The 57671-nt window shown below is 50.0% G+C and carries 54 protein-coding genes (2 of these 54 only partly in view); 34 read left to right on the forward strand and 20 right to left on the reverse strand.

The window, feature by feature from the left end:
- Positions 1 to 168 carry the 5' end (the start) of a DUF418 domain-containing protein gene (locus ACTRXH_RS10480; protein WP_474282020.1) on the reverse strand. 1032 nt of this gene lie to the left of the window's left edge, so the window shows 168 of its 1200 coding nt (coding positions 1-168); its start codon is at positions 166 to 168; its stop codon lies beyond the left edge, outside the window.
- A gap of 227 nt (positions 169 to 395) precedes the next feature.
- Between ACTRXH_RS10480 and ACTRXH_RS10485 the strand changes: the two genes are divergently transcribed.
- The 3 genes from ACTRXH_RS10485 (at position 396) to ACTRXH_RS10495 (ending at position 3539) form a co-directional block, all read left to right on the forward strand.
- Positions 396 to 725, forward strand: coding sequence for a hypothetical protein (locus ACTRXH_RS10485; protein WP_474261335.1), 330 nt, complete (start codon positions 396 to 398; stop codon positions 723 to 725).
- Between the two features lie 468 nt (positions 726 to 1193).
- Entirely contained in the window at positions 1194 to 1913 is a 720-nt protein-coding gene (locus ACTRXH_RS10490; RefSeq protein WP_474277837.1) for a Na-translocating system protein MpsC family protein, read from the forward strand.
- 342 nt (positions 1914 to 2255) lie between these two features.
- A complete protein-coding gene (locus ACTRXH_RS10495) occupies positions 2256 to 3539 on the forward strand; it encodes an Nramp family divalent metal transporter (RefSeq protein ID WP_474277839.1) in 1284 nt (427 codons plus the stop codon).
- Positions 3540 to 3979: 440 nt separating this feature from the next.
- On the opposite strand, the gene ACTRXH_RS10500 is transcribed toward ACTRXH_RS10495, so the two are convergent.
- Positions 3980 to 5695: a bifunctional metallophosphatase/5'-nucleotidase gene (locus ACTRXH_RS10500; RefSeq protein ID WP_474282022.1), complete on the reverse strand. Its 1716-nt coding sequence runs from the start codon at positions 5693 to 5695 to the stop codon at positions 3980 to 3982.
- Positions 5696 to 5904: 209 nt separating this feature from the next.
- Positions 5905 to 7113 carry a multidrug effflux MFS transporter gene (locus ACTRXH_RS10505; RefSeq protein ID WP_474282024.1) on the reverse strand — a complete coding sequence of 403 codons (1209 nt, stop codon included), beginning with the start codon at positions 7111 to 7113 and terminating at the stop codon, positions 5905 to 5907.
- Between the two features lie 205 nt (positions 7114 to 7318).
- Here ACTRXH_RS10505 and ACTRXH_RS10510 point away from each other — a divergent pair, with 205 nt between their 5' ends.
- The gene (locus ACTRXH_RS10510) at positions 7319 to 8017 is read left to right on the forward strand and encodes a TVP38/TMEM64 family protein (RefSeq protein ID WP_474282026.1); all 699 of its coding nucleotides are present in this window, start codon (positions 7319 to 7321) and stop codon (positions 8015 to 8017) included.
- 35 nt (positions 8018 to 8052) lie between these two features.
- Positions 8053 to 8844 (forward strand): SDR family oxidoreductase, encoded by a 792-nt coding sequence (locus tag ACTRXH_RS10515; protein ID WP_474282028.1) that lies wholly within the window; start codon positions 8053 to 8055, stop codon positions 8842 to 8844.
- 3 nt (positions 8845 to 8847) lie between these two features.
- On the opposite strand, the gene ACTRXH_RS10520 is transcribed toward ACTRXH_RS10515, so the two are convergent.
- A complete protein-coding gene (locus tag ACTRXH_RS10520; RefSeq protein ID WP_474282030.1) occupies positions 8848 to 10077 on the reverse strand; it encodes an NADH:flavin oxidoreductase/NADH oxidase family protein in 1230 nt (409 codons plus the stop codon).
- 78 nt (positions 10078 to 10155) lie between these two features.
- Entirely contained in the window at positions 10156 to 11175 is a 1020-nt protein-coding gene (locus ACTRXH_RS10525; RefSeq protein WP_474261342.1) for a zinc-dependent alcohol dehydrogenase family protein, read from the reverse strand.
- Between the two features lie 191 nt (positions 11176 to 11366).
- Between ACTRXH_RS10525 and ACTRXH_RS10530 the strand changes: the two genes are divergently transcribed.
- Together ACTRXH_RS10530 and yidA are read left to right on the forward strand one after the other, a co-directional pair.
- Entirely contained in the window at positions 11367 to 11678 is a 312-nt protein-coding gene (locus tag ACTRXH_RS10530) for a hypothetical protein (RefSeq protein ID WP_474261343.1), read from the forward strand.
- 18 nt (positions 11679 to 11696) lie between these two features.
- Positions 11697 to 12512 carry a sugar-phosphatase gene (gene yidA / locus ACTRXH_RS10535; RefSeq protein ID WP_474277853.1) on the forward strand — a complete coding sequence of 272 codons (816 nt, stop codon included), beginning with the start codon at positions 11697 to 11699 and terminating at the stop codon, positions 12510 to 12512.
- A gap of 62 nt (positions 12513 to 12574) precedes the next feature.
- Here yidA and ACTRXH_RS10540 read toward each other — a convergent pair whose 3' ends face one another.
- Both ACTRXH_RS10540 and ACTRXH_RS10545 read right to left on the reverse strand, forming a co-directional pair.
- Positions 12575 to 13540: a Gfo/Idh/MocA family protein gene (locus ACTRXH_RS10540; RefSeq protein ID WP_474282032.1), complete on the reverse strand. Its 966-nt coding sequence runs from the start codon at positions 13538 to 13540 to the stop codon at positions 12575 to 12577.
- Between the two features lie 98 nt (positions 13541 to 13638).
- Positions 13639 to 14676: a potassium channel family protein gene (locus tag ACTRXH_RS10545; RefSeq protein ID WP_474282034.1), complete on the reverse strand. Its 1038-nt coding sequence runs from the start codon at positions 14674 to 14676 to the stop codon at positions 13639 to 13641.
- A gap of 145 nt (positions 14677 to 14821) precedes the next feature.
- Between ACTRXH_RS10545 and ACTRXH_RS10550 the strand changes: the two genes are divergently transcribed.
- The 3 genes from ACTRXH_RS10550 to ACTRXH_RS10560 are packed head-to-tail and all read left to right on the forward strand — an operon-like array spanning position 14822 to position 18549.
- Positions 14822 to 16000, forward strand: coding sequence for a galactokinase (locus ACTRXH_RS10550; protein WP_474282036.1), 1179 nt, complete (start codon positions 14822 to 14824; stop codon positions 15998 to 16000).
- A gap of 17 nt (positions 16001 to 16017) precedes the next feature.
- Positions 16018 to 17526: a UDP-glucose--hexose-1-phosphate uridylyltransferase gene (locus ACTRXH_RS10555; protein ID WP_474282038.1), complete on the forward strand. Its 1509-nt coding sequence runs from the start codon at positions 16018 to 16020 to the stop codon at positions 17524 to 17526.
- Between the two features lie 15 nt (positions 17527 to 17541).
- Positions 17542 to 18549, forward strand: coding sequence for a LacI family DNA-binding transcriptional regulator (locus ACTRXH_RS10560; protein WP_474282040.1), 1008 nt, complete (start codon positions 17542 to 17544; stop codon positions 18547 to 18549).
- On the opposite strand, the gene ACTRXH_RS10565 is transcribed toward ACTRXH_RS10560, so the two are convergent.
- Positions 18544 to 18954, reverse strand: coding sequence for an ion channel (locus tag ACTRXH_RS10565; RefSeq protein WP_474282042.1), 411 nt, complete (start codon positions 18952 to 18954; stop codon positions 18544 to 18546). The two genes, ACTRXH_RS10560 and ACTRXH_RS10565, sit on opposite strands and share 6 nt — an antisense overlap.
- Before the next feature lie 137 nt (positions 18955 to 19091).
- Here ACTRXH_RS10565 and ACTRXH_RS10570 point away from each other — a divergent pair, with 137 nt between their 5' ends.
- Both ACTRXH_RS10570 and ACTRXH_RS10575 read left to right on the forward strand, forming a co-directional pair.
- On the forward strand, positions 19092 to 19661 hold the full coding sequence (locus ACTRXH_RS10570; protein ID WP_322525474.1) for a DJ-1/PfpI family protein: 570 nt from the start codon (positions 19092 to 19094) through the stop codon (positions 19659 to 19661).
- A gap of 99 nt (positions 19662 to 19760) precedes the next feature.
- A complete protein-coding gene (locus ACTRXH_RS10575; protein WP_474277865.1) occupies positions 19761 to 20558 on the forward strand; it encodes a sulfite exporter TauE/SafE family protein in 798 nt (265 codons plus the stop codon).
- 42 nt (positions 20559 to 20600) lie between these two features.
- On the opposite strand, the gene ACTRXH_RS10580 is transcribed toward ACTRXH_RS10575, so the two are convergent.
- The 6 genes from ACTRXH_RS10580 to ACTRXH_RS10605 all read right to left on the reverse strand — a co-directional run bounded on the left by ACTRXH_RS10580 (position 20601) and on the right by ACTRXH_RS10605 (position 28015).
- Complete coding sequence (locus ACTRXH_RS10580) at positions 20601 to 22607, reverse strand: methyl-accepting chemotaxis protein (protein WP_474261352.1); 2007 nt, start codon at positions 22605 to 22607, stop codon at positions 20601 to 20603.
- Between the two features lie 136 nt (positions 22608 to 22743).
- Complete coding sequence (locus tag ACTRXH_RS10585; protein ID WP_474282044.1) at positions 22744 to 23532, reverse strand: ABC transporter permease; 789 nt, start codon at positions 23530 to 23532, stop codon at positions 22744 to 22746.
- Positions 23533 to 23536: 4 nt separating this feature from the next.
- Entirely contained in the window at positions 23537 to 24166 is a 630-nt protein-coding gene (locus tag ACTRXH_RS10590) for an ABC transporter ATP-binding protein (protein ID WP_474282046.1), read from the reverse strand.
- Between the two features lie 104 nt (positions 24167 to 24270).
- Complete coding sequence (locus ACTRXH_RS10595) at positions 24271 to 25362, reverse strand: copper resistance D family protein (RefSeq protein WP_474282048.1); 1092 nt, start codon at positions 25360 to 25362, stop codon at positions 24271 to 24273.
- On the reverse strand, positions 25359 to 25919 hold the full coding sequence (locus tag ACTRXH_RS10600; protein ID WP_474261355.1) for a copper resistance CopC family protein: 561 nt from the start codon (positions 25917 to 25919) through the stop codon (positions 25359 to 25361). The genes ACTRXH_RS10595 and ACTRXH_RS10600 overlap by 4 nt, the downstream gene beginning before the upstream one ends.
- A gap of 164 nt (positions 25920 to 26083) precedes the next feature.
- Complete coding sequence (locus ACTRXH_RS10605; RefSeq protein WP_474282050.1) at positions 26084 to 28015, reverse strand: BglG family transcription antiterminator; 1932 nt, start codon at positions 28013 to 28015, stop codon at positions 26084 to 26086.
- A gap of 230 nt (positions 28016 to 28245) precedes the next feature.
- Here ACTRXH_RS10605 and ACTRXH_RS10610 point away from each other — a divergent pair, with 230 nt between their 5' ends.
- The 8 genes from ACTRXH_RS10610 to aroA all read left to right on the forward strand — a co-directional run bounded on the left by ACTRXH_RS10610 (position 28246) and on the right by aroA (position 35360).
- Positions 28246 to 28557: a lactose/cellobiose PTS transporter subunit IIB gene (locus tag ACTRXH_RS10610; RefSeq protein WP_474261357.1), complete on the forward strand. Its 312-nt coding sequence runs from the start codon at positions 28246 to 28248 to the stop codon at positions 28555 to 28557.
- Between the two features lie 11 nt (positions 28558 to 28568).
- Positions 28569 to 29888, forward strand: coding sequence for a PTS cellobiose transporter subunit IIC (gene celB, locus ACTRXH_RS10615; protein ID WP_474261358.1), 1320 nt, complete (start codon positions 28569 to 28571; stop codon positions 29886 to 29888).
- A gap of 21 nt (positions 29889 to 29909) precedes the next feature.
- Entirely contained in the window at positions 29910 to 30215 is a 306-nt protein-coding gene (locus ACTRXH_RS10620) for a PTS lactose/cellobiose transporter subunit IIA (protein ID WP_079474600.1), read from the forward strand.
- A gap of 95 nt (positions 30216 to 30310) precedes the next feature.
- Entirely contained in the window at positions 30311 to 31705 is a 1395-nt protein-coding gene (locus tag ACTRXH_RS10625; protein ID WP_474282052.1) for a glycoside hydrolase family 1 protein, read from the forward strand.
- 73 nt (positions 31706 to 31778) lie between these two features.
- A complete protein-coding gene (locus tag ACTRXH_RS10630) occupies positions 31779 to 33107 on the forward strand; it encodes a 6-phospho-beta-glucosidase (RefSeq protein WP_474282054.1) in 1329 nt (442 codons plus the stop codon).
- Between the two features lie 120 nt (positions 33108 to 33227).
- A complete protein-coding gene (locus ACTRXH_RS10635; protein WP_474282056.1) occupies positions 33228 to 33569 on the forward strand; it encodes a YolD-like family protein in 342 nt (113 codons plus the stop codon).
- Positions 33570 to 33637: 68 nt separating this feature from the next.
- Positions 33638 to 33934 carry a hypothetical protein gene (locus tag ACTRXH_RS10640; protein ID WP_474282058.1) on the forward strand — a complete coding sequence of 99 codons (297 nt, stop codon included), beginning with the start codon at positions 33638 to 33640 and terminating at the stop codon, positions 33932 to 33934.
- A 79-nt stretch (positions 33935 to 34013) separates the two neighbouring features.
- Positions 34014 to 35360 carry a 3-phosphoshikimate 1-carboxyvinyltransferase gene (aroA, locus tag ACTRXH_RS10645; RefSeq protein ID WP_474282060.1) on the forward strand — a complete coding sequence of 449 codons (1347 nt, stop codon included), beginning with the start codon at positions 34014 to 34016 and terminating at the stop codon, positions 35358 to 35360.
- A 45-nt stretch (positions 35361 to 35405) separates the two neighbouring features.
- Here aroA and ACTRXH_RS10650 read toward each other — a convergent pair whose 3' ends face one another.
- The gene (locus ACTRXH_RS10650; protein ID WP_474282062.1) at positions 35406 to 35735 is read right to left on the reverse strand and encodes a four-helix bundle copper-binding protein; all 330 of its coding nucleotides are present in this window, start codon (positions 35733 to 35735) and stop codon (positions 35406 to 35408) included.
- A gap of 111 nt (positions 35736 to 35846) precedes the next feature.
- Positions 35847 to 36938 (reverse strand): nitric oxide synthase oxygenase, encoded by a 1092-nt coding sequence (locus ACTRXH_RS10655; protein ID WP_474282064.1) that lies wholly within the window; start codon positions 36936 to 36938, stop codon positions 35847 to 35849.
- Between the two features lie 193 nt (positions 36939 to 37131).
- On the opposite strand from ACTRXH_RS10655, the gene ACTRXH_RS10660 reads away from it, so the two are divergent.
- Positions 37132 to 38106, forward strand: a complete 975-nt coding sequence (locus tag ACTRXH_RS10660) for an NAD(P)H-quinone oxidoreductase (protein WP_474282066.1) — start codon at positions 37132 to 37134, stop codon at positions 38104 to 38106.
- 36 nt (positions 38107 to 38142) lie between these two features.
- Here ACTRXH_RS10660 and uvsE read toward each other — a convergent pair whose 3' ends face one another.
- Positions 38143 to 39102 (reverse strand): UV DNA damage repair endonuclease UvsE, encoded by a 960-nt coding sequence (gene uvsE, locus ACTRXH_RS10665; RefSeq protein ID WP_474282138.1) that lies wholly within the window; start codon positions 39100 to 39102, stop codon positions 38143 to 38145.
- A gap of 168 nt (positions 39103 to 39270) precedes the next feature.
- On the opposite strand from uvsE, the gene ACTRXH_RS10670 reads away from it, so the two are divergent.
- From ACTRXH_RS10670 to allB, 10 genes are all read left to right on the forward strand, one after another.
- On the forward strand, positions 39271 to 40170 hold the full coding sequence (locus ACTRXH_RS10670; protein ID WP_474282068.1) for an ABC transporter ATP-binding protein: 900 nt from the start codon (positions 39271 to 39273) through the stop codon (positions 40168 to 40170).
- Between the two features lie 2 nt (positions 40171 to 40172).
- Positions 40173 to 41771, forward strand: a complete 1599-nt coding sequence (locus ACTRXH_RS10675; RefSeq protein ID WP_474282070.1) for an ABC transporter permease — start codon at positions 40173 to 40175, stop codon at positions 41769 to 41771.
- 27 nt (positions 41772 to 41798) lie between these two features.
- On the forward strand, positions 41799 to 42407 hold the full coding sequence (locus ACTRXH_RS10680; protein ID WP_474282072.1) for a TetR/AcrR family transcriptional regulator: 609 nt from the start codon (positions 41799 to 41801) through the stop codon (positions 42405 to 42407).
- Between the two features lie 147 nt (positions 42408 to 42554).
- Positions 42555 to 44174: a PucR family transcriptional regulator gene (locus tag ACTRXH_RS10685; RefSeq protein ID WP_474282074.1), complete on the forward strand. Its 1620-nt coding sequence runs from the start codon at positions 42555 to 42557 to the stop codon at positions 44172 to 44174.
- Between the two features lie 157 nt (positions 44175 to 44331).
- The gene (locus tag ACTRXH_RS10690) at positions 44332 to 45642 is read left to right on the forward strand and encodes a nucleobase:cation symporter-2 family protein (RefSeq protein WP_474282076.1); all 1311 of its coding nucleotides are present in this window, start codon (positions 44332 to 44334) and stop codon (positions 45640 to 45642) included.
- Positions 45643 to 45656: 14 nt separating this feature from the next.
- Positions 45657 to 47234 (forward strand): factor-independent urate hydroxylase, encoded by a 1578-nt coding sequence (gene pucL, locus ACTRXH_RS10695; protein WP_474282078.1) that lies wholly within the window; start codon positions 45657 to 45659, stop codon positions 47232 to 47234.
- Positions 47235 to 47585: a hydroxyisourate hydrolase gene (gene uraH / locus ACTRXH_RS10700; RefSeq protein ID WP_474282080.1), complete on the forward strand. Its 351-nt coding sequence runs from the start codon at positions 47235 to 47237 to the stop codon at positions 47583 to 47585. It abuts the gene before it with no gap.
- Positions 47586 to 47612: 27 nt separating this feature from the next.
- Positions 47613 to 48854 carry an allantoate deiminase gene (gene allC / locus ACTRXH_RS10705; protein ID WP_474282082.1) on the forward strand — a complete coding sequence of 414 codons (1242 nt, stop codon included), beginning with the start codon at positions 47613 to 47615 and terminating at the stop codon, positions 48852 to 48854.
- Between the two features lie 14 nt (positions 48855 to 48868).
- Positions 48869 to 50122 (forward strand): pyridoxal-phosphate-dependent aminotransferase family protein, encoded by a 1254-nt coding sequence (locus tag ACTRXH_RS10710; protein ID WP_474282084.1) that lies wholly within the window; start codon positions 48869 to 48871, stop codon positions 50120 to 50122.
- Between the two features lie 14 nt (positions 50123 to 50136).
- Positions 50137 to 51471, forward strand: coding sequence for an allantoinase AllB (gene allB, locus ACTRXH_RS10715; RefSeq protein WP_474282086.1), 1335 nt, complete (start codon positions 50137 to 50139; stop codon positions 51469 to 51471).
- Positions 51472 to 51491: 20 nt separating this feature from the next.
- Here allB and ACTRXH_RS10720 read toward each other — a convergent pair whose 3' ends face one another.
- The 3 genes from ACTRXH_RS10720 to iolG form a co-directional block, all read right to left on the reverse strand.
- Positions 51492 to 51644: a hypothetical protein gene (locus ACTRXH_RS10720; RefSeq protein ID WP_474261377.1), complete on the reverse strand. Its 153-nt coding sequence runs from the start codon at positions 51642 to 51644 to the stop codon at positions 51492 to 51494.
- Positions 51645 to 51751: 107 nt separating this feature from the next.
- Entirely contained in the window at positions 51752 to 52549 is a 798-nt protein-coding gene (gene iolB / locus ACTRXH_RS10725; RefSeq protein WP_474282089.1) for a 5-deoxy-glucuronate isomerase, read from the reverse strand.
- A 15-nt stretch (positions 52550 to 52564) separates the two neighbouring features.
- On the reverse strand, positions 52565 to 53590 hold the full coding sequence (gene iolG / locus ACTRXH_RS10730) for an inositol 2-dehydrogenase (RefSeq protein WP_474282092.1): 1026 nt from the start codon (positions 53588 to 53590) through the stop codon (positions 52565 to 52567).
- A 258-nt stretch (positions 53591 to 53848) separates the two neighbouring features.
- On the opposite strand from iolG, the gene iolC reads away from it, so the two are divergent.
- The 3 genes from iolC to iolD all read left to right on the forward strand — a co-directional run.
- Positions 53849 to 54850: a 5-dehydro-2-deoxygluconokinase gene (gene iolC / locus ACTRXH_RS10735; RefSeq protein ID WP_474261381.1), complete on the forward strand. Its 1002-nt coding sequence runs from the start codon at positions 53849 to 53851 to the stop codon at positions 54848 to 54850.
- 87 nt (positions 54851 to 54937) lie between these two features.
- Entirely contained in the window at positions 54938 to 56389 is a 1452-nt protein-coding gene (locus tag ACTRXH_RS10740; RefSeq protein ID WP_474282094.1) for a CoA-acylating methylmalonate-semialdehyde dehydrogenase, read from the forward strand.
- Positions 56390 to 56505: 116 nt separating this feature from the next.
- Positions 56506 to 57671: the 5' portion of a 3D-(3,5/4)-trihydroxycyclohexane-1,2-dione acylhydrolase (decyclizing) gene (gene iolD, locus ACTRXH_RS10745; RefSeq protein WP_474282096.1), read on the forward strand. It continues 754 nt past the right edge of the window; the window shows 1166 of its 1920 coding nt (coding positions 1-1166); its start codon is at positions 56506 to 56508; its stop codon lies off the right edge, out of view.

A 57671-nucleotide genomic window follows, 5' to 3' on the forward strand; every position in this document is an offset into this window, starting at 1 on the left:
ATCGGCTGCTGTAGTTTCCGTCAGACTGGTATTTATCATATCTGCGTACTGGCTGAAGCCTAAAGCTTTAAAGGCGGCCATATTTGCCAGTATAATGCCGAGCAGGGCAAAGCCTCTCAGCATATCGATCGTATGTATACGTTCTTTTAGAGATACCGCCTGGGCCATCTGATTTCCTCCTTCTTAGGAACTGGATCCAGTATACCAAACCTACGTACAGAGAAAGGAAAGGTTGCGGTAATTCTTTAAAGAAAGATTACACGGGAAAAAATGAGGGTAGTAAAGAAGTATGGTAAATATGTTATTTCTCTACAGCTCTGTATAACGTTAAATGTACAGGGCTTTTATTCATAAATAACTATCAATCAAAGTAAATACAGAAAAGGAGAGATACATTGAGAACAATAGAAATTAATATTCAGGAAGATGAAATGCACGGCACGATTGATGAAACACACAAGTTCACGTTCAGAAAAATGGAAAACCGGTCTAAAAAAACATTTCCCTTTGGTTTATTTAAAGGACATGCAAAGGAACATTCAAATGCTGCGTACCTTGAAATTTATCAGGAAGAAAACCGGATGCTTTACTGGGAGCTTGAAGATTTTCAGGATAAGGACTCTCTTGTTTTTACCCGGGAAGGGCTGCTTGAAGAAGGAGAATGGAAGCCGGAAGAACTTACGCTTGAAGGGCTTCGCGTGGAATTTTACGAACCGGAATTATAACGCTTCGTACATAACAGGAAGCAGCTTCTAAAGCTATACCTCCGCGTTCTTGTTATAGTAGTGGTTTGATGCTTGGTTTTTTGGTTGGACTGCTGATCGGAGCTGTTTTCTGCCGTGATTTTTTTTCATAAAACCCAGCCGGCTGCTCGCCGGTGAACGCAGGAATCGTTTCGATGTACGGAGTATGAAATGAATACGGAAAAAGAACCGGTGCTAAAAAAAGTGTCCGGTTTTTTCTGTGGGTTTATTTTAATAAAATGCAGATTAAACGCAGATTATCGAAATTAAATGATTGAATGAAGCGCATGGGCGGGAAAGAGATAATAGAATATCATTTATCAAGGTGGTATTTTGTAGGCACAATGGCCGGCCTTCCCGGGGAGGTAGGCCTTTATTTTGCAATTCATACATAGATCTTTTTTTGAGATCTTTAAATTTAGCCGATATATATTAAGAGGAGGAGAGGGCATGGCGGAAAATTACTCAAGTGAAGACCTGCAGGAGCAACAGAAGCAGTTGGGAAGCTACCTTGGAAAGTTATTAAGGGATCACTTTGGGAAGGGACCTGAATCGGTCTACGTCAGCATTGATCCTCATTGCATCGTAATGCATATCCGTAAATTTCTGTCTCCGATGGAGCAGGTTATCATGGGACAGAGAAACCAGGAAGCTGTCGAAGAGCTCCGGGAGACAATGATGGAGCAGATCCTTCCTGAAGTGAAGCATTACCTGTCAAGGATCGCAGATATAGACGGCTGGGAGTTTTATTTTGACTGGAATATCGAAAACCGGTCGGGCATGATTACTGCCCTGAATTCGCAGGAATTAAAAATTAATAAAGACCAAAAACGACCGGAATACGAAGAAAATATCAAAAGAAAAGTAAACGACGTCAGTGCCAAAACAGAAAAAATTCCTGATGACATCGCGATGTACCAGATCAATGAACGAACATTAATAGCTGCTAGGACAGGCATTTTAATACTGATTGAAAAAGAATTAATCAATCAGGGTCACGGAGCGAATCTGAAAACGGCGAAGCGCCACCTGGAAAAACAGCTGTTAAACGAAATACGCTTTGATCGTCTGTTCGGGACGAAGGTACATGATATTTTTGTGGACTGGGATTTTTACAACGACACAAGTGTCGTAGTGTTTGTTACGGACCCGGTGACGGAAGCGAAATAACTGTAGGATATATGTAAAAGGCCATGCTGGAATAATCCGGCATGGCTTTTTTGTATGTCTGTCGGATTAATGGGCGGGACGCTCGACAGTACCAAGTCTTAGCAGGTTGCTGCCTTCTTTGTTCAATGGGGAGCCGGGACGAAGAGTGCCACGGAAACATTACTCAAGGGGGGAAGTAATAGTTTTTCCTATTATAAAAAAAATGTAAATTAAAATAAATTGAATGTAAGAACTGAAATTTGAATATATAAAAAAGAATGTAAGGTTCTCTCCCATAAATACAATCTTAGTGGTTTTTATATGGTTTTATATAACATATAAAAAGAAAATGGGAGTGGGGAAATGAAAGAAATAAAAGATTTACAGGAGTCTGTACCAGCAGACAGTGCAGAAAAAGTCTCTATAACTTGGGGAGAAAAATTGAAGGCTCTCGGCCCAGCTGCTATTGTAGCTGCTTGCATTTTAGGTCCGGGAACAATTACTACTGTCTCTGTAGCGGGGGCGAGTTATGGTTTTCAAGTAATGTGGATTTTAGTCATAGCATCTTTAGCAGCTTATTTTTTTCAGCGGCCAGTAGTGAAATTTACAGTGCAAACCCGAATGGCAGCGATGGAAGGTATTCGCGAATATATGGGAAAGGGATGGGCAATAACGCTTTACATAGCACTTCTTTTAGGTGCAATCGCATTTCAGGCGGGAAATTTTACTGGTGCTGCTCTTGCCTTAAATTTTTTTCTTCCCTCTATATCTGTAGTAGCTTGGGTCAGTATATTAGCTTTAATGGCTTTAGCTATTTCTTGGATTGGCGTTTATAAACTGTTAGAAAATATTAATAGAGTTTTCATCGGGTTGATGGTAGGAGCATTCGTATTGACCGTTTTTGTTTCAGGGCCAAGTATCACTGAGATATTTACTACCGGATTTTCATTTCAAATACCGGAAAGTAATTATTGGTTAATTTTAGCTTTAATTGCGACAACTCTACCGCCAAATACTGCTCTTGGGCTTTCAGCGTTTATTAAGAAAAAATACGAAAATGATTATGTAACCCCGCGAGCGAAACAGATGGCTCTTTCTTATTTCGATCTTCGTACTAATGTAGCAATAACTGCGATAGTAGCTATTTCTATATTAATTTGTGCCGGAGGAGTCATTTACGGCACAGGTGCTGTAATTGAAGGCGCTGGAGATATGGCTTATCAATTAACACCACTACTTGGTCAGTATGCAGGTGTGCTATTTGCAGTTGGACTTTGGGCAGCTGGTTTCTCTTCAGGGTTATTTAATATTTCTGTACAGCCGGCGCTTCTTGGTCAGGCAATGGGCCATTCAGAAGAACCTAAAGCTGTTGCAAATCGACTTATGATGTTGGTGGCAGGCGTCACACCGATTTTGATCGTTTTTGCTTTTGGAGAGACACCTATCCAGTTGATTATGACAGCCCAAGCTTTGAATGGGTTATTGCTTCCAGCTATTGTTGGTTCTATATGGATTTTGTGTAATAAACGTAGATATTTAGGTAAATTAGCTAATAATACATCACAAAATATTATTTATGGTTTAGTAATGTTAATGGTTTGTTTTTTAGCTATTCGCGTATTCTTAAATATCTTTGGTGTTATTTAAGTAAATTAGCCTGTATCGCAAAGCGGTGCAGGCTTTAAATTGCCCGAAATACACTTTTGCTATGCCCGCACCGCCTGCACTTATAAATGAATTTTGAATTGATTTCTGGGTCCCGGCCAACGGCCTGGTATTTATGCAGTTGAATGCGGCAAAGTAAGCTTCTTTCTGTGTTCTTTTTAATGGAAGTAAATAAAAGCAGCAACGATCCAATGATAAATACCAATAGAGCAAAAATATAACCATTTCCGTGTTGAGTAAATAAATATCCAAAAAGCACGAAGCTGATAATAATGAACAAAAATCCCAGGGAATGCAGTCTTTGAATCATAAATATCACACCTTAAATTAGAATATATTTAATATGAATTATCTTCCGTCAAAAGCAGCTTGCAGTAAAAAATCAGGACCGGATTTCCCCGGCCCTGAAGAGTGTTACATTATTAATCCGCTTGAGCCTGATCTATGCATTCCTTTGCCGGCTCTGCTGCAGCAGGAACTTCCACATCTTTGCCGTTTTTATACTTTTGAAGTATAGAAATCAGCTGACCGCGGTTAAAGTCAGAGTCATTTTTGTTTGGATTGCCGTTTGGTACCAGTTCATGGACTTCATCGATAATACATTCTTTTGTGACGTTTTCAACGGGAGCTTCCGGTTCTTCAGCGGCCGGTTCCCCGGCTTCAAGGCTGATCCGCCCCTCTGTTTCATAATCCACGGCGCCTTCCGTTTCCATTAAGAATTCAGCATAGGTGATCATGCTGTTAGTCACAAGCCCAGCATCCGGCTGGATAATTTCCCCTTCGAAATTATAGCCGTCCCCGCCGTCCGCGAGGAAGTTTGGCAGCGCGACCGAGTAGGTTTCCGTGCTTTCGACTGGCTCTCCGTCAATAGTTAGTTCGGCTCCGTTAAATGCCCCGTCTTCGGTCGTATAAATGGTATAGTTCAGCCCGGACGTCTGCAGATCCACCTGCTCATTTCGGTTGTAGGACTGCTCGATTACATTTTCAAGAGCTTCTCCGGTCATATTCATTTCAACGATATTATTTCCAAATGGTTCAATGGAATAAATATCTCTTGCAGTAATATCTCCAGGGTCGATGCCAGCCCGCAGGCCTCCGTTGTTATAAACGGCAACGTCTGTATCTGTGGTGTAGCGCATGGAGTCGGTCCAGAAGTTACCAAGCGGGGCGTCTTCCTCATAGCGGCTGTCTCTCGACAGGCCGGTATTTGTTTCCCCAATCACTTCTCCGAGCAGTTCATCCGCTTCTGCTATATAATCATCTGCTTTCGCCTGAACGTCTTCATTTACCGCTTCTATGTTCTCGATGTCGTGCAGCTGACCTTCAGTGTTTGTTACTTCTCCGGTTTCATCATCAAGGGTAAAGGTCATTTCTCCGATAAAGTCGAGGCTGGAGCCTGCCTGGGCAATAGGTGTGCCATTCACAACGGCCGGCTCTTCAAGGACAGTATGCGTATGGCCGCCAATAATGGCATCAAAAAAATCTACGTCCTCTGCCAGCTGCTCATCTTCACTGTAGCCTATATGAGTAAGGCCGAGAAAAAGGTCTGCGTCTTCTCCAAGGCTTTCGTATGACTCCGCCACCCCTGCGTAATCATTGTCAAAGCTGAGGCCCTCGATGCCATCAGGCGCTGTGGCAGGCGGCGCCTGAGTCAGCCCAAGAAGAGCGATATCGACACCGTTAACGTTAATTTCATCATACGCGGCGGGTTCTTCAATAGGGATCGAGCTGTCTTCGATTGATGTATTGGCACTAATCCACGTGAAATCACTGTCTTCCTCATTTTGGGCGAAGACTTCCTGGCCATAATCGAATTCGTGGTTGCCGATCGTCATAGCTTCAAGTCCGACATCATTCATTAAGTCGACCATAGGAGCCCCATCCTGTAAATCGACTACCGGGTCTCCGCTGAAAATATCCCCGGGGCTGACAAAGACCACGTGATCAGATTCTGTTTTTTTCTCATCAATGTAACCGGCAAGCTTTCCCATATCCTCAATGGAAGAATGAATGTCATTGGCATGAATGACTGTGACCTCTGTTTCCCCCTCTGCTGCACCGGCAGGAGCTGCGGGCAGTGCGAAAAAAGCGGCAGAAGCGCTGGCAGCAATCCCCCATCGTAAATATGAATGGTTCATGTAATTCCCCCTATATATATAAAAGATCTTATTAAAATGTAAGAAAATTTTGATCTTTTGCCAATAAGCAGGAGTTACTGCTTGTAAACAATGAGAAAAAGAGAGAGCATGTACCCATGGCGCTGCCAGACTTATACGGCAGTATTTGACAAAACTCATAACCATGCCCTCTATTTTTTTACATCCAAAGTCGTGATTCTTTTAGATTATTAAGCCGGCTTTTCTGTCGGTCCGCCTCGCTTAGCCATGAATACGTATGTTACGAGAGCCAGTGCACTCATCAAAAAGATGGTGAGCCCCATCGGAACGGCTGTCTCTTCACCGGCAATCCCGACCATAGGAGCCGTTACGGCACCGAGTACAAACGGCAGAAGACCTAAAAGCGCAGAAGCACTGCCGGCAATATGACTCTGAGTTTCCATCGCAAGGGAAAAAGAAGAAGTAGCGACAAAGCCGATAGAAGTAACAAAAAACAGGATAGGCAGCACAATTCCCCAAAGCGGTCCTTCAAAAATAACGACTACAAGCAGGGCCAGTCCGGCCGCAAACGCCATTACAAGTCCGGTTTCAAGAAATGTTTTTTCAGGAATAACAGAAGCAAAACGGCCGACTATAAACGTTCCCAGCAGAAGGCCGAGTCCGTTTAAGCCAAACAGAATACTAAATACCTGGGGGGATACGCCGTATATATTTTGATAAATAAACGGAGTGCCGGCTACGTAAGCGAAAATCCCACCGATCATAAATCCCTGGGAGAGAGCGTATCCCGAAAATTGCCGGTCTTTAAGAAGAGAAATAAAATTGCTGAAGGTAGCACCGAGGTTGCTTGGCACCCGGTCGTCTACAGGCAGCGTTTCGCCTAACCGAAACGCTGTAATCAGCAGCAGAATAGTACCGAGTACAGAAAGTGTTAAAAAGATTCCGGGCCAGCTGGTGAAAAGGAGCACTCCGCTCCCAATAGAAGGAGCGAGCAGCGGCACGAGATTGTTGACGAGCATCAACAGGGCAAACAGCTTCGTAAGTTCAGCGCCGTTGCTGACATCGCGGACTATTGCCCGGGAAATAACGAGTCCGGCAGATGCGGCAAAGCCCTGAATAAAACGCCCTGCAATCAAAATGAAAATATTCGGTGCAAAAATACAGGCAGCTGAAGCAGCAATATAAACGATCAGGGCGACAATCAGCGGCCGGCGGCGTCCGTACACGTCACTGAGGGCTCCGGCGACGAGTTGGCCAACGCCGAGCCCGAGCAGACAGGCTGTTAAACTCAGCTGTACAATAGAGGCACTGGTTTCGTAGGAAGCGGTAATATCAGGAAGGGCGGGAAGGTACATATCAATAGTCAAAGGAATCAGTGCTGCAAGTGCTCCGAGCAGGATAACAAAACGGGCCCGCTTGAAGCCGGTTAATTGGTTCATATGTAGACCGCCTTTCTAAGCGAAAATATAAATAAAGGAAAAAGATTAAACCTGCTTCAGCTTACCTAAAAAAAGAAGAGATGGAAAGTTTTTTGCCCGTCCTCATAAAAAGAGGCCGTTTCTACAAGCATAATTTTTTGGAAAATAAGGCGTATGAAGCCGCTTCTCCGTTATAATAAAGATAGATATTGAGGAGGAAAGCGCCATGAAAACAAAATTAAAACACTACGCTCTGCGGCTGACAATTACGGTGAGTGCCGCTATTTTGATTTTGCTGCTTTCACGCTTTTATCTGCATCTCGATCCTGAAGATGTGAAAGGGTGGATGGAAAGCATTGGATTTTTAGGACCGGTCGTTCTGCTGCTGTTATTTGTGATCCGGCCGTACCTGCTGATTCCTCTTCCCGTGTTCGCCATAGCTTCCGGGTTTTTGTTTGGGCACTGGCTGGGCGCCCTCCTTATTTTTCTTGGGGCCGTTCTGGGTGCCTCCGTATCTTTTTTTACGAAAAGACGCAAGGCGGGAGATTTAAACTTAGACGATAAAAATATGGAGGAGCTCGATAAAATCAAGGAAGAGCTCGAGGAACACGGCTTCAAATTTTTATTAATGCTCCGGCTCATCCCGGTGCTTCATTATGATTTATTAACCTCCCTCAGCGCCCGCCTGGATGTAGAATGGCGGCAGTATCTGGGCGCCACTCTGATAGGTACTATACCGAGAGCTGTACTGCTCGGCTTTTTTGGTTCGAGTATTCTTTCCTTTGAGCCGATGAAAATGATTATCCTGGGAATCCTTGCGGTAGTGATAGCTGTGCTCGGCTATGTGCTTAAACGAAGGGTAGAGGACGAATTTAACACCGAAGAGCTAAAAGAAGAAACTAAACAGATGCAGCCGCCGGTATGAATGAAGCCCGGAGGCAGTAAAAAGGAGAGAAAAATATGGATCTGCAGCTTGCAGGAAAAACAGTGCTCGTACTGGCATCAAGCCGGGGCCTTGGAAAAGCATCGGCTGCCGCATTCGCAAAAGAAGGCGCCGACGTCATGATTACTGGCCGCTCGGAGGAAAGTCTGAGAGGAGCAGAAAAAGAGCTTCTGTCTCTAAGCGGCCGCGGCCGGGTGGGTTACTATGTGTGCGACATTACGAAAGAGGCGGAGATAAAAGCGCTTGTAGAATACACTGTGGAAGCATTCGGTCCGGTCGATGTGCTCGTTAATAACGCCGGCGGTCCTCCTGCCGGCACGTTTGATGATTTTGATGACGATGACTGGCAGCAGGCGTTTGATTTAAACCTGATGAGCTTTGTACGCGCAATACGCGCAGTGCTGCCTTCAATGAAGCAGAGCGGAGGCGGACGGATTGTCAATATTACCTCTTCTTCGATGAAACAGACGCTGGACAATTTAATTTTATCGAATACATTCCGGGCCGGCCTGATGGGTCTGGCCAAAAGTCTGTCCCAGGAGCTCGCTCCGCACGGCATTCTCATTAATTCCCTGGGTCCTGGAAAAATAGCTACAGACCGGGTGGCAGAGATTGATGAAAAAAAAGCCGGACAGATAAATAAAGGCGCGGAGGAGGTGCGCAGGGACTCGGAAGCAGGCATTCCGCTCGGTCGATACGGGCAGCCGGCAGAGTTTGCTGCGCAGGTCGTTTTTTACGGATCCTTTGCCAACACCTATGTGACCGGCCAGACACTGCTCGTGGACGGCGGGCTGATAAAGGCGCTGTAAAGCTTATACCCTGCGCTGCCGGATAACATTTAAGCCATTTTTCATCAGAAGAAGCCCTAAAGAAAGAACGGGTGGGAAACCAGGGGCGGTTTTCCGGCCTTTACTAAGCCGGGCTAGCTGCTGGTTATACCAGGCAAGCTCCATTATCCCGAGGTTGTCAATAAACGGAAGACCGGTTTTGACAGGAACAATCCGTGGGACCGGAGCTTTTGAAAGAAGCCTGGCCGGATAGTCCGGGCACGCAGCTATTGGTCTTGCCAGACCGATGAAATCGGCTGCACCTGACTGGAGCGCGTTGTCCATCGCGAGACGGGTGCGGAAGCCTCCGGTTAAGATTACCGGCACCTCTGTAATCTGCTTCAGGCTTTCGGCATATTCGAGGAAATAAGCTTCACGCCGAAGCGTAGAGGCGGAAGCATTTTTTCCGAATAACTCCGGACGTTCGTAAGTGCCTCCGGAGATTTCAATCATATCCACTCCAAGGCGTTCGAGCTCTTTAATTACATACCGGGATTCTTCCTCCGAGAAGCCGGCTTTCATAAAATCCGCACTGTTAATTTTTACTCCAACAGGAAATTCTGGTCCAGTGGCCTCGCGGACAGCGTTAAAAATTTCGCGTAAAAAGCGGAAACGGTTGTTAATCGAACCGCCCCATTCGTCGGTCCGCTGATTATGACGGGGCGAGAGAAACTGGCTGATCAAGTAGCCATGGGCGGCGTGAATCTGAACGCCGGTAAAGCCGGCATGTTTGGCCAGGGAGGCGGTATGGGCAAACTGCCGGATGATTGTTTTTATTTCTGGAGGCGTTAGAGCCCGGGCGTCGGGAAAGAAGCGCTGAATCCCTGAGTCAAACGGTACAGCCGAAGGGGCGACGGCTTCACGGGCAACGCCTTTTGGTACCTGTTTGCCCGGGTGATTAATCTGCATCCATAAATGGGTGTCATTATGCGTGCCGGCACGGGCCCAGGCGCGGAAGAGGCCAAGCTGCTTTTCGCTCTCAAGCACGACGTTTCCCGGCTCCCCAAGCGCCTGCTGATTTATCATCACGTTCCCGGTAATTAGTAAGCCTGCCCCTCTTTTAGCCCATGTGTGGTACAGCCGGAAGATGTCAGCATCCGGCAGGTGGGCTCTTGTAGCGAGGCCTTCGCTCATGGCTGATTTAACGAACCGGTTTTTAAATGTCACATTTTTATTATGTAATGTAAACGGGGAAGCGGCGGTAACGTCTGTCAACGAGATCCTCTCCTTACTATTCGAATGGGTTGGGAAAAATTAAGCGGAGCGCGTCACAGATGCGCTCCGCTTGTTTTATTACTGCTCGTGGGAAATAACAATTTTGCCGAAAAAGTTTTGGCTCTTCATATGGCGGTAGGCCTCCTGGGCCTGTTCAAATGGATAGACCGTATCAATGACCGGTGTCAGCTGATGGGCAGCGATTGCACGGTTCATGGATTCAAACATGTCCCGGCTGCCGACACCGATCGTTCTTGTAGAAGCTTTTCCGAACAGGTCGAAGTAATCAATTTTCTCCCCGGTTCTTGTGAGCACGCCGATTAAAGAGAGTTCCTCGCCGGGGGCGACTGCTTCAATGGACTGATGGAATGAAGCGGGACCAACCACTTCGACGACCCGATTGACGCCGCCGTTGGAAAGCTCTTTCGCACGTTTTCCCCAGTCCGGGGTATCGTTGTAGTTGATGATGTTGTTAGAGCCGAGTTCCTCGAGCTTTTCCTCTTTCCAGCTGCTCGAGGTGGTGGAGATAACGCGCAGGCCGAGGATTTTCGCCAGCTGAACGGCGAAGACGGAAACGCCACCGGTGCCAAGCGTCAGAACGGTATCTCCGGGACCGGTTGGAGATGGTCCGTGAAGGGCGTTCCAGGCAGTGACGGCCGCGCATGGAAGCGTTGCTCCCTGCTCGTACGTAAGATGATCAGGCAGACGCACAAGCTCTTCCGGATTGATGACTTTATAATCCGTCAGCCAGCCGTCACTGTGTGTGCCATACGGCTCCATATAGGAAGGACGCTTTCCTCCGAACCATTCCCGTGTGAAATTACCGGCTACCCGATCTCCAACGCGGAAGCGGCGAACGTCTTCGCCTGCTTCGACAATTTCACCGGCCCCGTCCGACAGCTGTACGAGATTATCCCGCAGCTCGCCCGGATAGTTGCCTTCGATCATCGCGAGGTCGCGGTAGTTTAAGGAAGTAGCTTTTACCCGGACAAGCACTTCTCCCCGCTGCACCTGCGGCATGGATTCTTCTGTCATCTCCAGATTTTCTATGCTTCTCGACTCCCGAAGCCGAAAAGCCCGGTTTTGTGCTGATGCCATTGTATAGCCTCCTTGGATGTTTGGACTCCTTACTGTTCATTCCCCGGGGAATGATTTTTTAAAAGAGGCGGGCGTGATTTTCAGCAAAAAGTTATACTAAAAGCATGACCGGATATTTTTCTGTGAAAAACAGAGATATTATTACGTTTAATAAAGAAGAAGTCAGTCCCCTATAAAAAAGGAGGTCCGGGGTGCGGAAAAACACAGCTATGACCGAAGTAGAAAATGTGATTGTACACAAGGCAGCAGAGTTCCAGGGGTATACTGTTTTATTTTCGATCCACGGCCAGCGCTTTCAGTTTTTAATAGCCGATGGAAAGCCGCTATTTCCGTTAAATGTCCTTCATACGTTTGCTGAAAAGGATGTATGCGGCCAGTGTGGAAAAAAGGTGCTGCAGGTGCCGGTAGGCCAGCAGGTATGCAGAGCTCTTCAGCACCGGAAAAAAGAACTGCTCGCCTATATGGAGGAGCATTTCCTGTGGGGACCGGCAGGACATATTTAAATACGCAGGAGGATTAGTATGTACAAACTAATAGCCGTAGATATGGATGGGACTATGCTGAATGATCAGCACGAACTGACGCCGGAGGTGATTCAGGCGGTCCGGAAAGCGAAAGCAGCCGGCATCAAAATCGTCCTGTGTACCGGACGGCCGCTCCCGGGTGTCCAGCGTTATGTCGATCAGCTGTCACTTCGGGAAGAGGGGGACTATATTGCTGTATTTAACGGCGCGCTTGTCCAGGAGACATTCGCAAGCCGGGTCGTCAGTCAGCTCGATATGCTGTATGAAGACGTTATGGAGCTTGAGCATCTGAGCCGGGAGCTGCCCATAGCTATGCAGTACTTTAGTGAAAAGCATATTTACACGCCGCAAAAGGATATTGATAAATACACGGTGCTTGACGCCTACTTAAATAATATACCTTTACGCGTGCGCATGCTTGAAGAGGTCGGACCATCTGTGGCACTGCCGAAGGTGATGTTTGTCGGCGAGAAAGATGACATTGACCAAACAGAGCTTTTACTGCCGGAGAAAATTAAAGCGAGAAATGAAATCATGCGCAGCACACCACATTTTTTGGAATTTCTCCATCCAAAAGCAAGTAAGGGTAACGCAGTGATGGATCTGGCGGCCCGGCTCGGCATCGCCCGGGAGGAGGTAATGTGTATCGGAGATAACGGCAACGATTTATCTATGATAGAGGCAGCAGGGTGCGGGGTGGCGATGGGAAATGCCATTCCGGAAATCAAGGCAGCAGCTGATATTATTACACTGACAAACAATGAAAATGGGGTGGCAGAGGCCATTAACAATGTGCTGCTGGAGTCCCGTTAAGTAAAAAAGCCTTTATTCCGCGCGGAATAAAGGCTTTACTTGTATTTCCCGGGAAATCGGGATTATTCGAATGGATAGCGAAAATTCCACTGCCGCCGGGATTCGTCCATAAGTGCCATCACATCAGAGGAGTACTGCAGAATAGAGGCATAGTCCCGGCTGGAGACGGACCGTTCCATTTCCCGGATTTCATAATGGAGGGCTTTTGACGTCTCGCCCTGAGTAACGCGCTCGCTTTCTCCGCTTGTATACTCGATGACTGCCTCGTCGGCCCGCGGAAAGTTGTCGACAGTAATTGAGCCTTTATCGCCGGCAATAATCCCTCTCTTAGGAAGCCTGGAGCTGAAGGAAAGCTGGACTGTGGCCATCTGGCCCCGGCTGTTTTTTAAAACGATGCCTGACTGGTCATCGACGCCGCTTCCAGCCATTTCTCCAATGGTAGTTACCTCCTGCGGCTGCTCCTGCAGGAAAAAACGGGCAAAAGATAGGGCGTAAACGCCGATATCAAGCATTGCGCCCCCGGCAAGGTCCGGGTTAAAGAAGCGGTTGGTGGTGTCGTACTCTTTAATAGTACCAAACGTGACGTTAATAGAGCGCACGCTGCCGATTACCCCGTCTGCGATTTTTTGCTGCAGCTTACGGTGAAGCGGATGATAATACAGCGTCATCGCTTCAAGCAGCACCAGGTCCCGGTCTGAAGCAAGTGCCGCCAGTTCATCGAGCTGCTGCTTGTTAACAGTAATGGCCTTCTCGCAAAACACATGCTTCCCGTTTTCAAGGCACTGCCTGGCAATCTCGTAGTGATTCGTGTGGGGAGTGGCGATATAGACGATATCAAGCGCTTCGTCTTCTATGAATGTCTCCAGCGAATCAAACGGATGCCCAATGTTAAAATCATCTGCAAAGCCTTTGGCTTTATCCATGGTGCGGGAGCAGACGGAATGAATGCTGCCGTGTTCCTCGTTCAATGCTTCCGCAAATTTTCCGGCAATATTGCCGGTGCCAATGATGCCCCAGTTAAAGCTCATATGCGTCACACCTTTTCGTTTAGTTATTTTACCCGGCTATTATAACGCAGCCGAAGGATGATAAGGAGGTAATTTCCAGTTAAACAGGGGAGAATAATTTATTTTGCCTGTTTTCCGCTAATTTTATGGTACGTATCTTCGTGGCAGATGACGAAAAGCTGGGCGTCCTCCGGAATACGTTCGTCGAGCTTATGATTGATATTTAAATCATCGTGGTCTGAAACGAGAGTGGCTCCTTCTTCGAGCAGATCCATGTAGGCTTCGCGGTATGTCCCCCACGAGGGGCGTTTAGGTATTTCATACAAATCCTCTCCGTGCTTCTTTGACAAAAGCTGTGACACGATCCTTGAGGTGCCCCGGCTGAAAGCGGAACGGACGGCCAGCTGGGAGATCATTTCTGAGCTGACGATAAATTCATCCACGTCCACATGGGTGAAGTTGTGAATATTATTTCGCTCCTTAACCTCTACGATGGTATAAATACCTTTAAAGTGACGCTGGATATTGGTGGCAATTAATAATGATTTGCCGTCGATATAGGAAGGATCATGAATATATTCTCCGCTGATGGTGATTTCATTGGGGAAAATAAATACCGCCCGGGCTTCACTGATATTTGCCTGCTCGAGTACTTCTTTTTCGGCCGGATTGCCGCGGACGTAAAACAGGCGGTCATGGTGATACGGTGTTTCTTCGTACTGATCGATAAGTACGATCTCAATATTTTTTTCCGTGTTTAAAATTTCCTGAATCGCGATTTTCGCGTGCTTGCTCCAGTCCGCAATGACGATATGATTTTTGCCGTTGTAATCCAATTTTCCCCGCTCCTTTCTGCGGTTGTATACATATATAAAATCAATAATTTTACTGATCACGATAGAGATCAGACCAATGCCGATCATGTACAGAAAAATTCCGTACAGCTTTCCGGGCACTGTCTGCGGAACGTAATCACCAAAGCCGACAGTAGTGACAGAAGTCATGACCCACCAGAAGCCGTTGAACGGGCTGCCGAATTCTTCAGGCTCTATGTAATAGATAGCAAAGGAACTTCCCCCAATCACGAGGGCAGTAATCATAAAAATAACCGCTGTATTTACATTAACCAGACGTTCAAACAATTTATTAAAAAACACCCGGGCCGCCTCCTCTCTGCTAAAGGTACCATTACCCCTATTCAGGCTGTGAAAATCTAAAATTTTAAAGTAAAAATTTTAGTAAAATATTTATTTCGACTTAGCTTTCCGCTATACTGATAAAAAGAATGAAGGAGGCTATTTCATGGATGCATCGGTATTGAAAGAATTTGAACAACAGTTTTCCCGTCTGGCGGAACGGCTGTTTTTTGCTCCTGGCCGTATTAATGTCATTGGTGAACATACAGATTATAACGGGGGATATGTGTTCCCGTGTGCGATTACAAACGGCACATATGCAGCAGCGGCCGGCCGTAGTGACCGAAAGCTGCGGCTGGTGAGCGGCAATTTTTTAAACGACGGAATGGTTACGCTCTCATTGGATGAGCTTTCGTTTCAGGAGGAACACGGCTGGGCGAATTATCCGAAAGGGATGTTTGCCATTCTGGCAGCGGAAGGCTATCAAGTCGAAACCGGCTATGATATTTATTTTTCCGGTAATATTCCAAACGGGGCCGGCCTATCATCGTCGGCGTCAATTGAACTGGTTACAGCCGTACTGCTGAATGAGTGGGAGGGCTGGGGACTTCCTGTTAAAACCCTTGTGCAGTACGCCCAGCAGGTGGAAAACGAGTATATCGGCGTTCAGACCGGTATTATGGATCAGTTTGCGATCGGATTTGGCAAAGAAGGACATGCCATGTTGCTTGACTGTGGAACGCTTGAATATGAATACGCTCCGCTTCCGACAGATAAATATACTATTTTGATTATGAACACGAACAAGTCCCGGGAGCTCGCAGGATCAGCCTATAATGAGCGGCGGGCGGAATGTGAAGAAGCACTGGCAGAAATGCAGCAGCACCGGGACATTACGAGCCTTTGTGAGTTAACGGTAGAGGATTGGAATCAGCTCAGCCGGGAGGTAAAAAATGAAACAGTCCGAAAAAGAGCCCGGCACGTTATTTATGAGCACGACCGCACGAAGCAGGCAGCAGCAATGCTGAAGGCGGAAAATTATGAAGCATTTGGCTGGCTGCTTAATGAGTCACACCGCTCGTTAAAGGAGGATTATGAGGTGACCGGTCCCGAACTCGACGCGCTGGCTGAAGCCGCCCAGAAGCAGCCCGGCGTGATTGGTGCCCGGATGACCGGAGCAGGGTTTGGCGGATGCGCGATCGCTTTTGTGGAACATAGCCAGGCCGAAGAGGCAGAGAAAAGTATTGCAGAAGCCTATGAAAAAGAGATAGGCTTCAAACCTTCGTTCTACAAAGCTACTGCCGGCGGGGGAGCACGGGAGCTGGCACGTGCCGGACAAAAGTAAGCGAAAGGAGAGGTTTTATGGCTATACAGGTGGATTCAGCTGTCATGTCGCTCGTCGACTGGGCAGAGGAAAATAAATTAATTCATGCAGAGGATAAGGTGTATGCACGCAATCAACTGCTGCGGGAGCTTCACCTCGAAGCGATTGATGAAAATGCAGCTGGCGGGCCAAAGCCGTTTGAGGAACTGCTCGGGCAGCTCACCTCCTACATGGTGGAGGCAGGGATCGTGGAGGATTTGCTCGACAGGCGGGAACAGGCCAAAGCAGACATCATGAATATTTTCCTTCCCCGGCCTTCTGACGTCCAGCGGACCTTTGAAGAAAAGCACCGCCGGGACCCGGTCGAGGCCACCGATTATTTTTACTGGCTGAGCCGGTTCTCCAACTACATTCAGATGGACCGGGTAGCCAAAAACGTTCATTTCCCGTATGCATCTTCCTATGGGCCGGTCGATATTACGATCAATCTCTCCAAACCGGAAAAAGATCCGCGTGATATTGAAGCGGAAAAGCAGAAAAGTGTGCCGGTGTCGTACCCGAAGTGCGTTTTGTGTAAAGAAAATGAAGGATATCCGGGACGGCTCGGCCATCCGGCCCGGTCGAACCACCGGTTAGTCCGGACAGAGCTTGAAGGGGAAACATGGTACCTTCAGTATTCCCCGTATATTTATTACCCGGAGCATTCCATTCTTCTCAGCGAATATCACCGGGATATGAAAATCAACCGGGAAACATTTACCAGGCTTCTTGGGTTTGTTGAGCAGTTTCCGCATTATTTTATGGGTTCAAACGCAGACCTTCCAGTAGTGGGCGGCTCGATTTTATCCCACGATCACTACCAGGGCGGAAGGTATACCTTTGCTTTGGAAAAAGCAGAGCCGGAAACCGTTTTTGAATCAACGAAATATCCGGATTTAACCGTGGAAATTGTTCACTGGCCGATGAGTGTGCTGCGGCTGCGCTCAGAGGAGCAGAAAAGCGTGATTGAGGCTGCGGAGGCTGTCCGGAAAACATGGCAGGACTATACTGACGCGGAGCTTGAGATAGAAGCCTACTCCAACGGAGAACCGCACAATACAGTAACACCGATTGCACGGAAAAACGGTACGGCCTGGGAAATGGATATAGTGCTGCGCAACAACCGGAAGACAGAGCAGCATCCGTACGGCCTGTTTCATCCCCACGAGGAAGTGCATCATATTAAAAAAGAAAACATCGGACTGATTGAAGTTATGGGACTGGCTGTTCTCCCGGCCAGACTCCTCGGTGAACTCGATCAGATCACTGAATTTGCCGCCGGGCTTGGAGAGCGTGTGCCCGAACAGCACGAAACGTGGGCTGAAGAGCTGCGCGATAAGCTGCAGGGCCAACCGGAAGCTGAAGTACGGCTGGGAGTTGAACAGGCCGTAGGTGAAAAATTTATGGAGGTGCTGCACCATGCCGGCGTTTTCAAGCAGGATGCTTTTGGACGCCGCGGATTCCTCCAGTTTTTGTACGCGCTCCCCTTAGAGCTCAAAGAAAAATAAAAGGAAGCTGATGACATGGCAACGATAAAGGATATCGCAAAAGAAGCCGGCGTATCGATAGCCACGGTTTCCCGGGTGTTGAACTATGATGACACACTGTCAGTAGCGGAAAGCACGAAGCAGCGTATTTTCCAGACCGCCGAAGCGCTGAACTATACAAAGCACGCAAAACGCAAACAGGCCGTTCAGTCCCTTACTATCGTTTACTGGTACACCGAACAGGAAGAGCTTGAAGACCTGTATTACCTGTCGATCCGCCTGGGCATTGAAAAGCGCTGCGATGAGCTGGGTATCCGGGCACGGCGCCTGCTGCTTGAAGAATTTTTGGAGCAGGAAACGGCTGAAAGTGAACCGGTCATCGCTGTTGGCAAATTCAGCCCGGAGCAGGCGGCACGCCTGCAGCATGTGAGCACGCAGCTCGTCTTTGTGGATTCTGCTCCTGACGATGAGACGTTTGACGCCGTTATTGCCGATTTTCAGCGTGTAACGGAAAAAGTTCTTTCTTATCTTCAGGAGCTGGGGCACAAGCGTATCGGCTATCTGGGCGGGCGGGAGTCCTACCCGTCAGAAACCGCAACGATTCCGGATCCGCGGGAAGAGACCTTCCGCCGGCTGATGACCGAAAAAGACCGCCATACGGTGCCCTGGATACGAACGGGCCGCTTCACGGTTCAGGATGGCTATGATTTAACAAAAAACGAACTGGCCGCTGAGGCCGCAGAAACGAGACCGACAGCTCTGTTTGTGGCTAATGACACGATGGCAGTAGGATGCCTGCGCGCGCTTCATGAAGCGCAGATCAGAGTGCCGGAAGACATCAGTGTGGCCAGTGTCAATGACGTCAGTGTCGCTAAATTTATTTATCCGCCGCTTACGTCCGTGAAGGTTTACACAGAGGTGATGGGGGAGACGGCGGTGGATCTTCTGCTTGAAAGGCTCGATGGACGAAGAACGGTTCCCAAAACGGTGCTTGTGGCCACCGAGCTGCAAAAAAGAGAAAGCTGCGGAAGGCATTTGTCATGAAGATTCTTCATTTTGCGAGGAGCCGAATGCTTTCATAAAATAAGCGGTGGGGAGAAGAAGACCCAGAGCTGCCTGCAGAAGAGCAAAAGCTCTGGCAGTGCCGATGGGCACAAGGTCGCCGTAGCCAACAGACAAAATAGTGACGCCGCTGAAATACAAACAGTTTAAAAAAGTGGATTCAGCGGTAGTGTCGGTAGGATCATTGATCTTAAAGACAGTTTCATAAAAAGAAAGAAAATAGTACAGCAAAGCAAAAGCAAACGTCAGGCTCAACATGATTACAAACAGCTTGTAAAACATAGCCGGACTGAATGCTGTCTGTTTGTATGTTTTATTCGTGAAAAAGTAATATAGATTGATCAATACAAAAATAATTGTGAGGCCGAGTAAAAGACCGGGCAGCATATGGTTTTCCTCCTCTTATGGAACAAAGCTAAGTTTCCTTACCCTTTTTATTTGTTTCAGAAAACATATTTCTATTACATCAAAAGGGGTATAAAATAAAAGTAAGCTTTCCATCAATCAAAAAAGGAGCGTGTACGATGAGTGCGAAAAGAGTATTGATCGTGGCCGGTGATGCCGTGGAAGCGCTGGAGGTGTATTACCCTTATTTTCGGTGCATGGAGGAAGGATTTCATGTGGATCTGGCAGCTGCCAGTGTCAAAAAGCTGCATACGGTAATTCACGACTTTGAAGACTGGGAAACGTATACGGAAAAACCGGGGTACGGCATCGAAGCGAATATCGCTTTTGAAGACGTAAATGTCTCTGATTACGATGCGCTGATCATCCCGGGAGGAAGAGCACCAGAGCACATCCGGATGAACAAGGACCTGCTTGAAATTGTGAAGCATTTCTTTGAAAAGGATAAGCCAATTGCGATTATGTGCCATGGAAGCCTTGTGCTGACACCAATCGCAGAGGTGGCAAAAGGAAGAAAATTGACCGCTTACCAGGCGTGCAAGCCGGAAGTGGAAAGCATGGGCGCAGAGTATATCAATGAAATGGATTACGTGGACAAAAACCTGGTTTCCGGACATGCATGGCCGGATCTGCCTGCCATTATGCGGGAGTTTGTGAAACAGGTAAACGATGCCCCGGTAACAACGTAGGGCAGGATTCGGGCGGGCCGGCTGGATAAGCCGGCTTTTTTTAATGACTGTTCATGCTAAAATGGAGCTGAATTACATAGAAGAAAAGAGGACAAGGAAATGATGGAAGCTGTTTTACTGCTGCTCACAGGCATCTTTGCCGCTGCCTGCGGTTCGCTGGTCGGACTCGGCGGAGCGTTTATTATTGTACCGATACTTGCACTGTTCTTTCCGATGCCGGCCTCGGATATTGCCGGCACCTCGATGGCAGTTCTTTTGTTTACTGCCATTTCAAGCACTTGGACATATTCGAAGCAAAAAAGGATTGATTATAAAAGCGGTGTCTATTTTGCGCTTGCCATGATGCCGGGCGCAGTCTTTGGCGCGTGGCTGACCCAGTTTTTTGATACAGATACGTTTTATACTGCGTTTGGCATCTTTTTGTTCTGTATGGCCCTGTTTTTGCTGTTCCGTCCGAAAAACAAACAGCGGAGCGCCGGCAGGCCGACGACAAGCCGGACGTTTACAGACCTTACTGGACATACATATGAATACTCATACAATCGATGGATCGGTCTGTCGATTGCGCTGGCTGTCGGCGTTATTTCAACGTCGTTTGGTGTCGGGGGAGGCTCTGTCATGGTGCCTACCATGGTGATGCTTCTAGCTTTTCCGCCCCATATTGCGACGGCGACCTCGATGTTTTTGATGGTGCTTTCGGCGGCAGTAGGAACGGCGGCGCATGCCTGGTTCGGCCACGTGCAGTGGGAGAGTGTGCTCTGGCTGGCGATTGGGGCTGTAGTCGGCGGCCAGATTGGTTCTGCGCTTGCGGCAAAGCTGCCGGGGGCTATTATTCTACGCGTGCTGGCTATCAGTCTCATCTTTGTTTCGTTAAGGCTGATTTTCGGAAGCTCATAAAAAAAGATCCCCGCTCGCATCGAGCCGGGATCTTTTTAGCGTTTAGTCGTTTTCCGTTTGGAAATGGGAAACGATGGTATTTAATTCTTTGGACATCATATTCAGTGCTTCCGCGAGAGCGTCGATCTCTTCTACCGCCTGAAGCTGCGTTTCCGAGGCTGAGGCCACGCTTTGGGAGGTGCCGGCATTGTGTTCAGAAATTGCCGAGATTTCGTCAAAGGAAGCGGTTATTTCCTGAGAGCTTGCCGCCATTTGCTCCGAAGTGGCTGCCACACTTTCAAGGCGCACGCTGACTTCGTTCGTATAATCCGAAATTTCCTGAAAAGCCGCCTTTGCCTGTTCGGTCATCTGCAGACCATCCTGAACCTCGCCGGTGACCTGCTCCATGGAGACGGCGGAATCCTGGATTTCCGTTTGAATCGTTGAAATAATCGAAGCAATCTGGGAGGAAGAGTCCCGGGACTGCTCGGCGAGCTTTCGTACCTCTTCGGCGACGACGGCAAACCCTTTGCCGTGCTCTCCGGCCCTGGCTGCTTCAATAGCAGCGTTTAAGGCAAGCAGGTTAGTCTGCTCTGAAATGGCAGTGATGACATTTAAAATGTTTTCAATTTCCCGGGAGCGGGCACTCAGCGTCTGGTTTACTTCATTGGAACGTTCGACAGAGGCATGAATGGAGCGCATTTTTTCCAGGGCGTCGCTCACCGTAACGAGGCCGCCGTTCGCTTTTTCTGTCGTCGAAGCCGCATGCTCGGAAATGGAGGTCGTGCTGCCCGCTACCTCCTGGACACCCTTGGAGACTTCCTCCATGGCCCCGGCGCTTTCTTTAATACTTACAGACTGCTGCTCCGAGCCTGAGGCTACCTGCTGCAGGGAGGCATTGACTTCGGTAATGGCCTGGCTGGATTTGCTGGAATTTGACAAAAGCTGTTCTGATGAGTCCTGAAGAAGACGGGAGCTCATATCAAACTGTCCAATCAGCTCCTTCAGCCTGGTGCTCATGCGGTTAAAATGCATGGCAAGCTGGCCGATTTCATCCCGCTGGTTCAGCTCAATATCATCACCGGTTAAATCATCATCGGCTACCTGCTTCACCCGATCGGTAATTAAACGGATCGGCTTTGTAATACGGCCGGCGATCAGAACGGCAGCACCAATAATGAGCAGAGCTGCCACGCCGATAATCGTAAGCACTGTCCACTTGAGGGCGTTTGTGGCTGCGAGGATCTCCTCCATTGGCGTCAGAAAGAAAATTTTATAGCCTGCTTCCTGAACCGGGGCAGCGGATACGAGTAATTGTTCATTGCCGTTTTCTATTGTCGTGGAGGATGCTTCCTCCTGATCCTGGGCAAGCAGCGACTGCCATTCACCGCTGATATCAGCCTGGCCGACCGGCTGGCCGATAAGGTCTTCCTGCGGATGAAGCTGAATGACGTTTTGATTATCCACGAGAATAGGCATAGCGCTGTTTTCCTTTTCGCTGCCTGTATAACGCTCCATTAAAGCATCAAAATTAACAGAGGCAGACATGACGCCGGCAATCTCCCCATTAGAGGCGGTTACCGGTGAAGCCACAACCACAATGCGGTTTCCGGTGGCATTGGAGTTAAGGACGTCGGAGATCGTAGTCTCCCCGTTCATTCCATTCTTAAAGTAGTCCCTGTCGCCGAGATCGAGCTCCCCTATGTTTTCTTCAGTAGTATGAGCCTCTACGATTCCACTTTTACCGGTAAATACGACCGTTTCAAACGTTTCATCGCGGTCAATGATCTGATTCATCAGGCTGAGGCGGGTATCGGTATCACCGCTGCTCATATCCTGCGTTCCTGCAGCGAGTACAATTTCATCAAGCCGTTTGACGAGCCAGCGGTCCATCTCCTCTGCTGCGGCTTCAGAAGTCATGGTCAGTTTTTCTTCTTCTTCAGCCACTACGACACTGCTGCTTTCCTGAAAGACAAAAAAAGCGACAGCCGCAGCCGGAAGCAGGCCGATCACTAAAAACCATACGAGTAATTTTTTTCGAAGATTCGGCTGTAATAATTTTTCCTTCACGTTCATCCACTCCCCCAATATGTAAACAAATACCTTCTCTTACTTCATATCGGGCAAATGGAAAAAAAGTGAAGCTTTTCTGAAAAGCAGTCAAAAGAATATATGCCTTCGGCGTACAGCTGAAGCAGCCGCTCTATTACTCCTTCAGCTGCATACGGTGGTTAAAATACGTCTTGTAGCCGAGCTGGGTAAATAAAATAACGCTGAGAGCGACAGCCCCGGTAATACCCAGAAGGATAGCGATTTGGTAGCCGATCGCTGTCACGGGGTTGACGCCGGAAATAATCTGTCCGGTCATCATCCCCGGCAGAAATACAATTCCTGCGCCGACCATATTATTAATCGTTGGGAGAATGGCCGCGTCAAAGGATTGATTTACAATTTTACGGGTGGCCTGGTTTGGTGTTGCTCCGAGCATAAGTGCTGCCTCCACCCGTGAGCGCTGGCTGTGCAGGTGCTCTGTCAGCGTCTGGACCCCAAGAGTAATACCAGTCATGGAATTGCCGATAATCATGCCTGCAATTGGAATGAAATAGCGGGGGTTAAACCACGGAGCAAATTGAATGACTACGAAGTTGAAATACAGCAGGCTCAGGATGGTGCCGATGCTCATAGATACAGCAATTGCCCGCTTCATTTCCCGGGTTAAGGGGCTGCGGACGCGCTGAAAGATATTCCAGATCGCAAAGCCGAGCATCAAAAGGACAATCAGCGACGTAAGCCAGGGGCTCGGATTTTCAAATAAAAACATAAGCACGTAGCCCATTAACAGCAGCTGAAACGTCATGCGGAGCGAAGAAATGAGTATTTCTTTTTCCCGTGGGATTTTCCGCCAGCGCACAATGGCGAGAAGAAGAACGATAAACACGTAGGCGGCAAGGATCTGCCAGAACGACAGCTCGATAATAGAGGTGTTTTCTGTCATAGTGTCACTCCTCTCCCCGGGCAAATGAATCTGACTGAATAATGTGGTCGGCAAAGTGATCGGCCATCGCCGTCGCATGGCTGATAAAAATAATTCCTTTGGCAGAACGGCGTGCCTCAGCCAGGAATCGCTCCATAACGTTCCATTCCATATCTTCATCGAGCGCTGACGTCGGCTCGTCCAGTAAGTAAACATCGGGACCGGCAAGAAGCAGGCGGGCAAGAGAGAGACGCTGCTGTTCTCCGCCGGACAGATTTTCGGCAGGGTCACTAAGTTTTTTATCAAGCATGCACTGCCGTGCTGCTGCGGTAAGCTCTTCCTCAGAAGCTTCTTCCCTGTCGCTGAACAGTCTTCCGGCCTGAAGGTTTTCAGCAACCGTTTCTCCAAACAGCACCGGCTGCTGGGGAAGCATCATCACCTGCCTGCGCAGTTCTATGGGCTCCCAGTCGGAGAACGCCTTCCCCTGATAGGAAACGGTGCCGCGTTCCGGGGTGATCAAATAATTAAGAAGACGCAGAAGAGTTGATTTTCCGGAGCCGCTCGGACCAGTAACGGCAGTGATGGTATCTGTCGGTATGGTCAGCTTTTTTGTGTTAATAATATTTTTGTATTTTACGTCGTTCAATTGAAACATAAAACAGCTCCTTTCATTAACATTAATTATTACCCGGAAATAATCGGTGTGCAAATAAAAAAGCACCCATGAACATTCCATGAGCACTTGGACAGCATGCCTGTTCAGGCAAAATCCAGAATATATACGAGACCGGTATAGGCACTCAGCACGAACATACAGCCGAGAATGAAAACGCTGAACGGCGAGCGTCCGCGATGAAAGCTCTGCACCATCAGGTATAAAAATCCAATGGATAACAGCACGCTTAAAATGGTGATTGGATGCAGCTGCAGCTGAAAGGAAGGATTGTCCGTTATAGAAGCAGGGTAGAGCACGTGAAACAAAAAGGCCGGGTTTTCATAATGCAGACTGCCGCCCGGTTCCTGCTCGGTCATAAAAGCTGTAATAACAAAGATGAGCATGGCGGTCAGGCTTTCTGCCCGAAGCCACTGCCGCGGATTGTAATCCTTGACCTGCTGCAGACGTTTGCGGATAAATATGCCGTTAAAAAGAGCAAAAATGAGAATAACAATATAAAACAAATGCTTCCATATGAGCGCTTCGCCGTATGGAAGAGCCCACGAACCGATAAAAGGGTCTGTCAAAAGCTGTCCCATGATTACGCCGGTAAAGGCGATAATAATGACACACATGACAGCGATCAGCGTGAACCATTCCAGAAAAGAAGCCCATTGTTTATAGGAAACGGCAAACCAGCTGACCATTAAAAGCGTGCCGATCCACAGACTCACGGCAAGCAGATGGAAAAAGTGAAGCGTTCCGCCGATGAGCGGGATCGCGTTGGCAGCGTGACCGGATGCTCCCAGAGCGCCAATCATTCCCATAATAAGAACGAGCCCGACCACAGCAGCAGCACGGGGCATGCCGGTGGAATGAAAGAAAAGAATAAATATCCCGAGCAGAAAAAAGCTCAGCACAAACAGTACTACCCAGCTCTTGCCTACTTCGTACTGGAACAATACGCGCTCAAGGGCTCCGAAAAAAGGCATGTCCCTGCCCGCAGCTACCGTGTGGGTGAGCTGGGCGATGGGGACGAAGGAAACGAGAGGCAGCAGGGCTGCAGCTGCTGCCGGAACGAAAAACGGAATAGAAAGAGCCGGCCGGTGCGTAGAAGGAATAAGCTGAAGTAAAAGCGTACCGGCGAGTACAGCGAAAAACAAATACTGCAGAGCGTTGCCTGCTGCAAGAATCATGTCCGGCGTTTCAGGCGGAAGAGAAACAGTGCAACGATGGCGGCGACGAGACCGAGGCCGATGAGGCCGATGGTTATGCCGAATCCGGAGCCGGCTTCTTCTTCATTAATGGCGCTTTCGGTTTCGCCTTCGGCGTTTTCTTCCGCTCCTTCCGCGTTGTTTTCAGAAGAGGAGTTGTCACCGGAGGCAGCCGCCTCTTCTTCGGATGCTTCTTCTACGGTGAACGAAGAGCTGTCCTCCATAATGTGGCCGTCTTCACTGACAATATCAAAAGAGGCTTCATATTCTCCTGCGTCAAGTGGCTCTTCCATGGTTACATTCAATTGGTCCTCTGGTTCGATGGAAACGTCGGCGGTCTCCACGTCGTTTCCTTCGGCATCTTTGACCGTGACCCCGTTGTAGTCTTCGATAGGGCCGTCAAAATAAAACGTGATGTCTTCCGGTGCCTCTACCGTGGCTCCGTCTTCAGGGTCGGAGCTTTCGAGGTGTGTATGTGCTTCAGCCACTGCGGGCGAAAGCAGGAAGCCTGCAGCTAAGCAGGCGATTAAACGGCGCATAGGTTTTTCCTCCTTTTATATGAACGAGAACGTGATTATAAACTTCTTCTTCCTTTATAACAAAGAATACGTTCAGAAAGGAGGAGAGGATGTGAATAATTTACGAAAATCGTTTTTGAAAAAGGAAAAAGGCAGAGAAAGATTATTTTCTCTGCCAGATCGACTTATGAGGAGGCGAGGAGCTGGAGAAACCCTTCAGCAGTTTCTGCTTTTAACAGCCTTTGAATTAATTTCGGCTGTTCAATCACCCGGCCGAGCAGCTCATACATCTCCTGAAGGTCTTCGGTGCTGTCTTTTTTAACATTTAACAGGCAGACAAGCTGCACAGGCCGCTCACCCCAGCGTACAGGTTTATCAAGCGTGCAGAAGGCCAAGAAGGTCTCCTCGGTCTTCGGCGTGACCGGATGAGGAATGGCGACAAGGTTGCCGAAGGCAGTTGAGGCCACATGCTCCCGTTCGAGGACAGAATCGAGAAAACCATCATCAATTAAGCGCCGGGAGGAAAGCTCCCGCTCGAAAAACTCGAGCACTTGCTTTGAGTCAGAAAGAGGCTGGTGTAAAAAGACCAGCGAGTCCCGTAAATACGTGCGGACGGCAGGCTCCTGGGAAACAAAGCTTTCAATCGTACGCAGGTCGGTTTCGCCGAGAATTGTATTTACCTGAAGGACTGGTACAGGAAGCTCATCATAAATAGGGACGGAGCTGATGATCACGTCTATGTGGTCAAAATTCATCTCCCGCAGGCGGTAGTATTCTGTCGTCCCCATGATGTGGAGGCGTTTTCCGAATTTTGACTGGAGCCGGTAGTAGAGCAGCTGGGCGCTTCCGCGTCCGGAGGCGCAGACGATCAGGCAGCGGGCAGGCGTCGTTTCCATTTTACTGCGCTCAAGAGCAGCACCGATATGGAGAGCCAGATACCCAATTTCATTTTCATCAATGCGAATATCGTAATGCTCTTCGAGAGCGATACCGGCGACTACCCCGGCTTCAAAGGCGAGCGGGTAGTTGGCCTTAATATCGGCAAGCATCGGATTACGAACGTTCATATTGTAACGGAACCGGCTGATGGCGGGCTGCAGATGAAGCGCAAGGGCGATGATAAGCTCCTGATCGTGCTGGAGCTTCAGGTGCAGCTCGTTGTCGATATGAGCGAGCAGAAAAGCGACCATGTCATACGTATCAGTATCCAGGGAGTTTTTAACCGCTTCAGCAGTGCCTTCTTCGTTGTCAAACAGACGGGTGCCGAGCAGATGAAGTGTAATATAGGCAATCTCTTCTGCCGGGAAGGACACCTGCCAGGTCTGGTTGATTTCTTCAACAATGTTTTTGGCTACCTGATATTCACGCTTTTGCGTCAGTTCATCAAATTCTGCGTGATACATCGATACGTAATGCTCGTCCTGGATGCGCTGGTAGGCAATAAGAATATGGTTGAATAAATTGTGCAGGGCAATATCGGATAAAGAAATGTGCTGACTTTTAATCTGCTCTAAAATAATGCTCCAGATGCTTTTTCGTTCTTCTTCAGAAAGGTGAAGAAAAGGCAGCGACTGATCGTGGCGCGGCTGCTCGTTCTGCCGGTCGAAAATATATTCAGCGATGCAAAAGCGCATTCGCATCTCGCTTCCCTGAAGATGCAGGCCGTCATTGGCTGTCCGTTCGAGAGCAATATTATACTCCTTTAAAATTTCCCTTACCTTTTTCAGGTCATTCTGTACCGTGGAACGGCTTACAAACATCTCATCGGCAAGCTCATCCAGCTTGATAAAGGAACTGGCAAGAAGCAGCCGCTGAATCAGATACGCGACCCGTTCTTCGGGCAGATTGGGGAGAGCCTGTGAATCAGGGGATGCCGGCTGCAGGTACTCCTTTACATATGCCCGGAACTTATCATTGTCGATGATCTTCAGGTGGTATCCCCTTCCTTTAATGGCTTCAATTTCTGCTCCGTGCGACTGAAGCGTTGCCTGAAGCCCTTTGATGTCTTCCCGGATGGTCCGGCTCGACACCTGTTGCAGAGCTGCGAGGTAGCTGCCGGTCACAGGGACGCCGCTTGCAACCAATTCTCTTAAAATGCTGTTGCTCCTTGTAGTCATGTCTCTTTAACCCCCTTAAAAGGTAAACATGTATGTAAGCGCTGCAGAAAAGTTTCATGGTCTGCAGTGCGCAATTAGGGATACTATAAAAGTAGCACAAAAGAAACAGGAAGGAAGTGCAAATCATTTCCGCTTCCTAACGGAAGAACATTCTCTATCTGTGAAAGCGCTATTTTATTATATTGAATATATCAACCGCACATCATTTTATTTTAATTGGAGGAATATCAATGAATATTTTATTAGCATGCTCCGCCGGAATGTCGACAAGTCTTCTCGTTTCAAAAATGAAGGAAGCAGCCGAAGAGCAGGGGGTCCAGGCAGAAATATGGGCAGCAGCCCAGGACAAAGCACCGGAAGAAATCAAAAAGGCGGATGTCCTTTTGATCGGCCCGCAGATGCGTTTTATGAAGAAAAAATTTGGCAAGGTTGCCGATGAACAGGGGATTCCGCTTGATATTATTGATTCCGTCGCTTACGGACGGGTAGACGGAAAAGCTGTACTTGATCACGCCATGAAGCTGTTAAGCGAGCAAAAATAGGGGGGAGACACATGAATCGTTTTATGGAGGTATTGGAAAACATTCTAATGCCAATCGCAGAAAAGTTAAATAATAACCGTCATCTGACGGCCTTGCGCGACGGGTTTTTGATTGCCCTGCCGTTAATCATTTTTGGCTCCATTTTAGTTGTTCTCGCCAATTTTCCTTTTCTTGACCAGCTGATCGGGGAAGACGCCTATGCAGCCTATCAGGCAGCGCTTGGTCCGGCTTCGGCATCCACGCTAAGTATTATGGGACTTTTTGTTATCATCGGTATAGGGTATAAATTAACAGCCTCTTACGGCGTGGAAGCACTCTACGGCGGGGTTGTTGCTCTGGCTGGTTTTATCATATTAACACCGCAGACCTTCGAAGACGTTGAGGGAGTTATACCTACTTCCACTCTCGGGGCGGAAGGCATGTTCGTCGGTATACTGACCGCGTTTCTCGCAGCCGAGCTGTACCGCTACTTTGTACAGAAAAACCTGACGATCAAAATGCCGGCCGGAGTTCCGGAGGCTGTCTCCAGATCGTTCAGCGCCTTAATCCCAGTGTCATTGACCTTATCAGTATTTCTCGCTATCCGTATTTTGTTCAGTCTTACCCCGTTTGAGTCTGCCCAGAACTTTATTTACACCGTGTTACAGGAACCGTTAACCGCGCTTGGCAGCGGGCTGCCGGCTACGATCATAGCTGTTCTTATGATTCAGGTATTCTGGTTTTTCGGCCTGCACGGACAGATTCTGGTTAACTCCGTGTTCGACCCGATCTGGTACGCGCTGAACGAGCAGAACCTGAGCGCATTCCAGGCTGGAGAAGAGCTTCCAAACGTTGTAACAAAGCAATTTATTGATACATTTATTGTAGGAATGGGCGGCTCCGGCATGACCCTTGCGATTGTGCTCTGGCTGTTCATGCTCGCACGCAGCAAACAGGCAAAACAGCTCGGTAAAGTCGGTGGGCCTCCAGGATTCTTTAACGTTAACGAACCGATTATTTTCGGTCTGCCGATCATTATGAACCCACTGGTATTAATTCCGTGGCTGGTGGCTCCGGTCGTGATCGCAGTCATCACATATGTAACGATGTCGATCGGTCTCGTGCCAAAGCCGGCAGGAATTATCGTTCCGTGGACCACCCCGATTTTCTTAAGCGGATTTCTGGCTACTGGGAACGCCTGGCAGGGGGCAGTCCTGCAGCTGTTTAACCTGGCTGTGGTGTTTATCATCTGGTTCCCGTTCCTGCGTATTCTGGACCGTCAGTATTTCCGGAACGAAGTAGAGGCAGAAAAAGAAATGACAAATGCAGACAACAAGCAAAAAAGCGGTTAAATCAGGATAGGAGTGGAGAATATGGAAGCGTTAACAGAAACGGCGTTTCAGATTATATTATACGCCGGCAACGGCAAAGCAAACGCCATGGAAGCGATCCAGGAAGCGAAGGCGGGAAATTTCGACCGTGCAGAAGAACTGATTAAGGAAGCAGGGGAAGAACTTGGAAAAGCACATTCCTATCAGACTAACCTGCTCACGAAAGAAGCAAGCGGCGAAGATTTTTCCGTTAATGTCATGCTGATTCATTCGCAGGATCATTTGATGACCTCCATGACGGTCAGAGATCTGGCGGAGGAGATCGTGGAAGTGTACCGCACTCGTTAACTATGAAAAAGGAGCCTGGCAAAAAGAAAAAGAGGGCCGGGTTCCTGCTTATTATAAAACATATTCAGGCCCAACCATTTTAGGAGGTACCATCTATGGCAGAACAGTTCACGTTTCCAGAAGGATTCTGGTGGGGGGCGGCCACATCCGCCACTCAGATTGAAGGCGCCGCGAAGGAAGGCGGTAAAGGGAAAAATATTTGGGATCAATGGTTTGAAGAAGAGCCGAATCGCTTTTTTAATGGCGTCGGTCCCGGCACCACGTCCGACTTTTACCACCAGTACAAGGACGACATCGCCCGGATGAAGGAGATTAATTTTAATTCCTTTCGCTTGTCGATCTCCTGGTCCCGGCTGATACCGGACGGCTCGGGGGAAGTGAATCCGGAAGCCGTTGATTTTTACAACAACGTTATCAATGAAATGATTGCGCAGGACGTGGAGCCATTTGTCTGTTTATATCATTTTGATATGCCGATGGCGATGCAGGAAATTGGCGGCTGGGAAAATAGAGAGACGGCGGAACACTTTGGCCGTTATGCCGGCATCTGCTTTGATCTGTTCGGCGACCGGGTAAAAAAATGGTTCACGCACAATGAACCGATTGTTCCGGTGGAGGGTGGCTACATGTATGACTTTCACTATCCTAATGTAGTCGACATGAAGCGGGCGGCCCAGGTGGGCTATCATACGCTTCTGTCCCACGTGTTCGCGGTTAGGGCTTTTCGTGAAAAAGACCGCGCCGGCGGGGAAATCGGCATTATTTTGAATCTGACACCTTCCTATCCAAGGAGCAGCCACCCGGCAGATCTGAAGGCTTCCCGGATTGCGGATTTATTTTTCAACCGGAGCTTTCTTGATCCAACGGTGCTCGGGGAGTATCCACAGGAGCTGATTGACCTGCTCGGGGAGCACGGGATGCTTCCGGATACCGAGAGCGGGGACAGGGAGCTGATTCAGGAAGGGAAAATCGACCTGCTGGGTGTGAACTACTATCAGCCTCGCCGGGTTAAAGCGAAGGAAAATCTCCCGAATCCAAGTGCTCCAATACTGCCGGAATGGTTTTTCGACCACTACGAAATGCCCGGCCGGAAGATGAACCCGTACCGCGGATGGGAAATTTATCCGAAGGGTGTCTATGACATCATGATGAATCTCCGGGATAACTACGGGAATATTCCGTCGTTCATTTCTGAAAACGGCATGGGGGTTCAGGATGAAGCCCGGTTTATGGAAAACGGGATGATTCAGGATGATTACCGCATTGAGTTTATTCAGGATCATCTCGAATGGCTGCACCAGGCCATCGAAGAAGGCGCTAACGCCAAAGGGTACCATCTCTGGTCGTTTATCGATAACTGGTCCTGGATGAATGCATATAAAAACCGCTACGGCTATTTTTCCGTCAATATTGATACAGAGGAGCGCACGCCGAAAAAGAGTGCCTACTGGATCACGGCCGTCCACAAAAATAACGGATTTGAAAAATAACATTACGGGGCCGTCTGTCTACACGCAGGCGGCCTGGTCTGTATAAATATAGGCATAAAAAAGGAGTGGGACGATGAAGGAAGGTATTAAGATTGTAACGGTCGGCGGGGGATCCAGCTATACACCGGAGCTCGTGGAGGGCTTTATTAAAAGACACAACGAACTGCCGGTGAAGGAACTATGGCTCGTGGATATTCCGGAAGGAAAAGAAAAATTGGAGATCGTAGGAAGACTCGCCCAGCGCATGACAGCCGAAGCAGGTATTGATATGACAGTGCACCTTTCCTACAGCCGGGAGGAGGCGCTGCCGGGAGCGGATTTTGTCACGACCCAGTTCCGGGTGGGCATGCTTGAAGCACGGGCGAAGGATGAGCGGATACCGCTCGCTTACGGCGTGATCGGTCAGGAGACGAACGGGCCGGGGGGACTGTTCAAAGGACTGCGGACCATTCCGGTTATTATTGACATTGTGCATGATATCGAGCGGCTGTGTCCGGACGCATGGCTTGTAAACTTTACGAATCCAGCCGGCATGGTAACAGAAGCGGTGCTGCGCTATACAAACCATGAACGCATTGTCGGCCTCTGCAACGTGCCGGTGGGAATGCAGATGGGGGTGGCCGATGCACTTGGAGTGGAAGGCAGCCGGATACAGATTGATTTTGCGGGGCTGAATCATATGGTGTACGGGCTGAACATTTACCTCGATGGCCAGAACATAAAGCAGCAGGCGCTTGAAGCGATGGCAGATCCGGCGAATGTCTCCACCATGAAAAATATCGCAGCGCTCGGATGGGAGCCTGATTTTATCCGGGCTCTGCAGGTGCTTCCCTGTCCGTATCACCGGTATTACTATAAAACAGAGGAAATGCTGGCCGAAGAACAGGAGGCTGCCAAAGAAGCAGGTACCCGGGCCGAAGTCGTCCAGGGGGTGGAGGAGGAGCTGTTTGCCCTTTATGCCGATGAAACGCTCCGGACGAAGCCCGAGCAGCTTGAGCAGCGCGGCGGGGCTTATTACAGCGAAGCGGCCTGCAGCCTGATCAATTCGATATATAATGACACCCGGGACATCCAGCCGGTTAATACGAGAAACCGCGGTGCCATTGCAGGGATTCCAGCAGAGTCGGCGGTGGAAATCAGCTCCGTCATTACGAAGGACGGTCCCCGGCCGGTGGCTGTCGGGGAGCTTCCGGTGGCAGTCCAGGGACTTGTGCAGCAGATCAAGTCGTTTGAACGGGTCGCTGCCGAAGCGGCAGTAACGGGAAGCTACCAGACGGCTCTTCTGGCGATGACGATTAATCCTCTCGTCCCGTCCGACACGAAAGCAAAGCACATGCTTGATGATATGCTCGAAGCTCATAGAGAACATTTGCCGCAATTTTTCCAGACAGAAAAGATTTGAAATGATGAAGGTCTCCTAATGCAGGAGGCCTTTTTTGTCAGAAAAAATTTTCCATATTTAAAAATAAACCACAAAAAGAACAAATGTTCGTGTATACTGAAGCGGAAGGAGGCGTTACGGATGAAAGAAAACAAATTAACCCCGGGGTCGAATATGCGCTGGGAATCCAGCCGGATGATTCTGCCGGAGCACCGGGAAATGTGGCTGCGTCATCAAAAAGAGGACCGAATGAAGTTCAGGCCTCTCTGGGATGAGCAGCAGCTTGAGGAATTTTCCCATCGCCTTCAGGAGGCTCTGACGGCTGGGACAGAAGTGACGCTTCACTTGTTTGATCCTTATGCAGAAATAAAAATGACCGGAAAAATTCTGCATCTGGATGCGCTGAACAAAACAATTAAAATAGAGGCGGGTGGAGACGTCCGGCATGTCGGCGTGCAGGATATTATGGATCTGGAAACGTAAACGCACGTTTTTGAAATAGGCGTAAGGGAAAGGAAAATAAGAACAGAACTCAAAAGGGAGAGGATGAAATGAAGGATAAAAAATTCAGCAGAATTTCTTTAACGTCTTCCCTGGGAGGTCTCGGACTGATTGCTGTATCGATTATTGTTTCAGCGGTGTTTTCCCTTCCCGACAACAGTCCCCTGGTGCCGTTATTCGGGTCGCTGCTGACGATCGGCATTCTGCTGCTTGCGCTCAGTGCATTTATGAGCATGATTGCTTTTTCGCGCCGGGAGCCGGGATGGATGAAGCTGAGCGGCTGGATTGTTATGGCGGTGCTTCTTCTCTGGTTTATGGTCAGTCCGGCCCTTACCGGGGTGGTATAAGTCTTCGGAAAAAACGCTGGTTGCGCGCAGTACTGGTTCGTGGTGTAATGTAGAAAAAGATGCAGAGGACGGATGTTTTATGAGTACACCAGATTTTCGGGCCCGCTCGCCGTGGGCATCATTAACGGATGTAGACAAAGTACACGTTTCTCCAGTTGCGCCCGGATCGATTCACACCTCTTTGACGGTGCCGGGAAGCAAGAGTTTTACGAATCGGGCCCTGATCATGGCCGCGCTTGCAGAAGGCACGTCCACTCTTTCAGGCATTTTAAAAAGCGATGACTCGTACTGGTGTCTTGGTGCGCTCCGGGCGCTTGGCGTAAAGTCCGAAGTGGAAGGAGATACGGTCACGATTCATGGATGCGGTGGCCGGTGGCCGGAGGAGGACGCAGAGCTTTACATAGGCGCTGCCGGCACTACGGCCCGTTTCCTTCCGGGACCGCTTGCCGCCGCCGGGAGAGGGGTTTACAAAGTGGAAGCGAGCAAACGGATGAGCGAGCGTCCGGTGGAGCCGTTAATGGAAGCCCTGGAAACGCTCGGGGCCGACGTTCATTACATAGATAAAAAGGGGTTTTACCCGCTTGAAATTCATGCGGGCGGGCTCCCTGGGAAAGAAGTGACCATTTCCGGGAAATTATCGAGCCAGTTTATCAGCGGCCTGCTGCTGACGGGCGCCTATACAGAGGAAGGCCTGCGCATCCGGATTCCGGATTACATTGTGCAGCATGCCTATGTACACATTACGCTCGATTTGATGAATCAGTTCGGGGTGCCGGTCACGTACAATGAGGATTTAACCGATATGCAGGTACCGGCAAAGAACTTTCAGGGCCGGAGTATGGCGCTTGAAGCAGATGCGTCGACAGCCAGTTATTTTATGGCACTCGCGGCACTGACGGCCGGGACGGTCCGTATTAATAATTTAACGATGGACACCAACCAGCCGGATATAGGGATGGTGGATGTGTTTGAAAAAATGGGCTGCCGGGTGGAAAAAGGTGACACCTACATTGAAGTTGCAGGACCCGAACAGCTTTCGGGAGGATTTGAGCTCAGCATGAAGGAAATGTCCGATCAGACGCTGACCGTTGCTGCCCTGGCTCCGTTTGCCGATGCGCCGATTACGATCCGGGACGTGGAGCATATTCGTCACCACGAATCCGACCGCATTCATGCAGCCTGTACAGAGCTCCAGAAAATGGGCATCCGGGTGGATGAATACTCGGATGGACTGAAAGTATACCCGGGGACACCAATCGGTGTGTCGCTTCACTCGTACGATGACCACCGGGTGGCTATGGCCCTTTCACTGATTGGTGCGAAGGTGCCCGGGATTCATATTGAAGACCCGGGGTGCGTATCGAAAACGTGTCCGACCTTCTATGATTTGTTTGAAGCAGCCGGCGTACCGGTGAAATTTTCATAAAAAAGAAGCCCTCTCCATTTTTAGGAGGGGGCTTTTGTGCAGAAATTATGACGCGGCAAGCTCCCGGCATGCTTTTTCGCAGCGGTAGCAGGCATCTGCGCAGTCTTTGCAGTGCTGATGGTCATGCTTGGCACATTCATCTCCGCATGTTTTGCAGGCCTCTGCACACAGCTGAGCGGTCTCTTTCATCAATGGACTGTTGGACTGTATTGCTTTAGCTGTCAGAGCACAAATGTCTGCGCATTCACGGTCGAGACGTATACATTCGGCCATCATTTTCACGTCGTCTTCCTGGAGGCAGTCGTTAAAGCACTGATTGCACTGCTTCATACATTCGATGCATGCTTCGAGGCATTCCTTCTGTGTAGCGTTCATATTTATCACCCTTTCTAATATTAGATACTGGTATAGGGGTTCCCGGAAGGGGTATTTATTCAAACGTAAAATATGGGGAAGCCTGCCTGCTTCCCCTGATGCTTTGTATCATTATTTATAGGGATGCTGCTGGTAAAAGAAATTCGGCGTGTGCATGATATTGCGGTAGGAGCTGTGGAAAATATGAGTAGCGGCCGGCGATACCGGCGGGATTAGCCACGTCCAGTCTCCGGTTACTTCCCGGCCTGTTTTTTGTTCCTGCTGCTCAAACCGTCTGAACTGCGAGGCGGCCGTGTGATGATCCACCATGCTGACGCCTGCTTTTTTATATGAATGAAGCACGGCGCGGTTCAGCTCCACAAGCGCCCGGTCCTTCCATAAGCTTCCCGCGTACGTCCGGTCGATGCCGAGTACGTCTGCAACCCGTGGCAGCATATCGTAGCGGTCCCCGTCTGCGAGGTTACGGGCACCGATTTCCGTTTCCATGTACCAGCCGTTAAACGGCGCGGCCGTATACGTGATGCCGCCGATCTCCATTTTCATGTCCGAAACAATTGGGACAGCATACCATTTTAAACCGAGAGTAGAGAAAGCATCGCTATCCGGATGGCTAATCGGAACCTCGAGTACTTCTTCGGCTCGGAGCGGAAACCACTGGGGATCGCCTTCGTTTACCTGAACAACCAGAGGAAGAAGATCAAACGATGTTTCTTCGCCTTTCCATCCCAATGATTCACAGTATTTTGTAAAGGGTACAGACTGCGGGTCGCCAATGATTGTCCCGTCCCGCTCGTAGCCGGCGTAGCGGATCAGCTGGTAGTTCCATATGCGCATCCGCTCCTGACCGTTTTTGACCGAGGGAAATACGGAGATAGTCGGAATGATTTTCCCGCCATTTTCTGCGTAACGGATATGGCGGCGGAGCGCTTCGGCTGCCTGCTCTTCGGTGCGCACGTACCGGCAGTCGAGAACCTGGAGGCTCTTCCAGAAAAACCGGCCGATGCAACGATTGCTGTTTCGCCAGGAGACCTTCGCTCCGAATGCCAGCTCCTCAAACGTGTGCTCATAATGCCCGGAAGCTTCAATTTCCTGCTCTACATTTTCCCAGCGGGCCTGAAAAATTTCTGATGACTGATCTGTTTCCCGGTAATATTGCTCTAAAAATGCGTATGCATCCTGTTTTAATGCTTGTATATTAGTCATTATTTGTCTGCACCTCAGCTTTTGCCTTTTTTCCAGTATAAAGGTATTAGCTGCTATTATCGAAAAATCAATCCTGTAAAAGCTATTTCCCGGGAAATAAATAGATGCAGCAGTAGATAAACGCATAAGTTGACACGGTCTTTAAGGAAGCGAATACTGGAAACGAAAGATTAAAGGAAGTGAGTTGATAGCAATGAAAGCAGTAATTACTACAGAAACCGGCGGACCGGAGGTGCTACAGATTCAGGATCGTGAGGCTCCAAAGCCGGAGATGGATGAGGTGCTGATCAGGGTAAAAGCAGCAGCCGTGAACCGGACCGACATTTTAAACCGGGAGGGCAAGGCCGGATATATCGAAAACCCGGTGCTCGGAATTGAAGTGGCAGGTGTGGTGGAAGAAGCAGGTACTGAGAACCCATTTTCACCGGGCGACCGGGTGATGGGGCTTGTGAATGGCGGCGGCTACGCAGAATATGCCGTCATGCGGGCCGACCGGGTGATGCGGATACCCGAGGCGTTCACGTATGCCAAGGCAGCAGCCGTGCCGGAGGTATTCTTAACGGCGTACCAGACGCTTTACTGGATCGGGCACCTGAACCAGCATGAATCCGTTCTGGTCCATGCCGGGGGAAGCGGAGTAGGCACGGCAGCCATTCAGCTCGCAAGCCAGCTTTCGTCGGCCCGTGTACTTACTACCGCCGGATCAGAAGAAAAACTGGAATTTATTCAAAAGCTCGGCGCAGAAGTACGCATCAACTATAAAGAGCAGAATTTTGAGGAAGAGGTGCTTGCGGCTACCGGTGATAAAGGTGTAAATGTGATTTTGGATTTTGTCGGGGCCTCCTACTGGGAACAGAACCTGAAAAGCATTCAAACCGATGGACGCTGGGTTTTAATTGGCGTGCTTGGCGGGGCGAACGTGCCGAATGTGAACCTGATGAAGCTGCTGATGAAGCGCGTGCAGCTGACCGGGACGCTTCTTACACCGCGGAGCGACGAGTATAAAGCCGAGCTGAGCAGGGATTTTGTGAAGCATGCGATGCCGCGTCTTGAAGACGGCTCCATCCGTCCTATCGTAGACACGGTGTTTTCATTTGAACAAATTGCAGATGCGCACCGGCATATGCAGGATAATAAAAACATCGGAAAAATCATATTGGAATGGTAGAAAAGAGCCTGGGTTCAGGCTCTTTTTTATGGCTCTTTATTTCCACTGGAGCTCTGCACCGCCGGTCCGGGTCACGTTCCGCCGCGAAGCGAGGTCTTCGACGAGCTGCAGAAGCGCGTAGTCCTTCTGCTTTGCTTCAATCATGCCATCAATGGGCTCGCCGATCTGCTTTAAGGCCTGAAGAAAAGGAAGATTGAACTCCGGATCCACGTAGTCGGCATGGCTCCGGAAGGCCTCGGATGATTTCGGTGAGGAAAGATGGATTTTCGGCCGGCTGCCGGTGTGGGCCCACGTATCGATAAACCGGGGCAGCAGCTCCTCCAGACGTTCCTCCTCAAAATGGTTGGCCTCGAAGTGATGATAATCAAACATCATTGGAATTTTTTCCTGTTCACAGACAGCGAGCACGTCGCCTGCTGTGTACGTTTTATCATCATTTTCCAGTGTCATCCGTGCCTTGATTTTTTCGGGCAGCTGCTGAAGGTTTTTATGAAACCGTGCTACCGCCGCTTTTTTATCCCCGTAGGCTCCCCCGACATGCAGGTTGATCCATGCCCATTGTTCGAGTCCCATGGCTTCAAGCATATGGTAATGGTACTCCATGTCCTGCACGGCATTGGCGGTGACATTCGGCTTGTCGCTTGTAAATAACGTGAACTGGTTCGGATGAAAGCTCGGGCGGATATTGTGTTCCCGCACGAGTCTGCCGATTTCCTTGTATAAATCCGCAAAAGGCGTTATGTAATCCCAGGCGGCGTCGTCATGAGTGGCAAGCGGCGCAAGCGAGGAAGAAAAACGGTACAAAGGAATGTCGTGGGCGATATTGTAATGAAGCATGCGGATCGTGTGCTCCAGGTTCAAACGGGTGACCTCGTGCAGCTTATCCTCGCGGCTGCTCCGGTCCATTTTCCGCCAGCGCGTCAGTGTCATTGTTTTGCCCGGAGAAGCGTTCCAGAGAGCAAGAGCCTGGGATACGTATCCGAGTCGTAAAGTCATCATACATACTGCCTCCAATTTCAGATCTTTGTTACACATACCCAAAAAGCTGCAAACGTAGTCTTCAAGGGAAGTGGCAAAGAAAATAAATCGTGACTTAATTGAACGAAAGTTGTAAAATAGTTTAAACGATAATAATAAAAAAGTTCAATTTAAGGGGGTGCAGATGTGAATGAACTGGTGAAATTAGAGGGTGTATCAAAATATTTTGGAAAGCATGCGGCGCTTGAGCATGTGGATTTGATGATCCGTCAAGGAGAAACGGTAGGGTTTCTCGGTCCGAATGGCTCCGGGAAGTCTACTACGATCCGGGTGATGCTTGGTCTGCTGAAAAAAAGCGGCGGTGAAGTGAAGCTGTTTGGCAAAGATGCGTGGGCTGAGGCTGTAGATATTCATAAACGGGTGGCTTATGTACCGGGTGATGTGAACGTCTGGCCGAATTTAACCGGCGGCCAGGTAATTGATATTCTTGGGAAGCTGCACGGTGATTTTAATGAAGAGAAACGCCAGCAGTTGATTGAACGCTTTCAGCTCGATCCGCGGAAAAAAAGCAAAACGTATTCGAAGGGGAACCGGCAGAAGCTAGCACTCATTACGGCCTTCGCCTCGGAGGCGGATCTGTATATTTTTGACGAACCGACTTCGGGTCTGGATCCGTTAATGGCTTCTATTTTCCGGGAATGCGTGCGGGAGCTGCAGCAGAAAGGAAAGGCGGTACTTCTTTCGAGCCACATACTGGCAGAGGTGGAAGAACTGTGTGACCGGGTGAGCATCATTAAAGAAGGAAAAATTATTGAATCCGGAACGCTTGAGGAGCTTCGGCATTTAACCCGTATTTCCATTACGGCAGAAACGAAGCAGACGGTCTCTTCTTTAGCGGAACGAAGCGACGTCCACCAGTGGAAGGCAGACGAATCGAAGGTGCACTTCTATGTGGATGCAAAAGGACTGGCGCCGGTCATGCAGGAGCTTGCAGCAGCGGAGGTACTTTCACTGGAATCCAGGCCGCCGACGCTCGAAGAAATTTTTCTTCGCCATTATGAATCGAAGGCAGGGGAAGCAGGATGAACATGTCCATGTTCACAGGAACGGGCAGGCTGTTTTGGGTAATGCTCCGGAAAGAAAAAGTGCGGCTGCCCATTTGGGTCGTTTCGATTTCGGTGCTGTTTCTGCTCAGTATTCTGAGCTTTCCGGAAACGTATCCGACACAGGAAGACCGCCAGGGCCGCGCCCTGCTGCTGGAAAGTCCGGCACTCCGGGCAATGGCGGGTCCTGGGTACGGGCTCGAAAACTACACGTTCGGCGCGATGATTACGAATGAGATGTTTTTATACGTGGCGGTCGCTGCTGCGTTTATGAGTATCTTTATGATCGTCCGCAATACAAGGGCCGAAGAGGAAAGCGGACTATCGGAGCTTATGAAAGCACGGGTTGTCGGCCGGGTTAGTATATCCACGGCTGCTTTTTTGCTGATGGCACTCGCGAATCTTTTCATCGCCGTCATTATCATTGTCGGCATGCCTTATACGATAGAAGGTCTCAGCTGGGCAGGGGCTTTGGTCTTTGGACTCGGAGTCGCCGGTGTCGGAATTATGTTTGGCGCCATCAGCCTGTTTATGGCTCAGGTGAGCGAAAGCGCCGGAGCGGCATCCGGTATCAGCTCTGCGCTGCTTGGCCTGGCATTTTTATTCCGGGCCGTCGGCGATGTGGCTGCTGTGGATGTATGGCGGTGGCTGTCTCCGATTGGATGGGGCCAGGCAATGCGCGCCTTTGTGGATGAGCGCTGGTGGCCGCTTGGTCTGTTTGCCGGGGGTATTATACTACTTGCAGTGGCAGCCATTTATGTAGACTACCGCCGGGACGACGGGGCCGGGGTGCTGCGGGTTCAGGGCGGGAAAGCCCGAGCTGGCTGCAGTTTGACTCACCTGCTTGGGCTGCAGAGCTTTTTATTTCGCTGGGTTTTTCTGAGCTGGGCAGCGGGCGCGGCCCTGTACGGTGTGGCGATGGGGGCCATAAGTGAAGAAGCTGCTGACTTTTTTGCGGATAATCCAATCGGTGAAGATTTTCTCGTACAGGCCGAAGGAGCCACGCTTGCAGAATCGTTATTTGCCACGTATATGGCCTTTCTCGCCATGCTGGCGGCTGGCTATGCGCTGCAGGTGATGACCAAAATGATCCGGGAGGAAAAGAGCGGCCGGGGAGAGATTTTGCTGGTTCAGTCTGTACCGCGTCCGCGGTGGATGCTTGATTATCTCCTGATTTCCTGCGTGGGGAACTTCATGCTGCTTGTGATCAGCGGCATCGGCGCCGGAGCGCTTTACGGCTACTATACGGACAGCGTGGAAGGGGCATGGAAGGTGTTTTTCTCTGCCATCGCACAGACGCCGGCTGTCTGGGTATTTATTGGGCTGGCTGCTTTATTAATGGGCCTGTGGCCCAGGGCGCTGTCACTCGTCTGGCTTGTGTATACAGCGTTTACCCTGATCGGGCTTATTGGGCCGCTGCTTCAGCTGCCGGACTGGGTAAGTGATATTTCACCATATGCGCAGATCCCGGGCGTGCCTGCAGAGGAATGGACAGGCTGGTCGACAGTCATTCTTCTGGCCGTATTTGCCGTTTTCGCCGCAGTCGGAATGTATACGATCAGAAAAAGAGATTTAATCCTTTAAAGTAAGGATAGAAATGGGGAAGCAGCAGTGGCGCACAATAAAAAACGGCGAACAACAAGAAAAAAGAAAGATCTGGTCGACACCGCGCACCTCCTGTTTCTGCAGGAAGGGATAAAAGCGGTCACCATCGAGCAGCTGTGCGCGGAAGCAAGCGCGAGCAAGGCTACATTTTATAAATACTTTACAGACAAAGAAGGCATTTTAAGCGAAATGCTCGACGGCGTGATGCAGGAGTCCAAAGACAAAATGGAAGAACTGATCGGGCAAAGCAGAAAGCATGGGATGACCGAAGAGATGCTTTTGAAGATATTTGATATGAAGGAATACGAATCATTTTTTCAATCAAGCTTTCTCACGGAATTAATGCAGGATTATCCGCATGTACTGGCCGATTACAGCAGCCGTGGCGAAAAGATAGTCATGCCGGTGTTCCGGGAGCTGGTGGAGCTGGCAAAAGAGCAGGGGATTCTCCGGGAAAATATTAATATTGATTTTTTCATGTCGTATGCCATCTCGCTCCGGCAGATGGTGGCCTTCCGGATTCAGCAGGGGGAGGACGTCCCGGGGAGCATGACGCTTGAAGAATACCAGACGCATTTTTATGATTTGTTTTTGTACGGTATCGTTAAAAGATAAGCAGAAGAGCTGCCGGTTGCCGGCGGCTTTTTTTGCGGTAGCTGGAATTTCCACTGGTAGGAGCATTACTTTTTCTGCTACAGTAAAAGTTAAAATAACCAGTTATTTCAGAAATGATTGGATATGTATCACAAGGGGGCAGAGACGGTGAACATAGGAGAAATGCTGCAGCGACCGGTTTGGAAGGATGCGAGACTGCTTGCCGGAAAAGACGGGGACATCCGGGAGATCCGGCAGGTGAACATGATGGATGCGCCGGATATTGTTGATTATCTGCAGGAGGATGATTTGCTGATAACGACTGGCTATCATTATAAAGATCGTCCTGAGGAATTGAGTATACTCATCGAGCGGATGGACGCTGTAGGATGCGCCGGCATTGGGCTGAAAATCGAGCGTTTTCTCCAGGAGCTGCCGGAGAGCGTCATCGAAAAAGCAGACGAGCTGCAGTTTCCTATTATTGCCCTCCCGGAAGATATCGGTCTTGGAGCAATGGTCAATGATATGCTCAACGACATGCTTTCGGTACGGACAAGAGAGCTGCGCGAAGCGTTAAACATCCACCAGCGGCTGACCGATCATGTAATGCATGGAAAAGGCCTGACAGCACTCCTTGAAGAAGTATGCGAATACATCGGATTTCCGGTTCTGCTGCTGGATGCCTATGACCGTCCGATCTATGCAGGCGAAGGAATGGAAACAGCGCAGGGAGTAATTGAAGCGCACCGCAGGGCAAAGCGGGATTTATTTTTAAGCGGAAGTACATACAGCAGCTTCTGCGTGTGGGAAACAGCGCAGACGTACACACTGTTTCCAGTACGGACGCATGAAACACGCAGCGGATGTCTTGTGATCGGCGGAGAAATTCCGATTTATGATAACGGACTTGTGCTGATTATCGACCAGGCTGTGAATGTTATCGGGTTCGAACGAATGAAACAGAGTGCCATCGCTCAATACGAACGGAGAGCCCGTGACGAATTTTTTCAAAATTACATTAACGGAGGCTATTCGTCCGATGAAGAAGCGCGAAACCGGGCGAAGGAAATGGGACTGCCAAACAACCGTAATTACGGCTGTGCCGTCGGTATGCTTGACCCCGAGCCCCGGCTTCCGGTCACCTATACCCAGCAGCAGCGGGAAATGGACCATATGTATGAATACATTGAAGGGGAATTGGGCAAATGGCGCTCCCCGGCCTGGTTTTTCAAAAAAGAGCGGCAGTGTATTATTTTGTGGGAGGAGGAACAGCTGCATGCAGACACTGATGAAGCTTCAGTGGAAGCACTGCGGCAGCTGCAGGAGGGGATTCAACTGTTTTTTGACCGCTCGATATCCTTTGGCATCGGAAATGCGGCGAGGACGTTTCTTGACATCCCGGCGTCCTACAAAGAGGCGGAAAACACCTTGTACAACAGCCAGCTTACCGGAGAGCGCGGTTTTATACGCTCCTACTATACAAAGGACATCGCCCAGCTTCTCCGGCTGCTGCCCACCGAAGAGCTGGCCTCGTTCAGCCACTCGGTCCTGCAGGAATTAACGGAGGGGAGCCAGGAGGACCAGGGGCTTGTGCAGACGTTATCTGTCTACCTGGAGTCGCACTGCCATGTGGCTGATACGGCCAAACGGCTTTACATTCACCGCAATACGGTGCTCTACCGCCTGGAAAAATGTGAGGAGCGCTTAGGAGTTCCCCTGAAAAATCCCGAAACGACGATGCGGCTGCGCCTGGCACTGCGGGTGCAGAACGTCCTTTCCTCGGAATAATGTAAGATAATCTGCACAAAGCCATTCATTTCCTTAGCGATTATAGATACATTAACTAAAATATTTTGATAATTTTATATAGAACGTCTAATGAAACGAGTCCGGGCCTCCTATAAGATGGATAGTAAGGTAACAATAAAAGGAGGAACACCTAATCATGGCTAACGGAACCAACGGGCTTCGGACTTTTTCATTGGGACTTCAGCATGTACTTGCAATGTACGCCGGAGCGATACTCGTTCCGCTTATCGTAGGACGCGCACTGGAGCTTTCAGCAGAACAGCTGGCATACTTAGTGGCAATTGACCTGCTTTCCTGCGGCGTGGCAACCCTGCTGCAGCTGTGGAGAGGAAATCATATCGGCATCGGACTGCCTGTCATGCTCGGCGTATCATTTGTAGCAGTGACCCCGATGATCAGTATTGGCACCAATTACGGCATAACAGCTATTTACGGATCGATTCTTGTGGCTGGACTGTTTGTCGTTATCTTTGCCAGATTTTTTGGAAAATTACAAAAGGTGTTCCCGCCGATCGTGCGCGGCACTGTCGTAACGATTATCGGGCTTTCGCTTATTCCTACCGGTATCAGAAACATGGCGGGCGGAGAAGGAAGCGAAAACTTCGGCTCCCTTTTTAATCTGCTTTTATCAGTCAGTGTACTCGTCGTGATCATTCTTTTATTCCGGATGTTTACAGGGTTTATGAGATCGCTTGCTGTCTTAATCGGTATTGCCGGCGGCACGATAGCCGCGGCAGTGATGGGACAGGTCTCCTTTGGAGAAGTGATGGAAGCCTCGTGGTTCCATTTTCCTCAGCCGCTGTACTTCGGGATGCCGACATTTGAAATTGGGCCGATTATCACGATGATTATTGTGTGCAGTGTGATTGTCGTTGAAACGACCGGTGCCTACTACGCAGTCGCCCGTATTACGGAGCGTGAGCTAAACGAGGATGACCTGGTCCGGGGCTACCGTTCCGAAGGACTTGCAGTCATTATCGGCGGCTTGTTCAACGCTTTTCCCTACAGTACATTTGCCCAGAATGTAGGTTTGCTGGAGCTTTCAAAGGTAAAAACGAGAAACGTTATTTTCTCTGCGGCTATGACACTGATCGTCCTGGGGCTGATTCCAAAAGTTGCTGCCCTTGTGGTCATCATTCCAACGCCGGTGCTTGGCGGGGCGACCGTCGTCATGTTTGGAATGGTTGTCGTTGCAGGTCTGCAGATGCTCCGTGAGGTCGATTTTAATGATCAGTCGAACCAGCTGGTTGTTGCTTGCTCCGTGTCGCTTGCACTGGGCGCGACAGTAGTGCCCGAGCTGTTTTCAAGCCTTCCGGAAGGGCTTGCCATCATCTTCGGGGATGGCATTATCACTGGTAGTTTAGCCGCAATTTTCATCAATCTCCTATTTAATATACGGTGGAAGGGGGAACATGTATATAATGAAGAAAAACAAAGTAAAGCTTGAAGGAGGAGTAGTGTATGCTGACCATTGAACAAGTAAACCAATTATCCCGCAGGGAATTTATCGACACTTTCGGAGGGGTGTATGAAAATTCTCCGTGGGTGGCAGAGGCAGTTGAACCGGTGAGACCAATGGAATCTGTTGAAGACCTGCATCAGCGGATGGCAGGTGTAGTTATGACATCCGGGGAAGAGAACCGGCGCGCATTGATCCAGGCGCATCCGTCTCTCGGAGAAAAGAAACCGATGAGCGGGGCATCCACTGCCGAGCAGGAAGGCGCTGGCTTAACGGAAATGGAAGAGGAGCAGCAGGAAGAGCTGCGGATATGGAACGAGCGTTACCAGGACAAGTTTGGCATGCCGTTTATTATGGCTGTGAGAGGAAAGAAGACAGAGGATATTTTACAGGCAGTACAAACACGCATGGACCATACACAGGAGGAGGAAGAACGCCAGGCTCTCCGGGAAATTCACCGCATAGCTTTTCTGCGGCTTGAGGCCATCATTGAAGAGGAGCAGACGGAAACGGTGACTGCATTAAACGAAAGTGTGGAAACAGGCAGCAGTGCCGCAGGCGATGATCATGAATCTTCTGCAGCACTTGCGGCAGAGCCGGCCCGCATGTCGCAGACAGTGACGAGAACAGGCAGTAAAAAGCGGAGAACGATGAGCTACGGCAAGGGTGATGTGTTCGCCTACCGGACGTTTTCGATTCCGTTTACAGATATCACGCCCATACCGGAATCTCCGTATGAAGGCACAAATAACACAATTTTCGGTTTGAATGTCTCCGTTAACATTACCGGGGAAGCCTTCCTTCCAAGCTTTACTGAGGGCGACAACAGTATGGTGGTGGCGACGGACTCCATGAAAAACTTTATTCAGCGTCACCTTGGCAGCTATGAAGGCGCAACGGTGGAAGGGTTCCTCGCTTATGTCGGGGAAGCGTTTCTCGAAAAATATGATCATGTTGAAACCGCAGAAGTATACGCTGACCATCTTCCTTTTGAAAAAGTAAATGTAGACGATACGGGGTACAAAAGCGGTGTAGTGTTTAAAAAATCTCATAACGAAAAACCTGCAGCGATGGTTAAAGTAGGACGGACCTCGTTCGGGGCTCCGGAGATTATTGAGCAGGAGAGCTACGTAAAGGACGTCCAGCTCGTGAAAGTAGTGGACAATTCATTTGTCGGCTTTATCCGGGATGAATATACGACGCTGCCGGAAGACTCCAACCGCCCGCTGTTTATTTATTTAAATATCGGCTGGACATATGAAACGCCGCAGACTGCCTTCGGACAGAACGGGGAAGGCTACGTAGCTGCAGAGCAGGTGAAGGACATTGCAGCTGCTGTTTTCCACGAAACACAGACGGCCTCGATTCAGCAGCTGATCTATTATATTGGCCGCCGGGTGCTTGAGCGGTTCCCGCAGCTTCAGGAGGTCTCGTTCGAGTCGCAGAACCATACGTGGGATACTGTGGTCGAAGATATTCCGGGAAGCGACGGCAAAGTATACACAGAGCCGCGCCGTCCGTACGGCTTCCAGCGCTTTGCGGTACACCGCGAAGATCTGGATGATGAAGGGGAAGTATAAATGGGACTCACAACACATGTGCTTGATTTGGCTTCCGGCCGTCCAGGCGAAGGTATAGCTTTAACGCTGTACCGTCTGGAGGGCAGCCGGAAAATTAAAGAAGCAGAACGGATCACCAATGCAGATGGGCGGGTGGATGAACCGCTGCTGCAGGCAGATGATATTCAAACAGCTGCGTACGAGGTGGAATTTCAAACAGGGGAATATCTCCGGGAGAAGGGATGGACAAAGGAGGAGCCGCATTTTCTGGAAACGGTGGCTCTCCGCGTCACGCTTTCGGCGGAAGAAACGTCCTATCACCTCCCGCTGCTGTTGTCCCCCTATGGCTATCAAACGTACCGGGGAAGCTGACTAAAAGCCAGGCAAAGGAGGGACCGTATGGCTGTTCATTCTTCAAACATAATTCAGGATCAAATTGATCAGCTGCTGGAGTGGCTAGCCGGCTTTGGAAAAACAGAAGACGGCGGTGTGACGAGGCTTTTATACGATGAATCGTGGCAGCAGGCCCAGGAAGCAGTAAAGATGAAAATGGGGGCAATGGGTCTTGAAGCCCGGTATGATGCCGTCGGAAATGTATTCGGACGCCTTGAAGGGACAGAAAAAACAGATAAGGTCGTTATGACCGGCTCCCACATTGATTCCGTCGTAAACGGCGGCATATATGACGGCGCGTACGGCGTGGCTGCTGCAATGCTTGCCGTAGAAAGGCTGAAGCAGACTTACGGGCGGCCGAAGCAGAGCATTGAAATCGTATCGTTCTGTGAGGAGGAAGGAAGTCGTTTTCCGGTCACGTTCTGGGGCTCGGGCCATATTACCGGAAGGCTGTCTGAGGGTGAAACAGAGACCCTGAAGGATACAGACGGTATCTCTATTGGCCAGGCGATGCGGGCATGTGAATTTGAAGCTCCGGCCTCGCTTCCGCTCAGGCGTGAAGACATTGACTCCTTCATTGAGCTTCATGTGGAGCAGGGAGGTACATTGAAAAAGACGGATGCTTCTGTTGGAGTGGTGTCAGATATTGTCGGACAGCGCAGGTACCACGTTACTGTCGAAGGGGAAAGCAATCATGCCGGAACCACTCCCATGCCGGAACGCAAGGATGCGGTGGTATTAGCAAGTGAACTGATTACAAATATTACCGCCATGGCCAGGCAAAAGGATGAAAGCCTGGTAGCCACGGTGGGCAAAATGGAAATTGCGCCAAACGTACCAAACGTCATCGCGTCTAAGGTCGTTTTCAGCCTGGATGTCCGTCATCACAGCAAAGCACTGCTCGAAGAATTCGAGCAGGAGCTCGAAAATCTGTACGCTGCTCAGGCTGAACAGTGCGACATGAGCGTTTCTTCAAATTGCTGGATGGAAGTAGAGCCGGTGCCAATGAGCAGAGACGTATATGAAACGATGCACAAAGCTGCTGAAAGCCTGCATATTTCATCGCAGCTGATGATCAGCGGAGCCGGGCACGACGCCCAGGTCATGGGCAGCTATTATCCGACTGCACTGTTGTTTGTGCCAAGCGAAGCCGGTGTGAGCCATTCCCCGAAGGAATATACCAAATCCAGCGATTTGGAGCAGGGAGTAAAAGTGCTTGAAGAAACACTGTTTCGTTTAGCGTATTAGAAAGGAGAGTAAATATGGGCTATCACCAGGAAATCCAGCCGCCGCTCCGCACGATCATGACACCGGGTCCGGTGGAGGCGGATCCCCGGGTGCTCCGTGCCATGAGCACGCCGGTAGTCGGACAGTTTGACCCAGCCTTTACGAATATTATGAATGAAACGATGGAGCTTCTTCGCCGCATCTTTCAAACTGAAAATGAATGGGCCTTTCCGGTGGACGGCACCTCCCGTTCGGGTATTGAAGCGGTGCTTGCGAGTGCGATTCACCCGGGGGACCGGGTACTCGTGCCGATTTACGGTCGGTTTGGGTATCTTTTAACTGAGATCGCCGAACGGTACGGCGCAGAGATCCACACGCTCGAAAAGGAATGGGGCTCGGTCTTTTCCCCAGAAGAAGTCATCGAGAAAATGGACTGTGTGAAGCCGGATATTGTTGCGATGGTGCACGGCGAAACGTCGACCGGCTGCATTCAGCCGCTTAAAGAAATCGGCCACGCCTGCCGGGCACGCGGGATCTACATTGTAGTGGATGCGGTGGCTACAATTGGCGGTGTCCCGGTCAAAACAGATGAATGGTGTCTGGATGCGGTCATCGGCGGGACGCAGAAATGCTTCAGCGTTCCGTCCGGAATGGCTCCGCTTACGTACAATGAACGCCTCGAGCGCCGCTTTCAGGCGCGGAAAAAAGTGGAACGGGGGATTGCGACAGAGGCAGATAAGCAGCCGGAAGCACCGATGATCCGGAGTAATTACTTTGATCTCAGCCAGCTGCAGGACTACTGGGGCCCGCGGCGCCTGAATCATCATACCGAAGCGACGTCGATGGTTTATGCGCTTCATGAAGGCTCAAGACTGATCGTCAACGAAGGGCTCGAATCCCGCTTTGCCCGGCACCGCTACCACGAAGAAGCGCTGACAGCCGGTTTAAAGGCAATGGGCCTGTCGCTGTTTGTTGAAGGCGAACAGAAGCTGCCGGTCGTCACCTGCATTAATGTCCCGGAGGGCATTGACGCAGATGAGGTCCGCAAAATGCTGCTTGAACAGTTCGGGATTGAAATCGCGTCGTCCTTCGGACCACTGCATGGAAAAATCTGGCGCATTGGCTCCATGGGCTACAGCTGCCGGAAGGAAAACGTGCTGGCTGTGCTCGGAGCGCTCGAATCAGTGCTTTTATACGCCGGGGCCCAGGTGAATCCCGGCACTGCCCAGCAGGCAGCCCTGTCCTTTTATATGCAGAAAAAAGATACAAAAGCTACGGCTGAAGTATAGGAGGACACATAAAAATGTATGATCTGCTGATTAAAAATGGAACCGTTGTCCGCCCAGCCGGTACAGAAGTAACTACGGTGGCAGTCTCAGACGGAAAAATAGCAGCCTTTGGCGTTTCTGATGAAACCAAAGCGCAAAGCGTAGTAGACGCTGATGGAATGCTCGTCATGCCGGGAGCGGTAGATGTTCACGTTCATTTCAGCGAGCCCGGCCGGGACTGGGAAGGCTTCGAAACAGGCTCCCGGATGCTTGCAGCGGGCGGCATCACTACATATATGGATATGCCGTTAAACGGTATTCCTTCTACGATCACCACGGAAAATGCCGAAGAAAAAGCAGCGCTTGGCCGGCAGAAATCCGTCCTGGACTTTGGGCTTTGGGGTGGCCTCGTGCCCGGGGGAGTAGAACATATTCCGGCTATGGCGGCGCGGGGCATACGTGTGTTCAAAGCCTTTATGTCGCCGAGCGGCAACCCGGAATTTGAACGGGCGGATGATGAAACGCTGTTCCGGGGGATGCAGGCAATTGCCGAACACGGAGGAATGCTCGGTCTTCATGCAGAAAGCGCACCGGTAGTGAATACGCTCAGCCGGCAGCTCGAGGAGCAGGGGCGCACGGAAGCGGATGATTATTTGGCTTCCAGGCCGGTGGAAGCAGAGCTCGAAGCGGTGCAGCGCGCCCTCGTTTTTGCGAAGCAGACAGGCTGTCCGCTGCACTTTGTACATATCAGCTCTGCTGAGGCGGTCCAGGTGATTCAGCGCGCAAAAGCAGCCGGACAGGATGTTACGCTCGAAACCTGCGCCCATTATCTGATGTTTGACCACGAAGCACTGCGAATGCGCGGAGCTGAAGCAAAATGCGCGCCGCCATTACGGGAGGCCCCGGTACAGCAGGAGCTTGTATCCAGATGGAAGCAGGGGGATATAGATATGGTGACCTCCGATCATTCACCGTGTCCGGAAGAGTTGAAAGGAGGCGGGCTGTGGCAGGCGTGGGGAGGTATTTCGGGCGGTCCATACACGCTGTTGAGTGTACTCGAGCTCACAGCGAAGCACGGCCTGCCATGGGAAAAAGCAGCAGCTTGGACTGCAGAGCATCCGGCGTACCGTTTTGGGCTGCATCAAAAGGGGAGCCTGGAAGAAGGGAAGGATGCAGACATCGTGCTGATCGACATCCACGAAGAAACGACAGTGACGCGCGGAACGATGCACATGCGTCATAAGCACAGTTTGTTTGAAGGGCATCGTTTTCCACACCGGATTCATTCAGTCTGGCAGAGGGGCACAGAAATTTATAACGGAAAAACTGATACATTTACAAACAGACAAGGAAGGTGGCTGCAGGAATAATGCTCCGGCAGCCACTTTTTTCAGCGCAGAAGGCGGTTAATGAATTTACGTGCTGTACGGTTGGCAGAGCGGCGCGCGAGGCGTTTACCCAGAGATCCGTTTTTGGCTGCCTTTACATCACCAGTCACCCGGTTCGCCTTTAGAATCGTACGTGCGATCTTTTGAAAAGCCATATGGACACTCCTTTCCGTGAACTTCTTGTTGTATAGTATATATCCTTATTTGCACAAAAATAAGCCTCCAAATGAATTTCATTTGAAGGCCTGAAGGCGGAAATGATTTATTTCAGCAGCCATTCGTGATCCGGATCATTATGGAACTTCCACTGGCGTACCGGCCCGGCCATGACATTTAAATAATAAGCCTGGTAGCCTGCAGGAGCTGCCACCGGATGGTAGCCTTTAGGTACCATCACGACATCGTTGCTGTTTACGACCATCGTTTCATCAAGATCTCTCGGATCGTCGTAAACGCGGTGAATCAAAAATCCGCCTTTCTCCGGGTCCACTTTATGAAAGTACGTTTCTTCAAGATAGGACTCGTGCGGAAGATTTTCGGTATCGTGCTTGTGCGGCGGATAGCTCGACCAGTTTCCTTCCGGTGTATAAACCTCCACTACGAGCACGCTCTCGGCTTCTTCGGAATCCGGGAGGATATTATGCACTCTCCGGGACATGGAGCCGGAGCCGCGGTCTTCTGTTCCTACATCATCCGGACCGATCAGGCGGGCGTTGTACTTTCCGGTTGCCGGTGCCTTACAGACGGCGAGTTCAATATCTGTAGTCGCCTTGACCTCGAAGCGGTCTTTGGCCGGAACGTATACTGAATACGGCGGAATTTTTTCGAAAACACTCATGCGCTTGCCGAGGTTTTCAAAGGATTCATTGCTGGTCTGTATGTCTGCTTTGCCGCTTAACAGCACGAGGCATGCTTCGTTATCCTCGGTGTCAGCCTGAATGCTTTCGCCCTCCTGCACACGGTACACCTGGAAGCCGACATAACTCCATCCGGCGCTCTCCGGGGTAACATCGTGAATTTTTTGTGCGTTGGTGTCTGGTTTTACAACTAAGTTTGGCATACATAAACATCCTTTCTAAGAGGTTTCAATTGTTTCGGATTCCACATCAGCAACATATACGGTTTTCTTCTCTTTCCATGCTTTTGCTGCAGCCAGTGCAGCCGTCTGGGCGGCAATGCCGTCATCGCCGGTGCAGACAGCCGTGGTGTTGAACTGCACGGATTCAGCGAACATTGCAATTTCGCGCTGAAACGCTGTTTGATAACGTTCGAGGAAGAAATGCACCGGCTTTTCCGATTTAATAAAATCGTCCTGCCACCACTCCACCTGATGGATTGGCTGGTTCGGCACTGTGGCTGCCCCGTTGGAGCCAAACAGCTCGAGACGCTGATCGTAGCCGTAGACCGCCCGCCGGCTGTTTTCAATCACACCGACCGCCCCGCTTTCGAATGTTAAAGAAATAACAGCCGTGTCAATGTCGTCGTAATCATTGAACCGCTTATCGGTCAGCGCACCGCCGTGCACAGAAATCGCTGCGATATTTTCTCCCATAATATAGCGGGCCATATCAAAGTCGTGAATGGTCATGTCCACGAACAGTCCTCCGGATTTCGCCACGTATTCCATGGGAGGGGGGGAAGGATCGCGTGAGACGATCTGAAGCATCTCGGGGGTGCCGATCTGGCCGTTAATCCGCATCTTCCGCACCTGCTGAAAGGAAGGATCAAAGCGGCGGTTGAAGCCGAGCTGAAAAACAAGGCCCGCTTCCTTAGCCGACTTGACGACCCGGCGGGATTCTTCAATATCAAAGCTGATTGGCTTTTCACAGAAAACATGTTTCTTGTTTTGAATGGCCTTATCAATGAGAGAGATATGCTCCGAGGTGGCAGCGCAGATGAAGACGGCATCAATTTCGGGATCGTGAAGAATATCTTCAGCGTTAGACGTAACATACTGCGGAGAAAAGGCCTGCTCGATTGTTTCAAGAGCAGAGGTGTTTATATCTGCGACAGCCCGGAGAGCAGTGGCCGGAAGATAATGAAGGTTTTCTATATGCAGCCGGCCGATGCGCCCGGCGCCGATAACACCTATATTAACCATATGCAGAACCTCCATAAAATGTATTTTGAAGAAAGCGCTTAACTTTAATGTGAATTATACATTAATGAATCGCTTACATCAATCAAAGAATGAGATTTTTCAGAAAACATGCAGCAGCGTTCACCTTTAATATAGAAATTAAAGAAAAATCAAAAAAATACTTTACATCTGAATGCGCTTTCTTTAGAATCAAACGTATAGAAGAGGAAAGCGCTTAACCATAAATCGATTAAAATAACGAAGGGTGGTTATGTTTTAATGGAATTTCCAAAAAACCGTTCAAGGGATCTGGTTGGCATGGGCCGGCTGACGATTGATATGAACGCGAATGAAATCAACCGTCCGATGGAAGAAACGCGGACGTTTACGAAATATGTGGGAGGCTCTCCGGCAAATATTACGATTGGGGCATCGAGACTCGGTCTCAGCACCGGCTTTATCGGCAAGATAGCAGATGACCAGATGGGTAATTTTATCCGCGGCTACTTTGAAGAAAATAATATCAATACGGAAAATATAAAAACAGACGATACGGGGGCGGTGACTGGTCTGGCCTTTACGGAAATTATCAGTCCGGAAGACTGCAGTATACTTCTGTACAGAGACAACGTAGCGGACTTGAAAATCAGTCCGCTCGAAATTTCCGAGGAATACATTAAAAATACATCCGCGGTAATGTTTTCGGGCACGGCGCTTGCTGCGAGCCCTTCCCGCGAAGCGGTCTTTCTGGCGGCAGAATATGCGCATAAACACGGGACGAAGGTGCTCTTTGATATTGACTTTCGTCCGGCGACATGGAAATCAAAGGAAGAAACCGCCACGTACTACAACCTGCTGGCTGAAAAAAGCCATCTGATTATTGGAACAAGAGACGAATTCAATATGATGGAAAACATGGAGTCAGAAATGGATGGAAGCGATGATAAAACTGCTGCGAAGTGGTTTAATCACTCGGCGGAGATTGTGCTGATTAAGCACGGAGCCGAAGGCTCGTTTGCCTACACAAAGGACGGGGACTATTTCACCGGGAAAACCTTCGAAACTGAAGTGCTGAAAACATTCGGGGCAGGAGACGCCTACGCTTCCTCCTTTGTTTACGGTCTGATGCAGGGGTGGGAAGTCGACCGGGCAATGGATTTTGGCGGTGCGTCTGCAGCCATTGTCATTTCCCGGCACAGCTGCTCCGAAGCGATGCCGAATGCGGAAGAAGTACAGGAATTCATTGATGAAAGTGTGAGAAAAGGTACCATAAAGTCCTAAGAGGACAGAATGCTCCGGTATAATCATGTGAAAGTACTTCAAAAAGCAATTCTATAATTTGTTTATATAGAAAGGACGATGAAGAATATGCAGGAACAAGCAGTAACGACCTTAAAGAATTTTATCGGCGGCGAATGGGTGGAGTCCCGGTCGGCGACCGACAAGGTGTACAATCCGGCCACCAGTGAGGTAATCGCCCACGTGCCGCTCTCCTCGAAGGAGGAAGTGGACGAGGCCGTAAAGGCATCGAAGGCGGCGTACCGGGACTGGTCGAAAAAGCCGGTACCGCAGCGGGCCCGTATCCTGTTTGCCTACCAGCAGCAGCTCATCGAACACTGGGACGAGCTTGCCGAGATCATTACGCTCGAAAACGGCAAAAACCTGAAGGAAGCCAAAGGCGAAGTGCAGCGCGGCATTGAGTGCGTGGAATTCGCCGCCGGGGCGCCGACGCTGATGATGGGTGACCAGCTGCCGGACATTGCCACCAACATTGAGTCCGGCATGTACCGCTATCCGATCGGCGTGGTCGGCGGGATCACCCCGTTCAACTTCCCGATGATGGTGCCGTGCTGGATGTTCCCGCTGGCGATCGCCTGCGGCAACACGTTCGTGATGAAGCCGTCCGAGCGGACGCCGATGCTGGCGAACCGGCTTGCCGAGCTGTTTGAGGAAGCCGGGCTTCCGAAGGGCGTGCTTTCGGTGGTCCACGGCGCGCATGACGTCGTGAACGGCCTGCTCGAGCACGATGATGTACCGGCGATTTCCTTTGTCGGCTCGCAGCCGGTGGCCGAATACGTGTATAAAAACGGCACGGCCCACGGCAAACGCGTGCAGGCGCTCGCCGGCGCCAAAAACCATACCCTTGTCATGGAGGACGCGGACCTCGATAACGCCGCGTGGCAGATTCTGAACGCCGCCTTCGGCTCCGCCGGGGAACGGTGCATGGCCGCCTCCGTGGTCGCGGTGCAGGAAAGCGTCGCCGACCAGCTGGTCGAAAAAATCCAGGCGTACGCGGATGATGTGACCATCGGCAACGGCCGCGAAAAGGACGTGTTCCTCGGGCCGGTGATCCGCGAAGGGCATCTCGAGAAAACGAAGGCTTACATTGACAAAGGTGTGGAAGAAGGCGCGACGCTCGTGCGCGACGGCCGCCAGGATGAGGTCGCCAACGAGGGCTACTTTATCGGCCCGACGATCTTTGACCATGTACAGCAGACGATGACGATCTGGCAGGATGAAATTTTTGCGCCGGTGCTGTCCATCGTGCGCGTGCCGGACCTGACCGCCGGCATCGAATGGGCGAACGAGTCCCGCTTCGCGAACGGGGCGTGCCTGTTTACGAGCTCCGGCCACAGCGTCCGGGAATTCCGGGAGAACATCGATTCCGGGATGCTCGGCATCAACGTGGGCGTGCCGGCGCCGATGGCGTTCTTCCCATTTTCCGGCTGGAAGGATTCCTTCTACGGCGACCTGCATGCGAACGGCAAGGACGGCGTGGAGTTCTACACCCGCAAGAAAATGGTCACCGCCCGCTGGTAAACGTATAGCTTCAGCCCAATAGCACAACACCCGGACTGTCTTCTCTTTCCTTTCTATTCTGAGAGAGGAGAAGGCAGTTTTTTCTTCTATAAAACGACAACAGGAAGGGGATTTTTATGCCCGTATTAACGACAGCACAGGCAATCGTACGTTTTTTGGAGCAGCAGTATATTGAATGGGACGGCGAGGAAATTCCGTTTGTAGATGGAATGTTTACGATTTTCGGCCACGGTAACGTTCTTGGCCTCGGCCAGGCTCTTTCTGAAGCGAAGCGGCTCCGGGTGTACCAGGGAAAAAACGAGCAGGGGATGGGGCATGCGGCTATATCGTATGCTAAACAGAACAATCGTAAACGCATCATCGCCTGCACGTCTTCAGTCGGACCTGGCTCTGCCAACATGGTGACAGCGGCAAGTGTGGCGACAGTAAACAACGTGCCGCTGCTTCTTTTTCCGGGAGACATCTTCGCAAGCCGCCAGCCGGACCCGGTGCTGCAGCAGGTGGAGCAGCCTCACGACTTAACGCTTTCCACTAACGATGCGTTCCGTCCGGTAAGTAAGTTCTGGGACCGTATAACAAGACCCGAACAGCTGATGAGCTCCTTAATACAGGCGATGCGTGTATTAACAAATCCGGCAGAAACCGGCGCTGTTACCGTGTCCGTGCCCCAGGACGTCCAAGGGGAAGCGTACGATTTTCCGGAATCGTTTTTCCAGAAACGTGTTCACCGTGTTTCGAGAAAAGTGCCGGATGAACGTTCGGTGAAGGAAGCAGCAGCTTTAATCCGGAGCAAAAAGCGTCCGTTCATCATTTGCGGCGGAGGCGTGCGTTATTCCGAAGCAGGAGAAAGCCTGAAAAAAATGGCCGAGGCTTGGAACGTGCCGATTGCAGAAACGCAGGCCGGAAAAAGCGCGGTGGAAAGTACGCATGAGTGGAATGTCGGAGGTCTTGGTGTAACCGGTAACCTGGCAGCGAATACGCTTGCTCCGAAGGCGGACGTTATTATTGCAGTAGGTACCCGCCTGGCCGACTTTACCACCTCCTCGAAGCAGCTGTTCCGGGATGAAAATGTCGAATTTATTTCGATTAACGTGTCAGAATTTCACGGGGTGAAAATGGATGCTGCTCCGCTGATCGGGGATGCGCAGGCCGTAATTGACGCGCTGGTAAACGAAACCGGGGACTATACGTCTGAATTTCAAAAAGAGACTGAAGAGGCAAAGGCGGCCTGGGCCAGGGAAAAAGAGAGGCTTTATTCTGTCCGCTACACAGAAGAAGGATT

The sequence above is a fragment of the Marinococcus sp. LNHM5E3-2.1 genome, assembly GCF_056034365.1.

Coding starts and splice junctions, on each gene's coding strand:
- ACTRXH_RS10490 (WP_474277837.1), top strand. CDS start 1,194: ATGGCGGAAAATTACTCAAGTGAAGACCTGCAGGAGCAACAGAAGCAG.
- ACTRXH_RS10495 (WP_474277839.1), top strand. CDS start 2,256: ATGAAAGAAATAAAAGATTTACAGGAGTCTGTACCAGCAGACAGTGCA.
- ACTRXH_RS10500 (WP_474282022.1), bottom strand. CDS start 5,695: ATGAACCATTCATATTTACGATGGGGGATTGCTGCCAGCGCTTCTGCC.
- ACTRXH_RS10505 (WP_474282024.1), bottom strand. CDS start 7,113: ATGAACCAATTAACCGGCTTCAAGCGGGCCCGTTTTGTTATCCTGCTC.
- ACTRXH_RS10510 (WP_474282026.1), top strand. CDS start 7,319: ATGAAAACAAAATTAAAACACTACGCTCTGCGGCTGACAATTACGGTG.
- ACTRXH_RS10515 (WP_474282028.1), top strand. CDS start 8,053: ATGGATCTGCAGCTTGCAGGAAAAACAGTGCTCGTACTGGCATCAAGC.
- ACTRXH_RS10525 (WP_474261342.1), bottom strand. CDS start 11,175: ATGGCATCAGCACAAAACCGGGCTTTTCGGCTTCGGGAGTCGAGAAGC.
- yidA (WP_474277853.1), top strand. CDS start 11,697: ATGTACAAACTAATAGCCGTAGATATGGATGGGACTATGCTGAATGAT.
- ACTRXH_RS10540 (WP_474282032.1), bottom strand. CDS start 13,540: ATGAGCTTTAACTGGGGCATCATTGGCACCGGCAATATTGCCGGAAAA.
- ACTRXH_RS10550 (WP_474282036.1), top strand. CDS start 14,822: ATGGATGCATCGGTATTGAAAGAATTTGAACAACAGTTTTCCCGTCTG.
- ACTRXH_RS10555 (WP_474282038.1), top strand. CDS start 16,018: ATGGCTATACAGGTGGATTCAGCTGTCATGTCGCTCGTCGACTGGGCA.
- ACTRXH_RS10560 (WP_474282040.1), top strand. CDS start 17,542: ATGGCAACGATAAAGGATATCGCAAAAGAAGCCGGCGTATCGATAGCC.
- ACTRXH_RS10565 (WP_474282042.1), bottom strand. CDS start 18,954: ATGCTGCCCGGTCTTTTACTCGGCCTCACAATTATTTTTGTATTGATC.
- ACTRXH_RS10570 (WP_322525474.1), top strand. CDS start 19,092: ATGAGTGCGAAAAGAGTATTGATCGTGGCCGGTGATGCCGTGGAAGCG.
- ACTRXH_RS10575 (WP_474277865.1), top strand. CDS start 19,761: ATGATGGAAGCTGTTTTACTGCTGCTCACAGGCATCTTTGCCGCTGCC.
- ACTRXH_RS10585 (WP_474282044.1), bottom strand. CDS start 23,532: ATGACAGAAAACACCTCTATTATCGAGCTGTCGTTCTGGCAGATCCTT.
- ACTRXH_RS10590 (WP_474282046.1), bottom strand. CDS start 24,166: ATGTTTCAATTGAACGACGTAAAATACAAAAATATTATTAACACAAAA.
- ACTRXH_RS10595 (WP_474282048.1), bottom strand. CDS start 25,362: ATGATTCTTGCAGCAGGCAACGCTCTGCAGTATTTGTTTTTCGCTGTA.
- ACTRXH_RS10600 (WP_474261355.1), bottom strand. CDS start 25,919: ATGCGCCGTTTAATCGCCTGCTTAGCTGCAGGCTTCCTGCTTTCGCCC.
- ACTRXH_RS10605 (WP_474282050.1), bottom strand. CDS start 28,015: ATGACTACAAGGAGCAACAGCATTTTAAGAGAATTGGTTGCAAGCGGC.
- ACTRXH_RS10610 (WP_474261357.1), top strand. CDS start 28,246: ATGAATATTTTATTAGCATGCTCCGCCGGAATGTCGACAAGTCTTCTC.
- celB (WP_474261358.1), top strand. CDS start 28,569: ATGAATCGTTTTATGGAGGTATTGGAAAACATTCTAATGCCAATCGCA.
- ACTRXH_RS10620 (WP_079474600.1), top strand. CDS start 29,910: ATGGAAGCGTTAACAGAAACGGCGTTTCAGATTATATTATACGCCGGC.
- ACTRXH_RS10625 (WP_474282052.1), top strand. CDS start 30,311: ATGGCAGAACAGTTCACGTTTCCAGAAGGATTCTGGTGGGGGGCGGCC.
- ACTRXH_RS10630 (WP_474282054.1), top strand. CDS start 31,779: ATGAAGGAAGGTATTAAGATTGTAACGGTCGGCGGGGGATCCAGCTAT.
- ACTRXH_RS10635 (WP_474282056.1), top strand. CDS start 33,228: ATGAAAGAAAACAAATTAACCCCGGGGTCGAATATGCGCTGGGAATCC.
- ACTRXH_RS10640 (WP_474282058.1), top strand. CDS start 33,638: ATGAAGGATAAAAAATTCAGCAGAATTTCTTTAACGTCTTCCCTGGGA.
- aroA (WP_474282060.1), top strand. CDS start 34,014: ATGAGTACACCAGATTTTCGGGCCCGCTCGCCGTGGGCATCATTAACG.
- ACTRXH_RS10650 (WP_474282062.1), bottom strand. CDS start 35,735: ATGAACGCTACACAGAAGGAATGCCTCGAAGCATGCATCGAATGTATG.
- ACTRXH_RS10655 (WP_474282064.1), bottom strand. CDS start 36,938: ATGACTAATATACAAGCATTAAAACAGGATGCATACGCATTTTTAGAG.
- ACTRXH_RS10660 (WP_474282066.1), top strand. CDS start 37,132: ATGAAAGCAGTAATTACTACAGAAACCGGCGGACCGGAGGTGCTACAG.
- uvsE (WP_474282138.1), bottom strand. CDS start 39,102: ATGACTTTACGACTCGGATACGTATCCCAGGCTCTTGCTCTCTGGAAC.
- ACTRXH_RS10675 (WP_474282070.1), top strand. CDS start 40,173: ATGTCCATGTTCACAGGAACGGGCAGGCTGTTTTGGGTAATGCTCCGG.
- ACTRXH_RS10690 (WP_474282076.1), top strand. CDS start 44,332: ATGGCTAACGGAACCAACGGGCTTCGGACTTTTTCATTGGGACTTCAG.
- pucL (WP_474282078.1), top strand. CDS start 45,657: ATGCTGACCATTGAACAAGTAAACCAATTATCCCGCAGGGAATTTATC.
- uraH (WP_474282080.1), top strand. CDS start 47,235: ATGGGACTCACAACACATGTGCTTGATTTGGCTTCCGGCCGTCCAGGC.
- allC (WP_474282082.1), top strand. CDS start 47,613: ATGGCTGTTCATTCTTCAAACATAATTCAGGATCAAATTGATCAGCTG.
- ACTRXH_RS10710 (WP_474282084.1), top strand. CDS start 48,869: ATGGGCTATCACCAGGAAATCCAGCCGCCGCTCCGCACGATCATGACA.
- allB (WP_474282086.1), top strand. CDS start 50,137: ATGTATGATCTGCTGATTAAAAATGGAACCGTTGTCCGCCCAGCCGGT.
- ACTRXH_RS10720 (WP_474261377.1), bottom strand. CDS start 51,644: ATGGCTTTTCAAAAGATCGCACGTACGATTCTAAAGGCGAACCGGGTG.
- iolB (WP_474282089.1), bottom strand. CDS start 52,549: ATGCCAAACTTAGTTGTAAAACCAGACACCAACGCACAAAAAATTCAC.
- iolG (WP_474282092.1), bottom strand. CDS start 53,590: ATGGTTAATATAGGTGTTATCGGCGCCGGGCGCATCGGCCGGCTGCAT.
- iolC (WP_474261381.1), top strand. CDS start 53,849: ATGGAATTTCCAAAAAACCGTTCAAGGGATCTGGTTGGCATGGGCCGG.
- ACTRXH_RS10740 (WP_474282094.1), top strand. CDS start 54,938: ATGCAGGAACAAGCAGTAACGACCTTAAAGAATTTTATCGGCGGCGAA.